50 protein-coding genes (2 of these 50 cut by a window edge) are annotated in these 57,256 nt (G+C 62.1%); 26 read left to right on the plus strand and 24 right to left on the minus strand.

Translation table 11 applies throughout. The features are described from left to right. The 7 genes from O5O48_RS06300 to gshB all read right to left on the minus strand — a co-directional run. A protein-coding gene (locus O5O48_RS06300) for a dihydroorotase (RefSeq protein ID WP_088276057.1) crosses the window boundary here: on the minus strand, positions 1–58 show its 5' end (the start). 1,217 nt of this gene lie to the left of the window's left edge; 58 of the gene's 1,275 nt are visible here — the first part of the coding sequence; it begins with the start codon at positions 56–58; its stop codon lies off the left edge, out of view. Between the two features lie 3 nt (positions 59–61). Beyond that, complete coding sequence (locus O5O48_RS06305) at positions 62–1,057, minus strand: aspartate carbamoyltransferase catalytic subunit (protein WP_088276058.1); 996 nt, start codon at positions 1,055–1,057, stop codon at positions 62–64. Positions 1,058–1,064: 7 nt separating this feature from the next. Further along, positions 1,065–1,577: a bifunctional pyr operon transcriptional regulator/uracil phosphoribosyltransferase PyrR gene (gene pyrR, locus O5O48_RS06310; RefSeq protein WP_228247092.1), complete on the minus strand. Its 513-nt coding sequence runs from the start codon at positions 1,575–1,577 to the stop codon at positions 1,065–1,067. Further along, positions 1,574–2,014 (minus strand): Holliday junction resolvase RuvX, encoded by a 441-nt coding sequence (gene ruvX, locus O5O48_RS06315; protein ID WP_088276060.1) that lies wholly within the window; start codon positions 2,012–2,014, stop codon positions 1,574–1,576. The genes pyrR and ruvX overlap by 4 nt, the downstream gene beginning before the upstream one ends. After that, positions 2,014–2,574, minus strand: a complete 561-nt coding sequence (locus tag O5O48_RS06320; protein ID WP_228247145.1) for a YqgE/AlgH family protein — start codon at positions 2,572–2,574, stop codon at positions 2,014–2,016. Before O5O48_RS06320 ends, ruvX begins: the two co-directional genes overlap by 1 nt. Positions 2,575–2,644: 70 nt before the next feature. After that, positions 2,645–3,541 carry an energy transducer TonB gene (locus O5O48_RS06325; protein ID WP_269688675.1) on the minus strand — a complete coding sequence of 299 codons (897 nt, stop codon included), beginning with the start codon at positions 3,539–3,541 and terminating at the stop codon, positions 2,645–2,647. A 114-nt stretch (positions 3,542–3,655) separates the two neighbouring features. Next, complete coding sequence (gshB, locus tag O5O48_RS06330) at positions 3,656–4,609, minus strand: glutathione synthase (protein ID WP_228247091.1); 954 nt, start codon at positions 4,607–4,609, stop codon at positions 3,656–3,658. 226 nt (positions 4,610–4,835) lie between these two features. Between gshB and O5O48_RS06335 the strand changes: the two genes are divergently transcribed. From O5O48_RS06335 to O5O48_RS06370, 8 genes are all read left to right on the plus strand, one after another. After that, positions 4,836–5,249, plus strand: a complete 414-nt coding sequence (locus O5O48_RS06335) for a response regulator (RefSeq protein ID WP_088276063.1) — start codon at positions 4,836–4,838, stop codon at positions 5,247–5,249. 37 nt (positions 5,250–5,286) lie between these two features. Next, positions 5,287–5,652: a twitching motility response regulator PilH gene (gene pilH / locus O5O48_RS06340; protein ID WP_088276064.1), complete on the plus strand. Its 366-nt coding sequence runs from the start codon at positions 5,287–5,289 to the stop codon at positions 5,650–5,652. A gap of 45 nt (positions 5,653–5,697) precedes the next feature. Further along, positions 5,698–6,234 (plus strand): chemotaxis protein CheW, encoded by a 537-nt coding sequence (locus O5O48_RS06345; protein WP_088276065.1) that lies wholly within the window; start codon positions 5,698–5,700, stop codon positions 6,232–6,234. Between the two features lie 88 nt (positions 6,235–6,322). Beyond that, positions 6,323–8,362: a methyl-accepting chemotaxis protein gene (locus tag O5O48_RS06350; protein ID WP_228247090.1), complete on the plus strand. Its 2,040-nt coding sequence runs from the start codon at positions 6,323–6,325 to the stop codon at positions 8,360–8,362. A 55-nt stretch (positions 8,363–8,417) separates the two neighbouring features. After that, entirely contained in the window at positions 8,418–9,302 is an 885-nt protein-coding gene (locus tag O5O48_RS06355; protein WP_269688462.1) for a CheR family methyltransferase, read from the plus strand. A 2-nt stretch (positions 9,303–9,304) separates the two neighbouring features. Next, positions 9,305–15,856 carry a hybrid sensor histidine kinase/response regulator gene (locus O5O48_RS06360; protein WP_269688463.1) on the plus strand — a complete coding sequence of 2,184 codons (6,552 nt, stop codon included), beginning with the start codon at positions 9,305–9,307 and terminating at the stop codon, positions 15,854–15,856. Next, positions 15,849–16,814, plus strand: coding sequence for a chemotaxis protein CheB (locus tag O5O48_RS06365; RefSeq protein WP_269688464.1), 966 nt, complete (start codon positions 15,849–15,851; stop codon positions 16,812–16,814). The genes O5O48_RS06360 and O5O48_RS06365 overlap by 8 nt, the downstream gene beginning before the upstream one ends. Before the next feature lie 34 nt (positions 16,815–16,848). After that, complete coding sequence (locus O5O48_RS06370; RefSeq protein WP_269688465.1) at positions 16,849–17,325, plus strand: chemotaxis protein CheW; 477 nt, start codon at positions 16,849–16,851, stop codon at positions 17,323–17,325. Between the two features lie 10 nt (positions 17,326–17,335). Here O5O48_RS06370 and O5O48_RS06375 read toward each other — a convergent pair whose 3' ends face one another. After that, a complete protein-coding gene (locus O5O48_RS06375; protein ID WP_088276153.1) occupies positions 17,336–18,571 on the minus strand; it encodes an ATP-binding protein in 1,236 nt (411 codons plus the stop codon). A gap of 68 nt (positions 18,572–18,639) precedes the next feature. Beyond that, the gene (gene ompR, locus O5O48_RS06380) at positions 18,640–19,362 is read right to left on the minus strand and encodes an osmolarity response regulator transcription factor OmpR (RefSeq protein ID WP_088276071.1); all 723 of its coding nucleotides are present in this window, start codon (positions 19,360–19,362) and stop codon (positions 18,640–18,642) included. A gap of 193 nt (positions 19,363–19,555) precedes the next feature. On the opposite strand from ompR, the gene O5O48_RS06385 reads away from it, so the two are divergent. The 3 genes from O5O48_RS06385 (at position 19,556) to gshA (ending at position 23,950) form a co-directional block, all read left to right on the plus strand. Continuing rightward, positions 19,556–21,886: a Tex family protein gene (locus O5O48_RS06385; RefSeq protein ID WP_228247084.1), complete on the plus strand. Its 2,331-nt coding sequence runs from the start codon at positions 19,556–19,558 to the stop codon at positions 21,884–21,886. A 4-nt stretch (positions 21,887–21,890) separates the two neighbouring features. Further along, complete coding sequence (locus O5O48_RS06390) at positions 21,891–22,295, plus strand: PaaI family thioesterase (RefSeq protein ID WP_088276073.1); 405 nt, start codon at positions 21,891–21,893, stop codon at positions 22,293–22,295. A 77-nt stretch (positions 22,296–22,372) separates the two neighbouring features. Further along, positions 22,373–23,950 (plus strand): glutamate--cysteine ligase, encoded by a 1,578-nt coding sequence (gene gshA, locus O5O48_RS06395; protein WP_269688466.1) that lies wholly within the window; start codon positions 22,373–22,375, stop codon positions 23,948–23,950. Positions 23,951–23,978: 28 nt separating this feature from the next. Here gshA and O5O48_RS06400 read toward each other — a convergent pair whose 3' ends face one another. Further along, positions 23,979–24,383 carry a flagellar basal body-associated FliL family protein gene (locus O5O48_RS06400; RefSeq protein ID WP_228247082.1) on the minus strand — a complete coding sequence of 135 codons (405 nt, stop codon included), beginning with the start codon at positions 24,381–24,383 and terminating at the stop codon, positions 23,979–23,981. Between the two features lie 173 nt (positions 24,384–24,556). Here O5O48_RS06400 and O5O48_RS06405 point away from each other — a divergent pair, with 173 nt between their 5' ends. Beyond that, positions 24,557–25,534, plus strand: coding sequence for an NADPH:quinone oxidoreductase family protein (locus tag O5O48_RS06405; RefSeq protein WP_269688467.1), 978 nt, complete (start codon positions 24,557–24,559; stop codon positions 25,532–25,534). A 189-nt stretch (positions 25,535–25,723) separates the two neighbouring features. Here O5O48_RS06405 and trmL read toward each other — a convergent pair whose 3' ends face one another. The 5 genes from trmL to glnA all read right to left on the minus strand — a co-directional run bounded on the left by trmL (position 25,724) and on the right by glnA (position 31,606). Continuing rightward, a complete protein-coding gene (gene trmL, locus O5O48_RS06410) occupies positions 25,724–26,188 on the minus strand; it encodes a tRNA (uridine(34)/cytosine(34)/5-carboxymethylaminomethyluridine(34)-2'-O)-methyltransferase TrmL (RefSeq protein ID WP_088276077.1) in 465 nt (154 codons plus the stop codon). Between the two features lie 288 nt (positions 26,189–26,476). Then, entirely contained in the window at positions 26,477–27,919 is a 1,443-nt protein-coding gene (ntrC, locus tag O5O48_RS06415; protein WP_088276078.1) for a nitrogen regulation protein NR(I), read from the minus strand. Between the two features lie 123 nt (positions 27,920–28,042). Continuing rightward, on the minus strand, positions 28,043–29,122 hold the full coding sequence (glnL, locus tag O5O48_RS06420; protein WP_088276079.1) for a nitrogen regulation protein NR(II): 1,080 nt from the start codon (positions 29,120–29,122) through the stop codon (positions 28,043–28,045). Between the two features lie 300 nt (positions 29,123–29,422). Beyond that, the gene (locus O5O48_RS06425; RefSeq protein ID WP_228247080.1) at positions 29,423–30,058 is read right to left on the minus strand and encodes a DUF4124 domain-containing protein; all 636 of its coding nucleotides are present in this window, start codon (positions 30,056–30,058) and stop codon (positions 29,423–29,425) included. 144 nt (positions 30,059–30,202) lie between these two features. Further along, a complete protein-coding gene (gene glnA / locus O5O48_RS06430) occupies positions 30,203–31,606 on the minus strand; it encodes a glutamate--ammonia ligase (protein ID WP_228247079.1) in 1,404 nt (467 codons plus the stop codon). A gap of 311 nt (positions 31,607–31,917) precedes the next feature. Between glnA and thiI the strand changes: the two genes are divergently transcribed. From thiI to O5O48_RS06455, 5 genes are all read left to right on the plus strand, one after another. Continuing rightward, a complete protein-coding gene (gene thiI, locus O5O48_RS06435) occupies positions 31,918–33,372 on the plus strand; it encodes a tRNA uracil 4-sulfurtransferase ThiI (protein ID WP_228247078.1) in 1,455 nt (484 codons plus the stop codon). Positions 33,373–33,690: 318 nt separating this feature from the next. Then, complete coding sequence (typA, locus tag O5O48_RS06440) at positions 33,691–35,502, plus strand: translational GTPase TypA (RefSeq protein ID WP_228247077.1); 1,812 nt, start codon at positions 33,691–33,693, stop codon at positions 35,500–35,502. A 177-nt stretch (positions 35,503–35,679) separates the two neighbouring features. Beyond that, complete coding sequence (locus O5O48_RS06445; protein WP_269688468.1) at positions 35,680–38,550, plus strand: sensor histidine kinase; 2,871 nt, start codon at positions 35,680–35,682, stop codon at positions 38,548–38,550. Then, positions 38,540–39,598: a response regulator gene (locus O5O48_RS06450; RefSeq protein ID WP_269688469.1), complete on the plus strand. Its 1,059-nt coding sequence runs from the start codon at positions 38,540–38,542 to the stop codon at positions 39,596–39,598. Before O5O48_RS06445 ends, O5O48_RS06450 begins: the two co-directional genes overlap by 11 nt. 276 nt (positions 39,599–39,874) lie before the next feature. Beyond that, positions 39,875–40,789, plus strand: coding sequence for an alpha/beta hydrolase family protein (locus tag O5O48_RS06455; RefSeq protein ID WP_228247074.1), 915 nt, complete (start codon positions 39,875–39,877; stop codon positions 40,787–40,789). Between the two features lie 64 nt (positions 40,790–40,853). Here the strand turns inward: O5O48_RS06455 and O5O48_RS06460 are convergent, their stop codons facing one another. Both O5O48_RS06460 and O5O48_RS06465 read right to left on the minus strand, forming a co-directional pair. After that, positions 40,854–41,249 (minus strand): YkgJ family cysteine cluster protein, encoded by a 396-nt coding sequence (locus O5O48_RS06460; RefSeq protein ID WP_228247073.1) that lies wholly within the window; start codon positions 41,247–41,249, stop codon positions 40,854–40,856. 72 nt (positions 41,250–41,321) lie between these two features. Then, complete coding sequence (locus O5O48_RS06465) at positions 41,322–42,674, minus strand: KamA family radical SAM protein (protein WP_266101865.1); 1,353 nt, start codon at positions 42,672–42,674, stop codon at positions 41,322–41,324. 271 nt (positions 42,675–42,945) lie between these two features. Here O5O48_RS06465 and O5O48_RS06470 point away from each other — a divergent pair, with 271 nt between their 5' ends. The 5 genes from O5O48_RS06470 (at position 42,946) to O5O48_RS06490 (ending at position 46,780) form a co-directional block, all read left to right on the plus strand. After that, positions 42,946–43,371 carry a VOC family protein gene (locus O5O48_RS06470; RefSeq protein WP_088276088.1) on the plus strand — a complete coding sequence of 142 codons (426 nt, stop codon included), beginning with the start codon at positions 42,946–42,948 and terminating at the stop codon, positions 43,369–43,371. 48 nt (positions 43,372–43,419) lie between these two features. Continuing rightward, on the plus strand, positions 43,420–44,490 hold the full coding sequence (locus O5O48_RS06475) for a DUF924 family protein (protein ID WP_228247072.1): 1,071 nt from the start codon (positions 43,420–43,422) through the stop codon (positions 44,488–44,490). Positions 44,491–44,592: 102 nt separating this feature from the next. Continuing rightward, positions 44,593–45,378, plus strand: coding sequence for a PhzF family phenazine biosynthesis protein (locus O5O48_RS06480; RefSeq protein ID WP_332367356.1), 786 nt, complete (start codon positions 44,593–44,595; stop codon positions 45,376–45,378). A 71-nt stretch (positions 45,379–45,449) separates the two neighbouring features. Further along, on the plus strand, positions 45,450–46,136 hold the full coding sequence (locus O5O48_RS06485; RefSeq protein WP_269688471.1) for an META domain-containing protein: 687 nt from the start codon (positions 45,450–45,452) through the stop codon (positions 46,134–46,136). 62 nt (positions 46,137–46,198) lie between these two features. Continuing rightward, on the plus strand, positions 46,199–46,780 hold the full coding sequence (locus O5O48_RS06490) for an NnrU family protein (RefSeq protein WP_269688472.1): 582 nt from the start codon (positions 46,199–46,201) through the stop codon (positions 46,778–46,780). A gap of 463 nt (positions 46,781–47,243) precedes the next feature. Here the strand turns inward: O5O48_RS06490 and O5O48_RS06495 are convergent, their stop codons facing one another. The 3 genes from O5O48_RS06495 to O5O48_RS06505 all read right to left on the minus strand — a co-directional run bounded on the left by O5O48_RS06495 (position 47,244) and on the right by O5O48_RS06505 (position 50,580). Beyond that, positions 47,244–48,335 carry a polyamine ABC transporter substrate-binding protein gene (locus tag O5O48_RS06495; RefSeq protein ID WP_269688473.1) on the minus strand — a complete coding sequence of 364 codons (1,092 nt, stop codon included), beginning with the start codon at positions 48,333–48,335 and terminating at the stop codon, positions 47,244–47,246. Beyond that, complete coding sequence (locus tag O5O48_RS06500) at positions 48,332–49,384, minus strand: histone deacetylase family protein (RefSeq protein WP_228247067.1); 1,053 nt, start codon at positions 49,382–49,384, stop codon at positions 48,332–48,334. The genes O5O48_RS06495 and O5O48_RS06500 overlap by 4 nt, the downstream gene beginning before the upstream one ends. Before the next feature lie 134 nt (positions 49,385–49,518). Beyond that, positions 49,519–50,580 carry an AraC family transcriptional regulator gene (locus O5O48_RS06505; RefSeq protein ID WP_269688474.1) on the minus strand — a complete coding sequence of 354 codons (1,062 nt, stop codon included), beginning with the start codon at positions 50,578–50,580 and terminating at the stop codon, positions 49,519–49,521. 157 nt (positions 50,581–50,737) lie between these two features. On the opposite strand from O5O48_RS06505, the gene O5O48_RS06510 reads away from it, so the two are divergent. Then, entirely contained in the window at positions 50,738–51,892 is a 1,155-nt protein-coding gene (locus tag O5O48_RS06510) for a C4-dicarboxylate ABC transporter (RefSeq protein ID WP_434006954.1), read from the plus strand. Positions 51,893–51,961: 69 nt separating this feature from the next. Beyond that, entirely contained in the window at positions 51,962–53,608 is a 1,647-nt protein-coding gene (locus O5O48_RS06515) for an FMN-binding glutamate synthase family protein (RefSeq protein ID WP_269688475.1), read from the plus strand. Positions 53,609–53,617: 9 nt separating this feature from the next. Here O5O48_RS06515 and O5O48_RS06520 read toward each other — a convergent pair whose 3' ends face one another. Both O5O48_RS06520 and O5O48_RS06525 read right to left on the minus strand, forming a co-directional pair. Then, complete coding sequence (locus tag O5O48_RS06520; RefSeq protein ID WP_228247063.1) at positions 53,618–54,610, minus strand: DUF2891 domain-containing protein; 993 nt, start codon at positions 54,608–54,610, stop codon at positions 53,618–53,620. Between the two features lies 1 nt (position 54,611). After that, a complete protein-coding gene (locus O5O48_RS06525; RefSeq protein WP_228247062.1) occupies positions 54,612–55,040 on the minus strand; it encodes a hypothetical protein in 429 nt (142 codons plus the stop codon). Positions 55,041–55,125: 85 nt separating this feature from the next. Here O5O48_RS06525 and pip point away from each other — a divergent pair, with 85 nt between their 5' ends. Next, positions 55,126–56,097 (plus strand): prolyl aminopeptidase, encoded by a 972-nt coding sequence (gene pip, locus O5O48_RS06530; protein WP_228247061.1) that lies wholly within the window; start codon positions 55,126–55,128, stop codon positions 56,095–56,097. Between the two features lies 1 nt (position 56,098). After that, entirely contained in the window at positions 56,099–56,536 is a 438-nt protein-coding gene (gene dtd, locus O5O48_RS06535) for a D-aminoacyl-tRNA deacylase (protein WP_228247060.1), read from the plus strand. Between the two features lie 106 nt (positions 56,537–56,642). Here the strand turns inward: dtd and O5O48_RS06540 are convergent, their stop codons facing one another. After that, the gene (locus O5O48_RS06540) at positions 56,643–56,987 is read right to left on the minus strand and encodes a GlpM family protein (protein WP_228247088.1); all 345 of its coding nucleotides are present in this window, start codon (positions 56,985–56,987) and stop codon (positions 56,643–56,645) included. A 177-nt stretch (positions 56,988–57,164) separates the two neighbouring features. Continuing rightward, positions 57,165–57,256: the end of a 2-hydroxychromene-2-carboxylate isomerase gene (locus O5O48_RS06545; RefSeq protein ID WP_269688476.1), read on the minus strand. The gene runs 496 nt beyond the window's last position; 92 of the gene's 588 nt are visible here — the last part of the coding sequence; its start codon lies beyond the right edge, outside the window — the gene reads right to left on this strand; it ends in the stop codon at positions 57,165–57,167.

Here is a 57,256-nt window from a genome sequence, read left to right on the forward strand (position 1 = left end):
TTTCATCAAACTGGCTGGCGGGGTCGATCACCCGGGCGCCTTCAATCGTCAGTCGCATGGTTCAGTTCGCTTCCTGGTTGAGCTGGCGCTGGGTGGTTTGTCCGGTCATGGCCATCGACATGACGGCCATGCGCACGGCGATGCCGTAGGTCACCTGCTTGAGAATCACCGATTGCGGGCCGTCGGCGACTTCCGATTCGATTTCGACGCCGCGGTTGATCGGGCCCGGGTGCATGACCAGCGCATCGGGCTTGGCCAGCGCGAGAGTCTCGCGGGTCAGGCCGTAGAGTTTGTAGAACTCGCTCTCGCTGGGCAGCAGGCCGCTCTGCATGCGCTCCTTCTGCAGGCGCAGCATGATGACCACGTCGACGTCGCGCAGCCCGACACGCAGATCGTTGAAGACCCGTACGCCGTACTGGTCGATGCCTTCGGGTAGCAGGGTGCGTGGGGCGATCACGCGGATATCCGGGCAGCCAAGGGTTTTCAGGGCGAGCATATTGGAGCGCGCGACCCGCGAATGCAGGATGTCGCCGACGATGGCGACCGAAAGGTTCTCGAAGTCGCCGCGGTGGCGACGGATGGTCAGCATGTCGAGCATCGCCTGGGTCGGGTGCGCGTGGTTGCCGTCGCCGGCGTTGATCACGGCGACGTCCGGGCAGACCCGCTCGGCGATAAAGTGCGCCGCGCCGGAATCGCCGTGACGCACCACGAACATGTCGGCCGCCATCGCCTCCAGATTCTGCAGGGTGTCGTAGAGGGTTTCGCCCTTGCTGGTCGACGAGGTCGAGATATTCAGGTTGAGTACGTCGGCCGACAGCCGCTTGGCCGCCAGCTCGAAGGTGGTGCGGGTCCGGGTCGAGTTCTCGAAGAACACGTTGCAGACCGTCTTGCCGCGCAGCAGCGGGACCTTTTTGACCGCACGTTCACCGACTTCGAGGAAGGAGTCGGCGGTATCGAGCAGTTCGGTCAGCAGCTCGCGCGATAGCCCTTCAATGGTCAGGAAGTGGCGCAGCTGGCCCTGTTGGTTGAGTTGCAGGTGATGCGGCGTCAGGCTCATGGCGATCTCAATTGGTGGCGGCGTCGGTCAGGGTCAGGTGCAGCGGGGCGGGTCCGGTCAATTTTACCCGCTGGCCTTCTGTCAGGGCCAGAGTGGCGCCAAGGATGTCGGCGCGGATCGGCAGCTGGCGGGCGTCGACGTCGATCAGGGTGACCAGGGTTACCGAGGCCGGGCGGCCGTAATCGAACAGTTCGTTGAGCGCGGCGCGGATGGTGCGTCCGGTCATCAGCACGTCGTCGACCAGAATGATGTGACGGTCGTCGACACCGAACGGCAGCTCGGACGGGCGTACCCGTTGCGGCAGGCCGTGCTGCTCGAAGTCATCGCGGTAGAAGGCGATATCCAGCGTGCCCATCGGCGCCTCGGGTGCGACGGCAGCATGCAGGGCATCGGCAACCCAGACACCGCCGGTATGAATGCCGACAAAGGCCGGGTCGCTGATCTGCCGCGCGTCCAGATGGGCGCGCAACTGGTCGGCCATGCTGCTCAGCAGGCTGTCGACCGCGGGAAGTGTACTCATGGTGTCTCCTTGCTCTGGCCGCTCAGCCAGGTCTGCAGCAGCAGGGCGGCGGCGAGGCTGTCGACCGGGTCATCCCGGTAGCTGCTCGGTGTGCGTCCCTGCGACTTGAGGTGTTGTTTGGCTTCAAAGGTACTAAGGCGCTCGTCGACGGTCTCGACCGGCAGTTGAAAACGGCCGTTCAGGCGGCGGGCGAAGCGAGCGGCACGTTCGCTCATATCGCTGGCGCTGCCGTCCATGTTCAGGGGCAGACCGACGACCAGGACGTTCGGCTCCCACTCGCGAATCAGTCGGGCGATCTGCTCCCAGTCCGGCACGCCGTCACGGGCGCGCAGGTTGGTCAGTGGCTCGGCGCTGCCGGTCAGGGTCTGGCCGACGGCAACGCCGATCTGCCGGGTGCCGTAGTCGAATGCCATGGCGCGGCGATGGGCGGTCGGCATCAGGCGTGGCCCGCCTGGCTGGTCAGCAGGCTCCAGTCCACCCCGAGCGAGCGTGCGGCGGCGGTCAGGCGCTGCTCCCAGGGCAAATTGAACAGGATGCCGTGATCGGCCGGGCAGCTCAGCCAGACGTTTTCGGCCAGCTCCTGCTCCAGCTGGCCGGCACCCCAGCCGGCGTAGCCAAGGGTAATCAGCACTCGATCCGGGCCATCGCCCCGCGCCATGGCGCTGAGAATGTCGCGCGATGTGGTCAGCTTCAGCGGGCCGAGATCCACGCTCGACTCCCAGTTGCGCTCACCGTCGTGCAGCACGAAACCGCGCTCGGTTTCCACCGGGCCGCCATTGAGTACGGTGACGTCGATACCCGCGGTAACATCTGGCGCCAGCTGGTCGAGCAGATCACTGAGGTTGAGTTCGCTTGGCTGGTTGACTATCAGGCCCATGGCGCCTTCCGGGCTGTGCTCGCAAAGGTAGATGAGGCTGTGATCGAAACGCGGATCAGCCATATGCGGCATGGCGATCAGGAAATGGTGGGTGAGGTTGCTCGGTGTCGTCTGCATAATGCCCATAGTATTGGGTCGAAGGCCGGGCAGGGCAAGGACCGAATTGCCGGTCTGGCCGCTGGTTTTCCGGTCAGAAACTGGATACCCGGTCGCCCGGCTCGAAGCGCCAGGTGCGAATGATCTCCAGCACGTCGATATCCATCAGGTCGCCGGTAAAGGGCATGAAGGGCGCGGCCAAGCGTACGATGCGCATGGCGGCCTGATCCAGAACCTGTTCACCGGAGGACTCGAGGATCTGCACATCGCGCAGGGTGCCGTCGCGGTTGATCTGCACCAGCAGGCGCAGGCTGCCGTAGATGCGGTTGGCTCGGGCTTGCGCCGGATAGTTGAGGTTGCCAACCTGCTCTACCTTGCGCCGCCAGGCATCCTTGTAGAACGCCCCCTTGTCCTGCATGGTCGATGCGGCATTGAGGCGCAGGATGCGCGGCCGTCTGGCGTAGGCCTGTCGCTCCTCGGCGAGCTGGGCTTCCAGGCTGGCGATTTCGCGTGACAGATCATTCATGTCGAAGCGCAGTTGCGCTGCGGGTGCCGGCAGCGGCTTCGGGCTGGGCGGTGCGGTGGTTACCCGCTGCTGACTCGGCGCGGTAGTCGTCACCGTCTTTTGCTGCACCGGCGCGGGCGGCGGCGCGCTGACCTGCGGCGGCGGGCTGATCCGGTTGATTTCGCTGTCCTGGAAGGGAGCTTCCTCGGTGGTGCTGGGGGCAGCCTTTTCTTCGAGTGTACCGCTGCCCTGCTGGTTCATCTGGGCGAGGTAGTCGGCGTCCTCGGGGGGCGCTTCGCTTTGCTGGGTGGCCAGGGTGATTTCGAGGCTTTTCGACAGCTCGCTGGGGGTCGGGATATCGAAAGTAATGCCAAGGATGACCAAAGCGTGCAGGACCGCAGCCAGAAACAGGGTGAAGCCGAGACGGTCACGGGAGGTGACGGTCGGCGGGCTGTTGCTGGCAAGGGGCGGTGCTGCGTTGTTCATGCGATCCATGTGCTGGGTGCTGTCACTGTCCGGTGAAGTCTGCCCGCGGTGGCCGCAAAAGTCCATGTGCTGCGTCACGCCGCCGAATCTTGCTGTCCGGCGGCGTGAGGGCGGTCAGCGGGCCTGCAGCAGTTCCTCGATGGCATCCATCAGGCGGCCGCCGATATCGGTATCGTAGGCGGCGTCGATCTCTCGGATGCAGGTCGGGCTGGTCACGTTGATCTCGGTGAGATAATCGCCGATGACATCCAGGCCGACAAACAACAGCCCGCGTTCGCGCAGCGCAGGGCCGACCTGCTCGGCGATCCAGCGGTCGCGCTCGGTTAACGGACGCGCCTCGCCACGGCCGCCGGCGGCCAGGTTGCCACGGGTTTCGCCCTGCTGGGGGATGCGTGCAAGGCAGTAGGGCACCGGCTCGCCCTTGATCATCAGGATGCGCTTGTCGCCATCCTTGATCTCCGGCAGGTAGCGTTGAGCCATGATCTGCTGGGTGCCATGCACGGTCAGGGTCTCGATGATGACGCTCAGGTTGGGGTCGCCCTCCCTTATACGGAAAATCATGGAGCCGCCCATCCCGTCGAGCGGTTTGAGAATAACGTCACGGTGCCGGGTGGCGAATTCGCGGAGAATGTCCGCGCGGCGGGTCACGATGTGATCCGGTGCACATTGCGGGAACTGGGTGGCGAACAGTTTCTCGTTGCAGTCGCGCAGACTGGCCGGGCGGTTGACGATCAGTACACCGTCGCGCTCAGCCGCTTCCAGGATGTGTGTCGCGTAGAGGAATTCGTTGTCGAATGGCGGATCCTTGCGCATCAGGATCACATCAAGGGAGTCCAGCGGGGCCTGTTGCTGTTCGCCCAGGTCATACCAGTGATCCGGGTTGGCGTGTACCTGGAGCGGACGAAGGCAGCCCATGGCCTTGCCGTTGGCGAGGTAGAGGTCCTGGGGCTCCATGTAGAGGAGCTCCCAGTCGCGGGCGGCGGCGGCCAGCAGCATGGCCAGAGAACTGTCCTTTTTGTATTGGATCGCGCTGATGGGATCCATGACGATACCGAGGCGAATGCGCATAGAATGTGTGCTTTCCTGGCTGTTTCGGAAGGGAGTCGAGTGTAGCGCCAGACGGTCTGCGCAGCCAGTGCGGACAGGAGTGCAATGTTGTCTCGGTGGCGCTTCTGCTTTATAGATTGACCGCCGAATCTATGCTAAAAGTACGCGGAAAGGGAATTGGCTGGTCGAGGGGTGCCGCGCAGCAGCCTTCTGAATCGACCCTCCATCAATAACAAAGGCTGGTCTTATGGAAGAAAATTTCGAAAGCCTCAAAGTCATGGTGATTGATGACAGCAAGACGATCAGACGCACGGCCGAGACCCTGCTGAAGAAGGTCGGCTGTAATGTAATCACGGCGGTTGACGGCTTTGACGCGCTGGCCAAGATTGCCGACAACCACCCGGACATCATCTTTGTCGACATCATGATGCCGCGCCTTGACGGCTATCAGACCTGTGCCCTGATCAAGAACAACAGTGCCTTCCGGGCGACACCGGTGATCATGCTGTCCAGCAAGGACGGTCTGTTTGACAAGGCCAAGGGCCGGATCGTCGGTTCCGATCAATACCTGACCAAACCGTTCAGCAAGGAAGAGCTGCTGGGAGCCATCCGCGCTCATGTCCCGCAGGGCGGTCATGTTGCGGGCGCCGCTGGCGCCTGAGCACTAACTCATTCGAAGAACAACCCGGGGGAGTCTGATGGCTCGCATTTTGGTAGTAGATGATTCGCCGACCGAGCTGTACAAGCTGACCGGCATGCTGGAGAAACACGGTTACGAGGTCCTCAAGGCCGAGAACGGTGCCGATGGGGTGGCGCTGGCCCGGCAGGAAAAGCCCGACGCGGTACTGATGGATATCGTCATGCCGGGGCTCAACGGTTTTCAGGCGACGCGCCAACTGACCAAGGATCCCGAAACCAATCATATTCCGGTCATCATCGTGACTACCAAGGATCAGGAAACCGACAAGGTTTGGGGTACCCGGCAGGGCGCCAAGGACTATCTGACCAAGCCGGTAGATGAGTCCACCCTGATCAAGACGCTGAAAACCGTGCTCGGCAGCTAGTTACCGGCGCCTTCTGTGCCGGATAAGAATGAGAACAGGGACGGCATGTCAGACACTCAACATCCTTTTGAACTGCTGCAGCAACTCGCTGACCAGTGCCGCCTGCAGGCGGCCGGCCTTCCATCGCAGGATGAGGTCAGCGAAACCTGGAGTGGTGTCGGCTTTCGCCTTGCCGGTCACGTCATGCTGGCCGCAATGGGCGAAATCACCGAAATTCTTCACGAACCGCGCTACACCGCACTGCCCAGGGTCAAGGCCTGGGTTCGGGGCGTGGCGAACGTGCGTGGACGCCTGTTACCGATCATCGATCTGAGCCGTTTCTTTGGTGTGGCTGCCAGTGGCGGGCGTAAGCAGCGCCGGGTGCTGGTGCTGGACCGTGACGATCTGTTTGTCGGTCTGCTGGTGGATGAAGTGCTGGGGATGCAGCACCTGCCGGTCAGTACCTTCAGTACCGAGCTGCCGGAGCTGGAGCCGCGTGTGCGGCCCTATGTTGTTGGGGGATACCAGGGCGAGCGTGAAGCGCTGGTGTTCAATTTTCGCGCACTGGCACGTGATCAGGATTTTCTCGATGTAGCCATCTGATCGGAATTGGCGCGACCGGTGCTGAACGCCGGTCGCGCCGGAGCATGTTAGCCAGAAAAAAGCCGTAGGCCAGGTAGGGGCCAGTAAAATGAAGATACTTGATACACAGACGCTGTCTTCCTTGCGAAGCAACCGGACGGTACTTGGCCTGGGTGCCATTCTGCTGCTGTCGCTGGTGTTGCTGATCGCCAACTTCCTGTACCTGAATACGCAGAGCTCCCGTGATACCGAATACATTGGTCACGCCGGCGAGCTGCGGGTTCTGTCCCAGCAGATCTCCAAGTCGGCAACCGAAGCTGCCACCGGTACGCCGGAAGCCTTCGGTCTGTTGCTCAGCGCGCGTAACGACTTCCAGCAACGCTGGGACTATCTGGTCAAGGGGGACGCCGCCTCCGGTTTGCCACCGATGCCGGCCAGCATGGCCGGGCAGCAGGCCCAGTTGCAGGCTGACTGGGACAAGGTGCGTCGCAATGCCGACGCGATTCTCGCCAGTCAGGGCACGGTTCTGTCGCTGCACGAAGTTGCGGCAACCCTGTCCGACACCGTGCCGCAGCTGCAGGTCGAGTATGAAGATGTGGTAGACGTGCTGATCGCCAGTAATGCGCCGGCCGATCAGGTCGCTATTGCCCAGCGCCAGTCGCTGCTGGCCGAGCGGATTCTTGGTTCGGTGAACCGGGTACTGGAAGGTGACGAAGACGCGGTGATGGCGGCCGACAGTTTCGGCCGCGACGCCAGCCTGTTCGGGCGCGTACTGCAGGGCATGATCGAGGGTAACGCCAGTATCGGGATAACCCGGGTGGCGGATGCAGACGCCGCCAGCCGGCTGCAGGAAATCCAGTCACTGTTCCGCTATGTGTCCGATTCGGTTGACCAGATTCTGCTGACTTCCCCTGAGCTGTATCAGGTACGTACCGCCGCCAACGATATCTTTACCGACTCGCAGTCGCTGCTGGAGAATGCATCCAGTCTGGCTCAGGCTTTTGAAGCCAATGCCGATGGACGCGTTGCCAACACCATCCTGGGTTACGTGCTGGCCGCCATCGCGCTGACCTGTTTGCTGTTGATCGGTATCCAGCTGACCCGCGACACCCGTTTGCGTCTGGACGAGACGCTGGAAAAAACCCAGCGCGACCAGGCCGCGATTCTGCGACTGCTCGACGAGATCGGCGATCTCGCCGACGGTGACCTGACGGCCCAGGCGACGGTAACCGAAGACTTTACCGGTGCGATTGCCGACTCCATCAACGAGTCTATCGACCAACTGCGTGCGCTGGTAGGCACCATCAACCATACCGCCCAGCAGGTAGAGCGCGCCGCGCAGGAAACCCAGGGCACAGCGATGCATCTGGCCGAAGCCTCCGAGCACCAGGCACAGGAAATTGCCGGCGCCTCGGCGGCGGTAAACGAAATGGCGGTCTCCATTGACCAGGTATCGGCCAACGCCTCCGAGTCGGCCGCGGTAGCGGAGCGCTCGGTAGCCATCGCCAACAAGGGTAACGAGGTGGTGCAGAACACCATCGTGGGCATGGATACCATTCGCGAGCAGATTCAGGACACCTCCAAGCGGATCAAGCGTCTTGGTGAGTCGTCCCAGGAGATTGGTGACATCGTCAGCCTGATTAACGATATTGCCGACCAGACCAACATTCTGGCTCTGAACGCGGCGATCCAGGCCTCCATGGCCGGTGACGCCGGTCGAGGCTTCGCGGTGGTTGCGGACGAAGTTCAGCGCCTCGCAGAACGTTCCTCCGGTGCGACCAAGCAGATCGAAGCGCTGGTTAAAACCATTCAGACCGATACCAACGAAGCGGTTATCTCGATGGAGCAGACCACCTCTGAGGTGGTACGTGGTGCACGCCTGGCTCAGGACGCGGGTGTGGCCCTGGAAGAGATCGAAAAGGTATCGACCAGTCTGGCGGCGTTGATTCAGAACATCTCCAACGCAGCACGTCAGCAGGCGTCGTCCGCTGGTCACATTTCCAACACCATGAACGTGATTCAGGAAATTACCTCGCAGACGTCTGCCGGTACGACCGCGACCGCTCGCAGCATTGGCGAGTTGGCGAAACTGGCCGAGGCGATGCGTCAGTCGGTCGATGGTTTCACCTTGCCGCAGCAGGGCGACTAAGCTGATACGGGTGGCACCCGGTGCCACCCGAGGACGCTGAGTACGAGGGGCTTACGTGCAGACAACGCAAAACTGGTCGTTGCAACCGCTGCCGGAAATGGATGGGCAGCAGTTTCGTCAGTGGCAAACGCTGCTGGAGGCGCGTACGGGCGTGTGCGTCAGCGACCAGCGCAAGACCTTTCTGCAGACCAGCCTGGGCGCGCGCATGCGCGAGCTCAACCTGGCCGACTATCAGACCTACTTCGAGTACGTCACCAACGGCGCTGCTGGCGCCGTCGAGTGGTCGGCACTGATCGAGCGTCTGACCGTGCGCGAAACCAGCTTCATGCGCCATCGCCCGTCCTTCGAAGCGGTGGGGCGCCACCTCGACCTGCTGCTCAAGGGGCGCGACAAGGAGCGGCCGCTGCAGCTCTGGAGTGTGGGCTGCGCCAGTGGCGAAGAGGCCTACTCGATGGCCATCATGGTCGAGCAGAGCCTGCGCCGGGCAGGTGGTCATCCGGGCGGCTACGGGATCTGGGCAACCGATATCAGCCACAAGGCGCTGGAGCAGGGGCGTACTGCCGTGTATCCGGGCGCCCGGCTGGGCGGACTCAACGAACGTGAGCGTCGGGAGTGGCTGCAGCCGCTGGCCAACGACCGTTATGAAGTGGCCTATGCCCTGCGTGATCGGGTCTGTTTTGCCCGCGTCAATATTCTTGAACTGGCCCAGGCTCCGATTCAGGACCTGGATATCATTTTCTGCCAGAACCTGCTCATCTACTTCCGTCGCTGGCGTCGTCGCGACCTGCTGAACCTGCTCGCCAGACGGTTGGCTCCAGGTGGCATGCTGGTTATCGGACTGGGTGAAATCGTGGACTGGAACAACCCGCTGCTTGAGCGTCTGCCTGATGATCAGGTGCAGGCCTATGTGCGGCGGGAAAGCAACGGACGTCTGGAGTGAATATGGGTGATCGGCATGATTATGTCGCGCTTGACTGGGTCAAGGGCGAGATATCCGAAACGCTGAATCAGGCGCGTCAGGCGCTTGAAGCCTTTGTCGAAAATCCCGAGGACTCGACCCGGTTGCGCTTTTGCCTGACCTATATCCATCAGGTTCATGGCACGCTGCAGATGGTCGAGTTCTATGGCGCAGCCCTGCTCGCCGAGGAAATGGAGCAGCTCGCCCAGGCGCTGATGAATGGCTCGGCCAGCCGCGAGGGCGAGGCACTGGAAGTCTTGATGCAGGCCATCCTGCAGATGCCGGCGTACTTGGATCGGGTGCAGAGCGCGCGACGTGACCTGCCGATGGTACTGCTGCCACTGCTCAACGACATGCGCACCGCCCGTGGCGACAAGCTGCTGTCCGAGAATGCGGTTTTCAGTCCGGCGCTGGACGGTGCAGAGTCCGCGTCTCGCGGTGCCGCTGTCGCCGATTTGAGTGATGAAGCCAGTGTGCGCCAGCTGCGCAAGCTGCGACAGGCGCTGCAGATGGCGCAGGCCAATGTGATCCGTGGCCAGGATGTGCCCCAGAATAGCCGGCACTTGCGCAATGTGTTTGTGCGTCTTGAGGCGCTGTGTGCGGATGCCCCCTATGCCCAGCTCTGGTCGATTTTTGCCGGCGTTGCCGAAGGTCTGGAAATCGGCAGCATCGACAACAGCGCGGCGGTGCGCCAATTGCTGCGCCAGGCTGATCAGGAGCTGCGTCAGTTGATGGCACGGGGTGCGACGGCCCTGCAAAGCGCTCCACCCCGTGAGTTGCTGCGCAACCTGCTGTTTTATGTTGCCAAGAGTGCCGACGGCAGCCCCCGGCTGGATGCCCTCAAGGAGCGTTATCAGCTCAAGGGCAGCTGGAACGAAGAGCAGCGCGGCGCCGGTGATCGGCTGGTCGGTCCGGATCGTGAGGCCATGCAGTCGGTCGCACTGGCGCTGGGCGAAGAGCTTATGCAGGTCAAGGATCAGCTCGACCTGTTCGTACGCAGTGATCGTCGTGACCTGACCGCTCTGGAAGGCATGTTGCCGGTGATGAAGCGCATTGCCGACACGCTGGCGATGCTGGGGCTTGGCCAGCCGCGGCGGGTGCTGACCGAGCAGATCGAACAGGTCATGCGGTTGGCGTCGGGCCAGTCGGCGATCACCGATGCAGCCCTGATGGATGTTGCCGGTGGCATGCTCTACGTGGAAGCCAGTCTGCAGGGCATTCTGGGCGTTGACCGCAGCGATCAGGACGGTGCTGCCGACAGCGATATGCAGGGGCTTGCTGCAGCGCAGGATATCGCGCTGGTCCATCAACTGGTGGTGCAGGAAGCGCGTAACGCGCTGGAAGAAACCCGCGAATCGATCAATGCCTTCATTGCCAATCAGTGGGATCACAGCCAGCTGGCCCCTGTCGATGCCCTGCTTACCAGCGTGCGCGGCGGTCTGGCCATGGTGCCGCTGGCCCGCGCAGCCGCGGCGATAGCGGCGTGCCGTCGCTATATCACCGAACAGCTGATTGGCCGCTCTCTGGTGCCGGACTGGCCCGCGCTGGACGCGTTGGCTGACGTCATCACCAGCATTGACTACTACCTCGAACGCCTGGCCGAGGACGATAGCGGTCGCGGTGACAGCATTTTGGATGTCGCAGAGGAGCGTCTTGGCCTGTTGGGCTATCACCCGCAGAACCTGCCCGAAGAGGAGGTCGCCGAGCAACCGGCGTCGGTCGAGGACGCGGAAGAGGCCGAATCCGAGGTGTCGATATCGGATGAACCGCTTGCCGAGGCAGCCGAGCAGATGCAGCCTGCAGAGCCAGAGCCAGAGCCAGAGCCAGAGCCAGAGCCAGAGCCAGAGCCAGAGCCAGAGCCAGAGCCAGAGCCAGAGCCAGAACTGCAACCGGTGGCGCCGCCCAGCCCGCCGCCGGCGGCGGAAGAAGACGAGCTTGATGAAGAACTGGTAGAGATCTTCGTCGAAGAGGCCGGGGAAGTACTGGAAACCCTGGGCGAGTATACGCCCCAATGGCAGGCCGATCTTGAGGATGACAAGGCGCTGGCCGAGGTGCGGCGTGCCTTCCACACGCTCAAGGGCAGTGGCCGCATGGTGCGTGCAGGGGTTCTGGCCGAGCTGGCCTGGGCCGTAGAGAACATGCTCAATCGCGTGCTGGATCGCAGCATCGAAGCCGATGGTGCCCTTTTCCAGGTGGTGAATGCCGTTCGCGGACTGATGCCGCGACTGGTAGAGGACTTTGCCGCAGGTCGGCAGCAGGCGTTGCCGGAGGTCGGGCGCCTGACGGCTCAGGCCGAGGCGTTGGCCCGGGGTGAGGCGTTGCCGGACGCGGGCCCGCCGGCTGCCGATGTCGGCATAGCCAGTGAAGATGCGGCTGAAACGCTTGACCCGATGGTCTCCGCAGACACACTGAATGCCGAAGCCGAAGCCGAAGCCGAAGCCGAAGCCGAAGCCGAAGCCGAAGCCGAAGCCGAAGCCGAAGCCGAAGCCGAAGCCGAAGCCGAAGCCGAAGCCGAAGCCGAAGCCGAAGCCGAAGCCGAAGCCGAAGCCGAAGCCGAAGCCATTGAGCTGGTCGATCTGAGCGAGTTCGAACTGCCGGAGCTTGAAGAGTCCGCAGCGCCGGAAGACGACGCCTTCACCTCGCTTGATGATGAGCCGGTGTTGGATGACGCCGAGCACACCTCCAGCCTTGACGAGGCACCGCGGGCCGTCTCCGAGCCAGGCGATCGCGAGGCAGTCGAGCTGACGAATGAGATCGAGCCGGACGAGTCCGTCGGCGCCATCGACGAGTCGGCCGGGGATGAAGAGGCTCCTGTTTGGTCGAGCGCAGCTGACAGTGACGGACTGGGCGTTGTGGCTTCGGAGCCCGAGCCTGAACACGAAGCAACTGGCGGCATGGATCCGGTGTTGCTGGATATCTTCCGTAACGAAACCCGTAACCATATCGATCAGATCAACGCCTACCTGCGTGAGTGCCACGAATACGGCACGCCGCGCGCGTTGAGCGATGCATTGCAGCGTGCCCTGCATACACTCAAGGGCAGTGCCCACATGGCGGGCATTCAACCGATTGCCCTGTTGGCTACGCCGCTGGAAAAACTGACCAAGGATTTCAAGGCCAACCTGGTGCCTGCCGATCAGGCGCTGGTCGAGCTGCTGGGTGATGCCGTGACCCTGTTCGAGGCCGGGCTTGAGCAACTGGTGCAGGCGCCGCAGGCACCGTTGCCTGGCACCGATGCCTTCCTGCGGCGGATCGAGCAACTACGCGAGCAGGGCCTGAGTGCCCGTGACAGCGGCCGCACCGATCTGGATCGGGCGGCCGGTGCGGATCTGATGTCGATTTTCCTGACCGAGGGCATCGATCTATTGCTCGACGTCAGTGACGATCTCAACATGCGCTCTGCCGGCAGCACGCCGGAATTCGACAGCGGCGAGCTGGCTGCCAGCCTGCGTGCCCTGGCCGAGGTGGCAGCGGAGGTCGAGCTGGCGCCACTTGAACGTCTGGCCGATACCCTTGAGCAGGTACACGAGCGGCTTGGGGCCGGTACGCTGGCGCTGGACGAGGCGGTGCTGGATGCACTGGCAGCGGCCCATGAGCGGCTGATCAGCATGATGGATCAGGTTGCTGCCCATCAGCACCTGTTGCCGGCTGATGCCGAGCTGCGCGCGCTGCAGGTATTGATCCCCGGGGCGCTGGCTGAACAGCCGGCCACGGCTTCGGCGTCCGCGCCGGCAGCTCCGGCAGGCGGCAGCTGGAGCCTGAGTGAAGCGGGTACCGATGCCGAACTGGTTGATATCTTCCTCGAGGAAGCGCAGGAAATCATCGACAGCGCCGCAGCCAGCTTGCAGCAGTGGATTGCCGACCCCGGCAACACGCTGGCAGTGGAAGCATTGCAGCGTGATCTGCATACCCTCAAGGGCGGTGCGCGTATGGCCGAGATTCGCCCGGTAGGCGATCTGGCCCATGAAATGGAGTTTGTCTACGAAGGTCTGTGCGACCAGCGCTATGAGCCCAGCGATGGTCTGATTGCGTTGCTGCACGCCTGCCATGATGCCCTCGCCGAGATGATTGAGGGGGTGGTCGCGTCCAGGCCGATCAGTGATGGCGCAGCGCTGATCGCTGCGATCAATGGTTTCCGCAAGAATCCGAATACCGTACCGACACTGCCGGATAACGAGGCGGTGGCCAGCCCGCAGCCGGAAGAAAGGCCGCTGGAGTCGCCTGTTGCATCGCCGATGCAGGGCATGCTCGGCATGTTTGTCGAGGAAGCCCGCGAGCTTCTGGCTCCCTGCGACGGGTTGTTTGCGGCGAAGGACAACGACGCCGCCGCTGCGGCGAATCTGCTGCATCGTGTGCAGACCCTCAAGGGCAGTGCGCGCCTGGCTGGTCAACATGCCCTGGCCGAGCAGGCCAAGCGCCTGGAAGGGGCGCTGATAGATGGCTCAGCGCAGGCATCCGAACTGGCTGCTCTGCATGGTGCCGTTGCAGACCTTGCTCCCGAGGCGGAGGAGCCGGCGTCTTTGCCTGCATCAGCGCCAGCAAGCTCACCGGTGACGTCGCCCGTTGCATCCGCGCCCCAGCGCGATGTTCCGGCAGCGCCCGCAGAAGGTATGTCGCTCGCCGAGGTTAACGCGGTCCTGAAGCAGGCGATGGAGTCTGCAGGCCCGACAAGCGCCGACAGCAGCAAGCGCGCGGCTGCGCAGGAAAGTGTCAAGGTTTCTGCTGCGCTGCTGGAGGAACTGGTCAACCTGGCGGGTGAAACGTCTATCTTCCGCGGCCGTATCGAGCAGCAGGTCACCGACGTTGCGCAGATCCTCGAAGACGTGGAAAGCACCATCGACCGGGTACGTGATCAGCTGCGCCGTCTGGACATGGAGACCCAGGCGCAGATTCTGTCGCGCCACCAGGATCAGATGGGGCCTGGCTATGAGGACTTCGACCCGCTGGAAATGGACCAGTATTCCCAGCTCCAGCAGCTGTCGCGCTCGCTGTTCGAGTCCGCGTCCGACTTGCTCGACCTGAAGGAAACCCTGGCCACCCGCAGTCGTGACGCCGAAACCCTGCTGCTGCAGCAGGCGCGGGTCAATACCGAGCTGCAGGAAGGTCTGATGCGCACCCGCATGGTGCCGTTCGAGCGGCTGGTGCCGCGTTTGCGTCGGGTGGTGCGTCAGGTTGCCAGCGAGCTGGGCAAGCAGGTCGATATTGTCATTGGCAACGCCGAAGGCGAAATGGATCGCAGTGTTCTGGAGCGCATGATCGGGCCGCTCGAACACATGCTGCGCAACGCGGTGGACCACGGTATTGAAGCGCCCGCGCAGCGTGAGGCTGTGGGTAAGGCGCGTGAGGGCCGAATCCGTCTGGACCTGCAACGTGAGGGCGGCGAGATTGTGCTGACCCTGCAGGATGACGGCGCCGGTATCAATCTCGAAGCGGTGCGCCGCAAGGCCATCGAGCGCGGGCTGATGGATGCCGACACCGAGCTGACCGATCAGGAAGTGCTGCAGTACATCCTTGAGGCGGGCTTCTCCACGGCAGAGAAGGTGACCCAGATTTCCGGCCGCGGTGTGGGCATGGATGTGGTCAACGCCGAGGTCAAGCAGCTTGGCGGGAGCATGACGCTGACTACCGAGCCGGGCAACGGCTCGACCTTCACCATCCGACTGCCGTTTACCGTGTCGGTCAACCGGGCGCTGATGGTCTATTCCGGCGAAGATCTCTACGCCATTCCGCTGAACACCATCGAGGGTATTGTGCGGGTCTCCGGTTATGAGCTGGAGGCTTACTACGCGCCGGATGCACCGCCGTTCGAGTATGCCGGCAAAACCTATGATCTGCGCTATCTCGGTGACCTGCTGGTGACCGGGCAGCAGCCCAAGCTGTCCGGTCACAGTCTGCCCTTGCCGGTGATTCTGGTCCGCGGTGCCGAGCACAGCGTTGCGGTTCAGGTGGACGCGCTGGCCGGCTCGCGCGAGATCGTGGTGAAGAACCTCGGCAAGCAGTTTGCGGTAGTGCCGGGTATTTCCGGTGCGACCATTCTGGGTGACGGCCGCGTGGTGGTGATTCTTGATCTGCTGGCGGTGATCCGTGCCCAGCAGGCGCAGCAGGCCCAACTGCAGCTTGCCGCCGAGCGCGCCGCGCTGGTTGGCGAGTATGAAGAGGAACGGCCGACGCTGGTGATGGTCGTCGACGATTCGATCACTGTGCGCAAGGTGACCAGCCGTCTGCTCGAGCGTAATGGCATGGAGGTGGTTACCGCCAAGGATGGGGTCGAGGCCATTGCCAAGCTCCAGGACATTACCCCCGACATCATGCTGCTGGACATCGAGATGCCGCGCATGGACGGCTTCGAGGTGGCCACACTGGTACGCCACGATCCGCGTCTTGAGAAGCTGCCAATCGTGATGATCACCTCGCGGACCGGCGAGAAGCACCGTGAAAGGGCGCTCGGCATCGGCGTGAATGTCTATCTGGGCAAGCCTTATCAGGAGTCCCAGCTGCTCGAGGTGATCGATCAACTGGTAGAGAGTGGTGACTGATCAGGCACCCGGGATCGCGCTGCTGGCCTGTGATGCGGGCCAGCGTCAGCAACTGGTACAGGTGCTGAGTACCTTCGGCTACCGCATTGTGTCTGCCGAGGACCCTGCGTCACTGCAGCCCGAGGATCTGGCCCAAATCACGGTCGATGCCTGGCTGCTTGAGCTGGCGGATGAGTCGCCGCTTACCGAATGGCTGCTCGAGCACAGCGATGTGCCGGTGTTGCTGGGTGCTGGCGAGATTCCTGCCGCTGATTGCGAGGACTATCCGCGTTGGCAATGCCGGTTGTATGGCAAGCTGCAGCCGCTACTGGGCACGCCGGCTCAGGGCCAGGCTCCTTCGCTTGCGGCGCCACCGACGCCAAACCCGGAGGCGCATCCAATCTGCGTCTGGGTGCTGGGCGCCTCCCTGGGTGGGCCGTCAGCAGTGAAGCGCTTTCTCGACTCGCTGCCGGCGAGTCTGCCGCTCGCTTTTGTCTACGCCCAGCATATTGATCCCGGATTCGAGCAGCAGCTACCCCAGGTGATTGGCCGGCAGAACGACTGGAAAATACTCAACTGCCGGCCGGGCAGCCGATTGCAGGCCGGCGAGGTGCTGGTTGTGCCCATCAACCGGCAACTGGGTTTTGCCGAGGATGGCACCCTGGCCGTCAGTGACGAGCCCTGGCCCGGCCCTTATCAGCCGTCGATAGAAACAGTACTGGATCTGGTTTCCCGGCAATTCGGGCCGGCGTGCGGGGCGATTATTTTCAGCGGTATGGGCGAGGATGGTGTTGCTGCCTGCGGACGTCTGCGTCAGCAGGGCAGCGAGGTCTGGACCCAGGATACCGTCAGCGCTGCCTGTGCGACCATGCCGAGCGCGGTTCTCGATGCCGGCTTCAGCCACCGCCAGGGCTCTCCCGAGGAACTGGCAGCTGCGCTGGAGCGCTGGCTGGCAAGGGAATGGTCGGCAGCAAGCTGAGCACTAACTTTGATCATCTTGAGGAAATGCGGACATGGCGTCTGATGCGCTTGAAACACTGAACAGTCTGATCGTGCCGTTGCGTGAGCGGCTGTTGCTGCTGCCCAACGTGGCGGTAGCAGAACTGGTGGGTTATCGTCTGAGCGAAGAGGCAAGCGGCGGGCCAGACTGGTTTCTCGGGTGGACACTATGGCGGGATCAGCCGGTGCCGATGGTCGATCTTGACCTGTTGATGGGCGAGGCTGCGGCAATCCCGCAGGTGCAGCCGCGGACGCTGATTCTCAACGCCATTGGCGGTACGCCGGGCGTGCATTTCATCGCTCTGCGGGTCTGGGGCATTCCCCGGGCGCGCAAGTTGCAACGTGCCGATCTGACGGCGACCGCTGGTGCAACCGAGTGGACATTGCAGCAGGTGAGCCTGAGCGACGAGCCGGAGGACCTGCTGATTCCCGACCTGCAGGCACTGGAGCGGGTGCTGGATCAGGCCGGGCTGTTGCGCCGGGCAGCTTGAGCGACCGGGTTCAGTCGGTCAACGGGAAGCTGAGGCGCGCCTCGGTGCCGCCGCCGACGCGGTTCAGCAGTTGCACGCGGGCACCGTGGCTGTCGGCAATGCGTTTGACGATGGCCAGGCCCAGGCCGGTCCCCTTGGTCGAACGGGCCTGATCGCCCCGGATGAATGGGCTGAACAGGGCATCGTTCTCCAGAATCTCCACGCCGGGGCCGCGATCCAGCACGCTGACCGTAAGCTGGCGCTGGGCGCCGACGCGATTGACGTAGGTGCAGACCTCCACACCCTTGCCGCCATGCACCAGTGCATTGTCGATCAGGTTGATCAGCACCCGCTTGAGTGACAGTCGGCGAAAGGTCAGCAGCGGCACCTCGGCCAGGCACAGTCGCACGACCTCGCCGTTACTGTTCAACGGCGCCACCACCTCACGAATCAGCTCGTTGATATCACCTTCCTCAGTCGGCTCGGCGCTGCCGTCACGGATGTAGCTCATAAACTGTTCGAGGATGGCGTCCATGTCCTCGATATCGCGAATCATGCCGTCAGTCAGCTCGGGCTCTGCATCCGACAGCAGCTCGGTCGACAGGCGCATCCGGGTCAATGGCGTACGCAGGTCATGGGACACGCCGGCCAGCAGCATGGTGCGGTCGCGGTTGGCCTGCTCGACATCCTGGGACATCTGGTTGAAGGCTCGGTAGACCTCGGAAATCTCCGCTGGCGCGCTGGTGTCCAGCAGCCGCACGCTCTCGCCGCGGCCGATACGCTGGGCCGCGCGCTCAAGCATCTTCAGCGGGTGGTTGAGCTGACGGACCAGCAGCCAGGCAGCGGCTGTTGACAGCATGCCGATCAGTACCAGCCAGGTGACTACCAGCCAGACCCGTTGGCCGCGCAGGGGATGGGCATACAGCGGGACCTTGAGCCAGTAGTTGCCATAGATCGGCTGGTGGATCCAGACCGCCGGATGGTCCTGGGTTTGCACCCGTACCTCGGTCTGGTCGCCCAGTTCGTCCCGCAGCTGGTGGGTAAAAATGCCGGAATAGGGCCAGTGCACTTCCCCCTGCGGGACCTGCTCGGGCACCGTGATGCGGATGCCGGTCATCTCTTCGATATCGCGGCGCGCATCCGGACCGCTGGCCCAGTAGGCGCGGACCAGCATCGCGGTGCCGTGACTGTACTGACGGTCGACCAGCAGGTCCTCGTTGCTCAGCAGGTAGAGCAGCGTGAGGATCTGCGAGAACAGTGTGACCATCAGTACCAGCAGAATGGTCCGACCGAAAAAACTCCGTGGCAGCAGCGGGTGCCAGCCGGGGCCGCCCTTCACGTATTCTTGCCGTCCGGCACAAAGACGTAGCCGACGCCCCAGACCGTCTGGATGTAGCGCGGCTTGGACGGGTCGGGCTCAAGCATGCGGCGCAGGCGGGAAATCTGCACGTCGATCGAGCGTTCCAGCGCATCCCACTCCCGGCCGCGAGCCAGCTGCATCAGCTTGTCGCGGGTCAGCGGCTCGCGCGGATGACGCACCAGCGCCTTGAGCACGGCGAACTCGCCGGTGGTCAGCATGTTGACCTCGTCGCCGCGGGTCAGCTCGCGGGTGGCCAGATTGAGGGTGAACTCGCCAAAGGTGACCTGGTCGTCGTCGGTGCTCGGGGCGCCCGGTACCTGGGGTGCCTGCCGACGCAGCACGGCCTTCATGCGGGCAACCAGCTCGCGCGGATTGAACGGCTTGGGCAGATAATCGTCGGCACCGATCTCCAGACCCTGAATCCGGCTGGTCTCATCGCCCTTGGCCGTCAGCATGATGATCGGCGTGGTGTTGCCCTCGGCCCGCAGGCGTGCGCAGGCGCTCATGCCGTCTTCGCCGGGCAGCATCAGATCGAGCACGATCAGCGAGTAGATTTCACGGGCCAGCAGACGGTCCATCTGCGCCACATCTTCCACGGCGCGAACGCGATAGCCCTGCTCGCCGAGAAAGCGCTCGAGCAGCCGCCGCAACCGCACATCGTCATCGACAATCAGGATTTTTTCGCCTTCGTCAGCCATGTATCACCTATTGGAGTGAATGAGCCTGCATTGTGACCCAGCCCCCGTAGCTTGCGGGCTGGCCATTGTTACAAGAGGTTTCTTTTTACCCTGTTATGGCGCCATCATCCAGCCGCTTTATGAAGGCCGACCAGAGCCTCTGTGTCGGGTATACTGCCCGCCCTGTCATAGCCAAGAGTGGAAGTGTCCTACCATGCAGAGTATCGCCTCGCGCATCGCCAGCGAACTGGCGGTTCGCCCCGAGCAGGTCGCCGCTACCGTCAGCCTGCTGGATGAGGGCGCCAGCGTTCCGTTTATTGCCCGTTACCGCAAGGAAGTAACCGGCAGTCTGGACGACACCCAGTTGCGCTACCTCGAAGAGCGCCTGCGCTATCTGCGTGAACTGGAGGACCGTCGTGCTGCGGTGCTGTCGAGCATTGCCGAACAGGGCAAGCTGAGCCCCGAGCTGGAACGCGACATTCGCGAGGCGGACACCAAGACCCGGCTGGAAGACCTGTACCTGCCCTACAAGCCCAAGCGCCGTACCAAGGGCCAGATCGCCATCGAGGCAGGCCTGGAGCCGTTGGCTGACGCGCTGTTTGCCGACCCGACGCTGGATCCGGAGAGCACTGCTGCCGGTTATGTTGACGCCGACAAGGGCGTAGCGGACGCCAAGGCCGCTCTGGACGGGGCCAAGTACATCCTGATGGAGCGCTTTGCCGAGAACGCCAGTCTGCTGGAGCGTCTGCGCAGCGCGCTGCGTGACGACGGTCGGGTGGTGTCCCGTGTGGTCGCCGGCAAGGAGCAGGAAGGCGCCAAGTTTGCCGACTATTTCGAATACGACGAGCCGCTGAAGAAGGTGCCGTCCCACCGCGCGCTGGCGATTCTGCGCGGCCGCAACGAGGGTGTATTGAGCATCGCGCTGGAGCTGGGCGACGCCGAACCGGCACCCGGCACCATGCATCCCTGCGAAGCGCTGGTGGCCGAGACCGTTGGCATCGTCAATCAGGGACGCGCCGCTGATCGCTGGCTCAACGAGGTGGTGCGCTGGACCTGGCGGGTCAAGCTGCTTGGTCACCTCGAAACCGAATTACTGGGCGAGCTGCGAGAAGCCGCCGAAGACGAGGCGATCCGCGTATTCGCCAGTAACCTGAAAGACCTGCTGCTGTCGGCGCCGGCCGGCCCGCGCGTTACCCTCGGGCTCGACCCGGGCTTGCGTACCGGGGTCAAGGCGGTAGTCGTTGATGCTACCGGCAAGCTGCTCGACACCGCCACCATCTTCCCCCATGCGCCGCGCAATGACTGGGACCGCTCGCTGGCAACCCTGGCAGCGCTGTGCAGCAAGCATCAGGTTGACCTGATTGCCGTCGGCAACGGCACGGCATCGCGTGAAACCGACAAGCTGGCTGCCGACCTGATCAAGCTGTGCAGTGGCCAGAAGATGCAGAAGGTGATGGTCTCCGAGGCGGGTGCGTCGGTGTACTCGGCGTCGGAGCTGGCGGCACGCGAGTTCCCGGATCTAGACGTGACCTACCGTGGCGCGGTGTCCATTGCTCGTCGCCTGCAGGATCCGCTGGCCGAGCTGGTGAAGATCGAGCCCAAGGCGATCGGTGTTGGCCAGTATCAGCACGACGTCTCCCAGGTGAAGCTCGCGCGCGGGCTGGACGCGGTGGTCGAGGACTGTGTGAACGCCGTTGGGGTGGACCTGAATACCGCGTCCGCGGCGCTGCTGACCCGGGTCTCCGGCCTGAACCCGAGCATCGCCCAGAACATCGTCGATTACCGCGACAGCCACGGCGCTTTTCGCAACCGTCGCGAGCTGCTCAAGGTCAGCCGCCTCGGTGAAAAGACCTTTGAGCAGGCCGCGGGCTTCCTGCGTGTGATGAACGGCGATAACCCGCTGGATGCCTCGGCAGTGCACCCGGAGGCCTATCCGCTGGTCGAGCGGATCGCCGAGCAGACCGGCCGCGATGTCCGGGGTCTGATTGGCGACTCGGCGTTTCTGCGCAAGCTTGAGCCGGCGCGCTACACCGACGAACACTTCGGTATCCCGACCATTACCGACATCCTGCGCGAGCTGGACAAGCCCGGTCGCGATCCGCGCCCCGAGTTCAAGGCGGCCGAATTTCAGGAAGGGGTCGAGAGCCTGAAGGACCTCAAGCCGGGCATGACGCTGGAAGGGGTGGTTACCAACGTCGCCAACTTCGGTGCCTTCGTCGATATCGGCGTGCATCAGGACGGTCTGGTGCATATCTCCATGCTCTCGCACCAGTTCGTCAAGGACCCGCGTGACGTGGTCAAGGCCGGTGATATCGTCAAGGTCAAGGTGCTCGAGGTGGATATCCCGCGCCAGCGCATCAGCCTGACCATGCGCCTTGACGACAAGCCTCAGCCTGCCGGTGAGCGTCAGCAGCCAGGTGAGCGCAATCGTGGCCGGCAGAGTGCGCCGCGCGGTAATGCCGGCGGCAACAATACCCGCCCGACCGACGCGGGCGGCACCTTCGCCAACCTGTTTGCCAATGCCAAGAACCTGAAGAAGAAATGATCCCATGAGCGAATTGCATCCGGCATTGGCCGCCTTTGCTGCCGAGCGCAGCAGCGCGTTCACCGCCCTGGTGGGCATCGAGTTTGCGGCCATCGAGCGCGGGTTGTGCACTCTGCGTCTGCCGATCGACGACAAGCACTTCAATTCCACCGGCCGGGTGCATGGCGGTGTGGTGTTTACCCTGCTGGACTCGGCGATGGGCGCCTCGGCGTTCAGCGTGCTGGAGCCGCATGAAAGCACCGCCACCATCGAGTGCAAGATCAACTACACCCGAGCAGTCACCGGCGGTGTGCTGGAATGCACCGGCAAGGTGATGCATGCCGGTACGCGCACCATCGTCGTGGACGGCGAGGTGTGGCAGGATGGCGTGCTGGTAGCCAAGTGCCTGGGCACCTTCGCCCGTATCTGAGCGAGCCCCGGTGGCCTTTCTATACTGATCAAACGGATCGACGGCATGCGTCGATCCATTGCCTGAGGAGTGACGCCTTGTCACCACTGCTCCGTGAACGCCTCGCCCTGCTGGCGACACCCGCGAACCGCTCATTGCTGAGCGAATGTCAGCACGGTATCGAAAAGGAAAGTCTGCGCATCTCCGCCGACGGGACGCTGGCGCAGACGCCGCATCCGCCGGCGCTGGGCTCGGCGCTGACTCATCCACGGATCACCACCGATTACTCCGAAGCGCTGCTGGAACTGATCACCCCGGTCAGCCGGCAAATCGACGAGCTGTTCGGCCAGCTGGACGAAATTCACCGCTTTACCTACAGCGCTCTGGGCGAGGAGCGGCTGTGGACCGAGTCCATGCCCTGTCGTCTGCCAGCCACCGACGAGGAGATTCCGATCGCCTGGTATGGCACCTCCAACGTTGGCACCCTGAAATACGTCTACCGGCGCGGGCTGGCGGTGCGTTACGGCAAGGCCATGCAGTGCATCGCCGGCATTCACTACAACTTCTCGCTGCCGCCGCAGCTGTGGCAGGTTTTGCAGGCACAGGAGGGCGACACCCGCAGCGCGCAGGACTATCAGTCCGAGCGTTATTTTGCGCTGATTCGCAATTTCCGCCGCTACGCCTGGTTGCTGATGTACCTGTTCGGCGCCTCTCCGGCGGTGTGTGCCAGCTTCCTGCAAGGGCGTGATCATCGCCTGCAGCCGCTCGGCGAGCAAAGCCTTTACCTGCCCTGGGCAACCAGTCTGCGGATGAGTGATCTGGGCTATAACAATAACGCCCAGTCCGGCCTGAACGTCTGCTACAACAGCCTCGATAACTACATTAGCAGCATGCTGGACGCAATCAGCCTGCCTTACGCCCCCTATGCGGCGCTGGGTACCCACGACGCCAGCGGCCAGTGGCAGCAGCTCAATACCAATCTGCTGCAGATCGAAAACGAGTTCTACAGCCCGATCCGTCCCAAGCGGGTTGCCAACAGCGGCGAGAAGCCGGTGCATGCCCTGCGTGAGCGCGGAGTCGAGTATATCGAGGTGCGCTGCCTGGATATCGACCCCTTCGTGCCGCTCGGAATCGAGCCGGCGACGGCCCGCTTCCTCGACAGCTTCCTGCTGTACTGTGCTATCAGCGACAGCCCGCAGCTGAGCGACAGCGAATGTGAGCACGCTGCCAACAATTTCAGTCTGGCGGTCAAGCGGGGGCGTGAGCCAGGCCTGATGCTGAACGACAACGGTCGTGAGCGCAGCCTGACTGAATGGGGTGAAGCGCTACTCGACGAGATTGCCGGGTGCGCTGCGCTGTTTGATCAGGCCCAGGGCGGCTCGGTGTTTGCAGAGGCGCTGGCGATCCAGCGTGCCAAGCTCAAGGACTCTTCCCTGACGCCCTCGGCCCGGGTGCTTGCGGCGATTGCCGAGCAGGGCGACAGTTTCTTCCGTTTCGCCCTGGCGCAGTCGCAAGAGCACGATGCGTACTTCCGCAATCGCCCGCTGGACGCCGAAGCGCAGGCGCGGCTGGCCGCCGAAGCGGCCGCGTCACTGGCCGATCAGGCCGCGATTGAGGCGGCCGACGATGTTGACTTCGATACCTTTGTGGATCGTTATCTGAGCCAGCAGGCCTGAGACACAGGGGCGCAAGCCCCTGCTGCCGTCACTGCACGATCAGGTTGGTGAACAGCAGGTCGTCAACCAACGGCGCACCTTCTTCCTCTTCCAGCACCGATTGCACGACGGCAAGCGCACTGGCCCGCAGGGCTTCCTTGCCTTCCAGCGTTCCCAGGTTTTCCGGCAGCTGTTCGCTGAACAGAAACACCAGTGCGTTGCGGATCAGCGCATCATGGTAGTGGATGCGCTCCACTGCCGCGGCGTCGTTGGTGCGCAGCGCAACGTCGGCCTTGAGGTACTGAATCTTCGGGCCGCCTCCCAGGGTGCCGACAAACGACGGCTTGAGTTCGACGTATTGGGCGGTCGGTGCGGCGGCGTCTTCTTCGGCCAGGGCCGGGGTAGCTGTCAGCGTCAGGGCCAGCAGCAGGGCATACAGCGGTTTGCAATGCATCGGGTTGAAACTCCATGAAAGTCCGCACAGGATAGCCGAGCCGCCGTTCAGCGCCAAATGCCCGTGTCTTCGGTCTTATGCGTACCTATCACCTCGGGGCATGGTGATTGACCCTGTGGCCCGGTTCGCGACTAGACTGTGGTCAATGTTCAGCTTTAGCCAAGGAGACAACAATGAAAGCGGTACTGTGCAAAGCCTACGGTCCTGCCAGCAGTCTGGTGCTGGAAGAGACCGCCGATCCGGTTGCCAAGAAAAACGAAGTCGTCATCGACATCCATGCTGCCGGCGTCAACTTCCCTGACACCCTGATCATCGAAGGCAAGTACCAGGTCAAGCCGCCGTTTCCGTTCTCTCCGGGTGGCGAAGCGGCTGGTGTGGTTGCCAGCGTTGGCGAGAACGTCAAACACCTGAAAGTCGGCGACCGTGTGATGGGCCTGACCGGCTTCGGCAGCTTTGCCGAGAAGGTGGCAACCGATGCGATGCGCGTGCTGCCGATGCCCGCTGACATGGACTTTGTCACCGCCGCCGGTTTCAGCATGACCTATGGTACTTCCATGCACGCGCTGAAGCAGCGCGGCGAGCTGAAACCGGGCGAAACCATGCTGGTGCTGGGCGCCTCCGGTGGCGTGGGTCTGGCTGCGGTTGAGCTGGGCAAGGCCATGGGCGCGCGCGTCATTGCTGCAGCCTCCAGTGCTGAAAAGCTGGAAGTCGCCAAGGCGGCTGGTGCCGACGAGCTGATCAATTACAGTGAAGTCAGCCTCAAGGATGCGGTCAAGGAGCTGACCAACGGCCAGGGCGCCGATGTGATCTATGATCCGGTCGGTGGTGACCTGTTCGACGAAGCGGTGCGCTGCATCAACTGGAAAGGCCGTCTGCTGGTTGTCGGCTTCGCCAGCGGCCGTATTCCGGAGTTCCCGGTCAACCTGGCGCTGCTGAAAGGCTCGTCCATCGTTGGTGTGTTCTGGGGTGCCTTTGCTGCCCGCGAGCCGCAGGTCAATCTGGAAAACTTCCAGGAAATGTTCCGCTGGTACAGCGAAGGCAAGCTCAAGCCGCTGGTTTCCAAGACCTTCGAGCTGAACGAGTACGAAGCCGCGCTGAACATTCTCAGCACCCGTCAGGCGGTAGGCAAGGTGGTGGTCAAGACCCGCTGACGCCAGCCGCAGGCTGGCCCTGGCGGGAAGCCACAAGCCACAAGCCACAAGCGGCAAGCTACAAGAAAAACCCGTGCGGTGCTGAATCGCGCGGGTTTTTTCATGGGCCGCGAGGGCACTCTAACCGGTAAATATCATTTGGCAGCATCAGTGTCAGGGACACACTGAGCGGCTTGCGGCTGGGCGCGCTCACAGCGCGCCGTCGTACCCCTGCTGGCGCCAGGCTTCGTAGATCAGGATCGCGGCGCTATTCGAGAGGTTCAGGCTGCGGCTGTTGGCCTGCATCGGGATGCGCAGTACCTGATCGGCTGGCAGGGATTCGCGTATCTCTGCCGGCAGGCCGCGGCTCTCCGGCCCGAACAGGAACAGGTCGCCCGCCTGATACTCGGGCTCACTGAACCAGCGGGTGCCTTTGGTGCTCAGGGCGAACACCCGGTTCGGCTGCACCTGTTCCAGACAACTGGTCAGATCCGGGTAACTGCGCACGGCCGCGAATTCGTGATAATCGAGCCCGGCGCGACGCAGGCGCTTATCATCCAGCTCAAAACCGAGCGGCTCTATCAGGTGCAACTGGCAGCCGGTATTGGCGCACAGGCGGATGATGTTGCCGGTGTTCGGCGGGATTTCGGGTTCGAGCAGGGCGATATGGAACATGGCTGGCGGCTACGCAAGGGCGGAGCGGTAGGCTACCCGGTTCAAGCTTCAAGCTTCAAGCTTCAAGCTTCAAGCCGCAAGCAGTCCGTGGTGCTGCGAGCCTTGGTGTTGGTCTGAAGGCTAGAGGCTGGAAGGGTTTGGGGTTGGGGTTGCTTGTAGCTTGTAGCTTGAGGCTTGCCGCTTGCAGCTCAAAAAAAAGGCGACCCCAGCCTGCCTGAACCGAGGTCACCCCAAATACACCCATTAGTCATTTAGCATCAAGCGTGCCAATTTCTCCGTGGGTGTGCGTTATTCACTTTCATCGTCGTCGGAACCGTCGACATTCATGCCCAGTTCCTTGATCTTGCGGGTCAGGGTATTGCGGCCCCAGCCCAGTAACTGCGCGGCATCGCGGCGTCTGCCGGCGGTGTGCTTGAGGGCCGTTTCGATCATGATGCGCTCGAATGCGGGTACCGCGATATCCAGCAGGTTGGTCACGCCACGGGCCAGTTCCTGGTCGGCCCAGGTGCGCAATCCGTGCTCCCAATGGCCGTCCGGCGCACTGTCCTGGTGCTGGGTGAGCAGTTCCGGGGGCAGGTCCTCGATCAGCACTTCTCGGCTGGATGCCATGACGGTGATCCAGCGGCAGGTATTTTCCAGCTGGCGCACGTTGCCGGGCCACGGCAGGTTGCGCAGATAGTCCTGGGTTTGCGGCTTGAGGGTCTTCGGTTCGACGGCCAGTTCCTGTGCGGCGCGCGCGAGGAAGTGCTGTGCCAGCGCCGGGATGTCCTCGCGGCGTTCGGCCAGCTTGGGAATATGAATGCGGATGACATTGAGGCGGTGGAACAAGTCCTCGCGGAATTTGCCGGCCTGCACCAGGCCTTCGAGGTTCTGGTGGGTGGCGGCAATGATGCGGACGTCGACCTTGATCGGGGTATGACCCCCGACCCGGTAGAACTCACCGTCAGCCAGCACGCGCAGCAGGCGGGTCTGGGTCTCGGCGGGCATGTCGCCGATCTCGTCAAGGAACAGTGTACCGCCGTCGGCCTGTTCAAAACGGCCGCGGCGCTGCACGGCGGCGCCGGTGAACGCGCCTTTCTCGTGACCGAACAGCTCGGACTCCATCAGATCCTTCGGAATCGCGGCCATGTTCAGCGCAATAAACGGGTTGCGCGCACGCGGGCTGTGGCGGTGCAGGGCGTGGGCGACCAGTTCTTTACCGGTACCGGATTCGCCGTTGATCAGTACGGTGATGTTGGAGTGCGACAGGCGACCGATGGCGCGGAAGACTTCCTGCATTGCCGGCGCTTCACCGATGATTTCCGGCGTGCGAGTCTGCAGGATTTCCTCTTCCTGCGCCTCCTGCTCATGGGTGTGGGCCAGTGCGCGGCGGACCAGGGCAACGGCTTCGTCCACGTCGAACGGCTTGGGCAGGTATTCGAACGCGCCGCCCTGGTACGAGGCGACGGCGCTGTCCAGATCGGAATGGGCGGTCATGATGATGACCGGCAGCTTGGGGTAGCGCTCGCGCACGGTGGCCAGCAGGTCCAGCCCGCTGGTGCCGGGCATGCGAATATCGCTGATCAGCACATCCGGATGCTGGCGCTGCAGGCGCGCCAGTGCGGCGTCTGCGCTATCGAAGGCGACCGGATCCATGCCTTCCTGTTGCAATGCCTTCTCCAGTACCCAGCGGATGGAGCGATCGTCGTCAACGATCCAGACATTCTCGGCGCGATTCTGTGAGCGGGTCATAAAGCAGTTCTCCAGGTCCGGTCCAGCCGGCAGGCAGTTGAGGCATTGCGCAGAGGCAGGCATGCGTAGGATCGAGCTGCCGGCGGGGCAGCTGTCGTTGTTCTTCGGAGGCGGCTGGTCATGTCAGTCGGCTCCCTCCTGTTCCAGTGGCAGAAACAGGGTGAAAGTGGTTTCTCCCGGTACGCTGTCGCACTCGATCAGCCCCTGATGCTGGCTGATGATGTTCTGGGTAATCGACAGGCCGAGGCCGGTACCCTCGGCGCGACCGCTGACCATCGGGTAGAAGATGCTTTCGGCAATATCGGCCGGGATGCCGGGGCCGTTGTCGATGACTTCGACCCGGCACACCAGTCGGTAACGGGTCTGGCCGATCGTGAACTGGCGCAGCGTCCGGGTGCGCAGGGTGATCTGGCCCTGTTCGAGCGGGCCGTTGGCGGCGAGTGCCTGCATGGCGTTGCGGACAATATTCAGCAGCGCCTGAATCAGTTGCTCGCGGTCGGCCTGCACGTCCGGAATACTTGGATCGTAGTCGCGCTTGATATGCAGCGCGCCCTGGGTTTCGGCCTCGATCAGGCTGCAGACGCGCTCGGTAATCTCGTGAATGTTGATCGGCCGCAGCGCCGGTGGCCGGTACGGGCCAAGCATGCTGTCGACCAGATTACGCAGGCGGTCGGCCTCTTCAATGATGACGTCGGTGTAGTCCTTGAGACCGTCTTCCGGTAGTTCCCGGGCCAGCAGCTGAGCGGCGCCGCGAATGCCGCCGAGCGGATTCTTGATCTCGTGGGCCAGGCCGCGAACCAGCACTTTGGTTACTTCCTGTTTGGACAGCTGTGCCTCTTCCTTGGTGATGCGCAGCAGGCGATCACGCGGGTACAGCTCCATCAGCAGCCAGTTGCGATTGGCGGCTATGATCGGCGTGACCGAGTAATCCGCCATCATGCTTTGTCCGTTGCTGAGGGTCAGTTGGGCTTCGCGCTTGGTGAAGGGGTGTCCGTTCTCGACTGCGTTGTGCAGTGAGTCCAGTGCCGCTGCACTGTCGGTGAACAGGTCCTGCACGGGCTGCTGATACACCCTTTGCCCGCTGACAGCGAGCAGCATTTCCGCCGCGGGGTTCATGAAGCTCAGGCGCAGGTCGCTGTCCAGCAGCAGTACCGCTGTGGTCAGGTTATCGAGAATCTGGCGTAGAAATCGGTCTGGCAGCATGGCTATATCCGTCGTTTGGGCAGGGAAATGCAAGAAGCGAACCAATTCGGGGCGCATTCGGGGCGACGCGGGCAATCGCTTGCCCATTTGTTTGTCGGCTTGCGTCTGCCATGCCCGGGGGCGTGCGCAGGCCCTGTATTTACTGGCTTTCTTGTTATCGCCGGCTGGCGTTGACAGAGGCTTTAGCCGTTCGTCGGGTTAAGCGTTGTCGGTCAGGCGCATTGCAACGGTGCGCGAATTGGAGTCGCGAGCGACGAGTATGCACCGAAATGGTGCGCTCGTCATTCGCGCTGAGGAGGGTCACGGGGTGCTGGCGGGTGGCTTGGGTACGTTGGGCGCTGTGGGGGCTGCCGGTGCCCGTGGCGCCTGATTCGGTGAGTTGATCCTCCCCGGCTGGTTGAGCGAGGTGCGTTGCACATGCACGGTAATGGGGCTGCTGGCGCTCAGTTCCTCGCCGCTGGTATTGGTGATGACGGCTTCAATCTGGTGCGATCCCCGGTCGAGGTTCGGCAGGGTCAGGCTGGCTTCGGTCTGACCCGAACCCGGCAGCGCCTGTGCTGACAGGGTGCCGTCGACCCGGGCGCGCAGCAGCGCACCGGTGCGCAAGGGAGGATCAATGGCAATGCCGAGAATCAGGTTGCCGTCATTGGCGCGCACGGCACTGTCGTTGGCAGGGCTGGTGATCTCCAGTCGCCGGTAACGGCCCTGGGCGGCAGCCGAGTTGCTGCTGCTCTCGTCGGGCTGATTGTAGGATGGTGAGGGGCGTGGCGGCTCCATTGCGTTTGGGGCGCTGACCTCAATGCGTCTGGCATTGGGTGAAGGTTGGTCCGAGTAGACGGTATTGCCCTCGGCATCAGTCCAGGTATAGATCTCGGCGGTGGCGCTCTGGCTGAAGATCAGGGCACTGCACAGGGCATAGATAAGCGTGCGCGGCATTGTCGTACTCTCCTTGAGACATGCCCCCATGCTGGCACCGTCCGGGAGGGCTGGCAACTGCTCCGGTCTGCCTTGGCGACAGACGTAAAAAAGGGGCGCCCGACCGGGCGCCCCTTTTTGCTGTGACAGTTGCCTGTCTCTGGATCAGACGCTGTAGTACAGGTCGTATTCCAGCGGGTGAACGAAGGTGCGAACCTTGATTTCTTCGGCGCTCTTCAGGTCGATGTAGGCGTCGATGAACTCGTTGGTGAACACGTCGCCCTTGGTCAGGAATTCGCGGTCTGCATCCAGCGATTCCAGTGCTTCCTTCAGGCTGCCGCAAACCTGCGGGATCTGTGCGGACTCTTCCGGCGGCAGATCGTACAGGTTCTTGTCGGCTGCATCGCCAGGGTGGATCTTGTTCTGGATACCATCCAGGCCGGCCATCAGCAGTGCAGCAAAGCACAGGTAGGGGTTGGCTGCCGGGTCCGGGAAGCGCGCTTCGATGCGGCGTGCTTTCGGGCTGGAAACGTACGGGATACGGATGGAAGCAGAGCGGTTGCGGGCGGAGTAGGCCAGCATGACCGGCGCTTCGAAGCCGGGAACCAGACGCTTGTAGGAGTTGGTGGCCGGGTTGGTGAACGCGTTCAGCGCCTTGCCGTGCTTGATGATGCCGCCGATGAAGTACAGGGCGGTGTCAGACAGGCCGGAGTAGCCTTCGCCAGCGAAGGTGTTGGTGCCGTCTTTGGAAATGGACATGTGAACGTGCATACCGGAACCGTTGTCGCCGTACAGCGGCTTCGGCATGAAGGTAGCGGTCTTGCCGAACGCGTCGGCAACGTTGTGCACGCAGTACTTCAGGGTTTGTACTTCGTCGGCCTTCTTCACCAGGGTGTTGAACAGCACGCCGATTTCGTTCTGGCCGGCAGTTGCCACTTCGTGGTGGTGAACTTCAACGGTCAGGCCCATTTCTTCCAGTGCGTTGCACATGGCGGTACGGATTTCGTGGTCGTGGTCGACCGGCGGAACCGGGAAGTAGCCGCCCTTGACGCCAGGACGATGACCTTTGTTGCCAGTCTCGAAATCGGCGTCGGTGTTCCAGGAAGCTTGTTCAGAGAAGATCTTGAACATGGAGCCGGAGATGTCGGACTTGAATTTGACTTCGTCGAATACGAAGAATTCCGGCTCCGGACCAACGAATACGGTGTCACCGATACCGGTGGACTTCAGGTATTCCTCGGCGCGCTTGGCGATACCGCGCGGGTCGCGCTCGTAGCCCTGCATGGTGGAGGGCTCAATGATGTCGCAGACGATGATCAGCGTCGGCTCTTCGGTGAACGGGTCCAGAACGGCAGTGCTGTCATCGGGCATGAGGATCATGTCGGAGGCTTCGATGCCTTTCCAGCCGGCAATCGAGGAGCCGTCGAACATCTTGCCGTCTTCGAAGAAGTCATCATTGACATCACGTGCCGGCATGGTGACGTGCTGCTGCTTGCCCTTGGTATCGGTGAAGCGCAGGTCTACCCACTTCACGTCATGCTCGTTGATCAGTTGCATCGCTTTCGACATGGTTTCCTCCAACAGGAATCTTTTGCCAGACAGCGGGTCTGGCGCCTCATATAACGTCTAGCGGACAGGCCGCCGTTCGGTTGCATTACAAGTGAGCAAAAGGTGTGCCATTTCGGAGCATTGGCTGAAAGCCCCATTCTTGACATCTTCTGCTCCATAAATCGATGGTTCGCACCATTCTGGAGCACCTTGTTGGTGCAGTTGGTGTGGCTAGCGACCCAACTTGGTGCACGTTGCACGCGGCAGTTAGCCGAGCGCCGAGCGCCTGCTGCGCGTATAATGCAGCGCTTTGCGCACGATACGCCAGCCCCATGAAACTGATCATCAAATTTTTCCCGGAAATCACCATCAAGAGCCGCCAGGTTCGTAAACGCTTTGTCGCACAATTGAAGGGCAACCTGAAAAAGGTGTTGTCGGCGGTCGACCCCCAGGCCCGGGTCAACGGGAACTGGGACAGTCTTGAAGTCAATCTGGGGCCTGATGCGGCGCTGCAGCAGCGCTGCATTGAGCGTCTGCGCAATACGCCGGGTATTTCGCACTGCTTCGAGGTGCACGAGTATCCGCTTGGCAGCATCGATGAGTTGATTGAGCTGTGCGTGTCCAGCGTGGGCGAGCAGCTGCGCGGCAAGACCTTCGCGGTGCGCTGCAAGCGGGTGGGCACTCATCCGTTCTCCTCGCAGGACGTGGCGATCAAGGTTGGCAGCGCGCTTAACAGCCGCTGTGGCGCGGCAGGTGTGTCGCTGAAAGATCCTGAAGTAGAAGTGCATGTGGAGATTCGGGATCAGAAAATATATCTGATCCAGGCGCGTCATGAGGGCATGGGCGGCTTCCCGCTGGGCACCATGGAGCCGGTGCTCAGCCTGCTTTCCGGGGGGTTCGACTCCACTGTGGCGAGCTATCAGATGCTCCAGCGCGGTCTGCTGCCGCATTTCGTGTTCTTCAACCTGGGCGGTAGTGCCCATGAGCTGGGCGTGCGCCAGGTTGCCCATTACCTCTGGGAGCGCTACGCCAGCAGTCATCGCCTGCGCTTTGTCAGTGTTCCGTTCGAGGGCGTAGTCGCCGAGATTCTGCAGAACGTTGAAAACAGCCAAATGGGTGTAGTGCTCAAGCGCATGATGCTGCGGGCGGCGGACCGTGTGGCCTACCGTCTGGGTATCGATGCGCTGGTCACCGGTGAGGCCATTGCCCAGGTTGCCAGCCAGACGCTGCCGAATCTGAGCGTTATCGACAAGGCGGCCGAGCGGCTGGTCATTCGTCCGCTGATTACCACCAGCAAGCTGGATATTATTGATGTTGCCCGCCGCATCGGCACGCTCGAGTTTTCCAGCAGCATGCCTGAGTACTGCGGTGTTATCTCGGTGAGTCCGGCCATTCGTACCACGGTGGCGCGGGTTGAAGCGGCCGAAGCATCGTTCAACTTCGAGGTGTTGTCGCAGGCCATTGAAAGCGCGGTTTACAGCGAATGCAGCGAGCTGGGCGAGATGCTCGAGGGTGGTTCTCCGGTCGAGATTGTCGAGCAGGCGCTGACCGGGCAGATCGTGATCGATATCCGTCACCCCGACGAACAGGAACTGCGCCCAGTGCAGCTGGATGGCATCGAGGTGCTGTCGATTCCGTTCTACACCCTCAACAGCCGTTTTGCCGAGCTCGACCCTTCGCGCGCCTATCTGCTCTATTGCGAGAAAGGGGTGATGAGTCAGTTGCATGCCCAGTATCTGCTGGATGAGGGATATGGGAATGTGCGGGTGCTCAGGCCGAAGCGCTAGCGCTAGCGCTCGCGCTACCGCTTGAGCCGCAAGCCGCAAGCCGCAAGCCGCAAGCCGCAAGCCACAAGCCACAAGCAAAACAGGGCGTGCCGGGAAGAAGGGCCGGCAAGGGTTGTCAGGCTCTTAATTGGCTTCAACGCTGCAAGAAGCTCTCAGAGGTCAAGAGCGAGCCGGTTTTGCTTCCAGCTTGTGGCTTGCTGCTTGAAGCTCGCGCGCCCGCTTGCACAAAAAACACACACTGTAACCCCCATATCTGTATAATGCCTCCCTCTTTTTTTCAGTATGCCGGCTGTCGCCGCATCACCCAGGACGCCCACAGTGATCGAGAATCTCCGCAATATCGCCATCATCGCGCACGTTGACCACGGCAAAACCACGCTGGTCGACGCTCTGCTGCGTCAATCCGGTACCCTGGATCGTAAGGAACTGGATTCCGAGCGGATCATGGATTCCAACGACCAGGAAAAGGAACGCGGCATTACCATTCTGGCGAAGAACACCGCCATCAAGTGGAACGGCTACAACATCAACATCGTCGACACCCCCGGCCACGCCGACTTTGGTGGCGAGGTTGAGCGCGTAATGTCCATGGTTGATTCGGTACTGCTGCTGGTTGATGCGGTTGACGGCCCGATGCCGCAAACCCGCTTCGTAACCCAGAAGGCCTTCCAGGCCGGTCTGCGTCCGATCGTGGTGGTAAACAAGATTGACCGTCCGGGCGCTCGCCCTGACTGGGTAATCGATCAGGTATTCGACCTGTTTGACAGCCTGGGTGCGACCGACGAGCAGCTGGATTTCCCGTTCGTCTACGCCTCCGCGATCAACGGCATCGCGGGTATGGACCCGGACGAGATGGCCGAGGATCTGACCCCGCTGTTCCAGACCATCGTTGACCGTGTGCCGTCCCCTGACGTTGACCTTGACGGTCCGTTCCAGATGCAGATCTCGGCGCTGGACTACAACAGCTTCCTGGGTGTGATCGGTATCGGCCGCATCCGTCGCGGCAAGGTCAAGACCAACACCCCCGTCACCTCTATCGATGCGCAGGGCAAGAAGCGCAACGGCCGTATCCTGAAGATCATGGGGCACCACGGTCTGCAGCGCGTTGAAGTGGAAGAAGCGCAGGCTGGCGACATCGTCTGCATCAGTGGTTTTGATCCGCTGTTCATCTCCGACACCCTGTGCGACCAGCAGAACGTTGAAGCCATGCCGGCACTGACGGTCGACGAGCCGACCGTAAGCATGACCTTCCAGGTCAATGACTCGCCGTTCGCCGGCAAGGAAGGCAAGTTCGTCACCAGCCGCAACATCAAGGAGCGTCTGGAAAAGGAACTGCTGCACAACGTGGCTCTGCGCGTTGAAGAGGGCGACAGCGCCGACAAGTTCAAAGTTTCCGGTCGTGGCGAGCTGCACCTGTCGGTACTGATTGAAACCATGCGTCGTGAAGGCTTTGAGTTGGGGATCTCCCGTCCTGAGGTAGTCATCAAGGAAGTGGATGGCGAAAAGCAGGAGCCCTACGAGAATGTCACCATCGACATTGAAGAGCAGCATCAGGGTCCGATCATGGAGCAGATGGGCCTGCGCAAGGGTGATCTGGGTAACATGGTTCCGGATGGCAAGGGCCGTATTCGCCTGGAGTATGTTGTTCCGGCACGCGGCCTGATCGGCTTCCGTAACAGCTTCCTGACCATGACCTCGGGTACCGGCATCATCACCAGCACCTTCAGTCACTACGGGCCGATCAAGCAGGGTGACGTGGGCCACCGTCAGAACGGCGTGCTGGTCTCCATGGCAACCGGCAAGGCGCTGACCTACTCGCTGGAAACCCTGCAGGATCGCGGCAAGCTGTTCCTGGAGCCTGGTCAGGAGATCTATGAAGGTCAGCTGGCCGGTATTCACAGCCGTGACAACGACCTGGTCATCAACCCGACCAAGGGCAAGAAGCTCGACAACATGCGTGCTTCCGGCAAGGATGAGACCATCCAGCTGGTACCGCCGGTCAAGTTCACCCTGGAGCAGGCGCTCGAGTTCATCGATGACGACGAACTGGTTGAGGTAACGCCGAAGTCCATTCGTCTGCGCAAGAAGCTGCTCAGCGAAACCGACCGCAAGCGCGCCAGCAAGAACTAAAGGCTGCCGCTGGTAAAGAAACCCGCTCCGGATTCCGGCGCGGGTTTTTTTGCGTCCAAAGGTCGGGGTTGGCGCAATGCCCGACCAATGGCTAGCTTATAAAGGCAAAACAAAAAACTCAAAGTGATATCATTGTGATATCAGATTTTGCGTAACGTACTGCCGTGGGGGCGGATGATGGCTGAAACTAATCGGGTTGGGCTGCAGCGCTGGATATGGCGCGCGTTTGTTCGCAGTGCGCTGATTCCGCTGGTGCTGGTTGAAGCGGCCCTTATTGCCATCTATCTGTTCAGCAACGCGGCCATTCGTGACGAGCAGACTTCCTACCTGCGCCAGGCGGCGCTGACCGAGTTGAGCAGCGCCGCGCAGCTTGAGACGCGTGTCATCAACAGCCGTCTTGAGCAGTTGGCCGCGCTGACCGATGGTTATCGCAATCTGGTAGCCGAGGCGCTGGCAAAACCCATGACGTTACCTGATGTCGAGATCGATCGCACCGACAGCGGCGTGATGTTCAGTCCTCGGGATGCCGGCGGCGCTGCGGTTTTCTACTCGGGCGCAACGGCGCCAGAGCGGCAGGACCTGGACAAGGTTCGCCGGCTAACGACGCTGGACCCGGTCATGCGCGAACTGCAGCGCAGCAACCCGCTGATTGCCAGCGTCTACTTCAACAGCTGGGACAGCCTCAATCATATCTACCCCTGGTTCCATACGGCGGAGCAGTATCCGCATGATATGGTCATCCCGGATTACAATTTCTACTATCTGGCCGATGCCGAACATAATCCCAGTCGCGGCGTGGTATGGACCGACGTCTATCTCGATCCGGCCGGGCAGGGCTGGATGATGTCGGCCATTGCACCGGTCTATCGTGGGGATTTTCTCGAGGGTGTGGTGGGTATTGACGTAACCGTCGACGGTATCCTGAGTGAGATCAATGGTCTGCCGGTGCCTTGGGATGGCTATGCCATGCTGATCAGTTCGGACATGAATATCATGGCCATGCCACCGAAGGCAGAGCAGGATTTTGGCCTCCAGGAGCTGACCAGTCACACCTACCAGGAGGCAATTCGCCGCGAGATTTTCAAGCCGGCGGACTTCAACCTGGCGCAACGCACGGAAACTGCCGGGCTGGCCGAGGTGCTGCAAGCCCGTGATCAGGGTGTTGAGCAGTTAAAGCTGAACGACCGGGCACTGCTGGTCGGCTGGGAACGGGTTGAGCAGACTGGCTGGCGGCTGCTGACGGTGGTTGACGAGGAGACTCTGTTCGCCCAGACCAACTCGTTGGCCGAAGAGTATCGCCGCGTCGGTATGTGGCTGATCGCGGGGCTGGTGGCCTTCTACATTGTCTTCTTTGCCTTTCTGTGGGTGCGGGCCCGGGGCTTGACAGCCCGGCTGCTGGCGCCGATCGACGGTATCTCGCGGATGATGACCGATATTGGCGCCGAACGCTGGCGGCCTGCTCCGGTGCGTTCGGAGATCGCCGAGCTGGACGGCATGGCGCAGCATACCCATGAGATAGGCCTGCAACTGGAGCAAAGCCAACAGCACAATCGTAACGCCCAGCAGCGTATTGAGCTGGTACTCGACAGCACCACAGAGAGCATCTGGGAGTGGCATGTTAATGAAAACCTGATCGAGTTGCGCGGACGCTTCTGCGAGCGTTTCGGCTTGCCCCGGGGGTTGATCCCATTCGAGCAGTTCCAGCTGCGTATCCACCCGGATGATCGTGCCCGCGTGCGGGACGCCGAGCAGCTAGCCTTGCGCAGCGGTGGCCACTACGCCGCCGAGTTCCGCTTTGCCGACGAGCAGGGGCTGTATCACTGGCTGCTGAGCCGCGGACGGATACTGGAGCGTGATCCGGATACCGGCCAGATCGTGCTGGTTGCCGGCACCCACGTTGATATTGACGACCTCAAGCACATCGAAAGTGACTTGCGCTCGGCTACCCACGAAGCAGAAGCAGCCAACCTGGCCAAGGCCCGCTTTATCTCCAGCATGAGCCACGAGCTGCGCACGCCATTGAATGCGATTCTCGGTTTTGCCCAGCTGATGGAACTGGATAGTCAGGAGAAGGGCCAGCCCTCGGAGCATGTCGAAGAAATCCTGCTCGCCAGCCGGCACCTCAACACCTTGCTCAGCGACATTCTCGATTGGTCGACGATCCAGGTGGACGCGCGAAGGGTCGAGCGGGTGCCCACCGATGTGGGGCAGATCATGAGTGAAAGCGCCGAGATGGTCCGGCTTGCGATCAGTGAGCAGGGGCTGTCCTTCGAGGTAACGCCTGCACCTGAAGGGTTGACCGTGATGGCTGATCCGCGGCGGCTGCGGCAGGTGATGATCAATCTGCTATCGAATGCCAAGAAGTACAACAGTATCGGCGGGGCGGTGCGGCTCTACTGTGAGGTGCTCGGTAGCCGCCTCCGGCTGGTAGTCGAAGACACCGGCATGGGCATCAAGCCCGAGGATCAGGCGCTGCTGTTTGAGCCGTTCCAGCGCCTGGGTCGAGAGAATACGGCCATTCAGGGTACCGGAATCGGGTTGTCTATCTGCCGGGAATATACCCGTGCCATGGGCGGAGAGATTGGCGTGGACAGTGAGCCGGGCAGGGGCAGTCGATTCTGGGTGGAGCTGCCGCTCAGTTCGGTGCAACCGCTGCCCTCAAGCCACAGGCCGCTCATTTATTGCCTCAGTTCGGATTCGCAGTTGATTGAGCAGATACGTCAGGCGCTGTCGGAGCGGGCGCAGCTGCAGGTCGGCAATGCGGTGACCCTGCTTGATCATGCTGGTGGACAGCCTGTTCCCGCGCTGCTGCTGATTGACAGCGCGGCACTGGATGCCTCGACATTGCCGATGCTCAGGCGCCTGCGGCAGCAGCTGCCGGCCCCTGTACCACCGGTGCTGCTGCTGGCCGATACGCTCGGCTCGGAACTGGTAACCCAGTTGATGAGCGAGTGTCAGGGCCTGGTGCGCAAGCCGGTGGATAGCGATGAGCTTGACGCGCTGGTGAGTGCGCTGTTGACGAAGGGGGAGACGGGCGATGCCCAATGAGGTTTTTCGGCAGGCCAGGGTGGTGGTGATCGATGATGTGCAGGCCAATCTGAGACTGCTTGAATCAAGCCTGCGGACTATGGGGCTGGGGCAGGTGCATGGTTTCAGTGATTCGGCGCTCGGCCTCGAGTGGTTGCAGCAAAACCCCTGGGATCTGTTGCTGCTGGATCTGGACATGCCGGCGCCGGACGGTTTCGCGATTCTGCAGACGCTGAGTGAGCGCGATCGTACGGCTCAGCAAGTGATTCTGGTCACCGCGCTTGGCGACGCCGCCAGTCGCCGCCGCGGTCTTGACCTGGGCGGGAACGACTATCTGACCAAGCCGGTTGATCTGCCGGAGTTGCTGTTGCGGGTGCGCAATTGCCTGCAACTGAGTTATGCCCACCGCCAGCTTGAGCAGGAGCGCGCGGCGCTGGAGGAGCGCGTGCAGGAGCGTACCGCTCGGCTGCGCGACAGCTATCAGGCGGTGATCCGGGCGCTGGCGCGGGCAGCTGACTACAAGGATAACGAGACCGGCAATCACATCATGCGCATCGGCGAGACCGCAGCGCTGATGGCCCGGCAAATTGGTGCGCCGGAAACCTGGGTCGAGCTGCTACGGCTGGCTGCACCCATGCACGATGTCGGCAAGATCGGGATCCCGGACCACATTCTGCTCAAACCGGGCAAGCTGACGCCTGAAGAATTCGACATCATGAAGCAGCATGCGCGCATCGGGCACGCCATTTTGGCTGACAGTGGGCGTTCATCGCTGCTGGAGTTGGCGGCGGAGATTGCCCTCAATCACCATGAAAAGTGGGATGGCAGCGGATATCCTGCCGGACTCAAGGGGGAGGAAATTCCCATCTCTGCGCGTATTGTCGCCCTGTGTGACGTCTATGACGCCCTGCGCAGTTCTCGTCCCTACAAGCAGGGCTGGAGCGTAGAAAAAACGCAGGCATTCATTCTTGAACAGTCCGGCAAGCACTTTGACCCCAGGGGCGTGGAGATCATGGCCGGGCTGTTTGATGAAATTGAGCGCATCAGGGATTCGTTGCGCGACCCCTGACGGGGTTTGGGGCGGCAGCGGGACGGGGGTGGCAACCTGAGGTCCGGCGGCGGGCAACGGGATTCGTTTTCTGCAGACAGAATGCTAGTTGGCCGCCGCCGGAGCGGCCATCGCCCGAAAGGGTGGATTTGCCCGAGAGTCACCTGAATGGGTGCTGGTGTTGGGCGGGAGCGGCGCTAGAGTAGCGCTCAGGCAACCCGAGGTCCGAGACGGCGCAGGCCGGATCGTGATGTACCAACAACAAAAACCACGCACGATTCATGGAGGCTACACCTCATGCCATTTAACAAGAAAAGCGTTCTTGCCCTCTGTGGCGCTGGCGCGCTGCTGTTCTCGATGTCTGCCCTGGCCAACAACCCGGCACCGACCGATCCGGGTGATTCGGGCGGTGGTTCCGCCTATCAGCGCGGTCCGGATCCGTCCGTCAGCTTCCTCGAAGCCGATCGCGGTCAGTACAGCGTCCGTTCCAGCCGTGTCTCCAGCCTGGTCAGCGGCTTTGGTGGCGGCACCATTTACTATCCGACAGGCACCACTGGCACCATGGGTGCGGTCGTTGTAATTCCCGGCTTTGTTTCTGCCGAGTCTTCGATTGACTGGTGGGGCCCGAAACTGGCGTCCTATGGTTTCGTGGTCATGACTATTGATACCAACACCGGCTTTGATCAGCCGCCGAGCCGTGCGCGTCAGATCAACAACGCACTGGATTACCTGGTAAGCCAGAACAGCCGCAGCTCCAGCCCGGTTCGCGGCATGATCGACACCAATCGTCTGGGCGTCATTGGCTGGTCGATGGGCGGTGGCGGTACCCTGCGTGTTGCCAGTGAAGGCCGTATCAAGGCAGCCATTCCGCTGGCACCCTGGGATACAACCAGCTACTACGCCAGCCGCTCGCAGGCACCGACTCTGATCTTTGCCTGTGAGTCGGATGTGATCGCGCCGGTCTTCCAGCATGCCTCACCGTTTTACAATTCCCTGCCTTCCAGCATCGACAAGGCCTTTGTGGAAATCAACGGTGGCAGCCACTACTGCGGTAATGGTGGCAGTATCTATAACGATGTACTGAGCCGGTTCGGGGTGTCCTGGATGAAACTGCATCTGGATGAAGACAGCCGCTACAAGCAGTTCCTCTGCGGCCCGAACCACACTTCCGACTCTCAGATCTCTGATTATCGCGGCAACTGCCCGTACTAAGTTCCGGGTTCAAGGAGCAGGCGTCGGCCCATCGCTGGGTCGGCGCCTTTTTTGTGTCCAGCTATCAGGGTTTGGGGCGGTAGGCGCAGAAACCGGGCCGAGGACCGATTTGCGGGTGGTTGCGGCAGGTTGCGGGGCGTTTGTCGTAGACGGTGCAGCGGCGGCTGCGGGTATCGAGAAACAGGCAGTCGTCATTGCTCATGCGACTGAGCGTGAAAATGCCACTTTTCTGGTGAAAGCGCCCGACCACACCCTCCTTCTGCAAGCGTTTGGCGATGCGGCTGAGTGGCTCGCCGCGCTCGAATTCATCCACCAGTCCCAGGCGAATCAGGTCGTCCAGGCGAACCTCGACCGGCAGGGTGCAGCAGCCGGCGTTGCAGGTGTCGCACAGGCCCTTGCGGTACTTCTGCCAGGTATCGAGCCGATCAATGTCGGCTGCGGGAATCAGTTGTGGTTTCATGCGGCGCCTCAGAAATGAGGCGCGCAGTATAAAAGAGCCCGGCGCTGTGCTGAACCACCGGGCGTCGTGGTGTTATTCGTCGAAAAAGAAGCGTTCTTCGCCGAAGGCGGGCTGCAGGTGGTTGAGCCAGGTGGCCTGCTCATCATATTTGGCAAAGAATGGGCGCTGTACCCAGTCGGGGTTGCGGCCCTGAATCATGCGCAGTGCGATGACCTTCTCGCCATTGATCTCGGTGACGCCCTGAACCTCAACCTTGCCAGGGTGCGAGCTCATGGAAGGACCGCGCGCGGTGCGGGCGATGCCGGATACCTGCTGCATGGCGTCGCGGTAAATCTCCCAGGCTTTGACCAGCGGCACTTCGAAGTAATGGCGGGCCCCGGTGTCGCGCTCAACGAACATGTAATAGGGGATGATGCCGAGCTCGACCTGGGTCTGCCAGAGGCGGGCCCAGACGCTGGCGTCATCGTTGATATGCGCCAGCAGCGGACCCTGGGCTCGAATCTGGGCGCCGGTCTGGCGGACCCGGCGAATCGCTTCGCGTGCGACTTCCGGTTCCAGCTCCTTCCAGTGGTTGTAGTGCGCCATCAGCGCCAAGTGTTTGCCGGCGGCCTGGATTTCGGCAAACAGGGCCAGCAGGTCCTCGGCATCGTCATCACTGACGAAGCGCTGTGGCCAGAATGTCAGCGCCTTGGTGCCGATGCGGATGGTGCGAACGTGAGCGAACTCGTCGCTGAGCAGCGGTTCGAGGTAGGCGCGCAGGTTACGGGTTTTCATCACCATCGGGTCGCCACCGGTGACCAGTACGTCGGTTACCTCTGGGTGCGCGCGCAGGTAGTCCTGCAGCTGATTGGACTCACGGGCAGCAATCTTCAGATCCTTGTCGCCGACAAACTGGGCCCAGCGAAAGCAGAAGGTGCAGTAGCTGTGGCATACCTGGCCGGAGCTGGGGAAGAACAGCACGGTCTCGCGGTACTTGTGCTGCAGGCCTTCCACCACCTCGCCATCCAGCTTGGGGATGTTGTGTTCCAGTTGGCCTGCCGGATGGGGATTCAGCTCGGCGCGGACCTCGCTGATCAGTGCCTTCAGGTCAGCGGCACCAAGCTCGTTGCGCATGGCATCGGCAACCCGCTGGTAGTGCTCGGGCTTGAGCATGCCGCGCTGCGGGAAGGTGAGTTGAAACATGGGGTCAGTCGGTACCTTTTGCCAGTCGATCAGCTCGTCAATGACGTACTGGTTGACCCGGAACGGCAGGACGCTGGCGACCACCTGCATTTCAAAGCGTTGTTCTGCGCTCAGTTGCTGTAGCTGCGGAATCTGGTCGAGTTGCTTGGCGGTGTAGACCTTGAAGCGCTGGTGGCTAAGCTGATTGATGTCGAAGTGATCAGGTGTGATCGACGTAACGGCGAGAAGATTGGATTTTGGCATAGCGGATCGTCTGTATCTTTCTTGTCAAAAGCAATAGGTCGCATCGGGCTGACTGCTGACAGGCAGTGCGCGAGCATGAAAGTAAGCCGATAAACTGGATTAAACGGCAAAAAACGCGTCGATCATTGGCTAAGTTGCAATGATCATAGTGATGGGCTGAATATTCAGCAGGCGCGCATGATAGCGAAATGATCTATTGATGTCTAAAAAATGACCTGATGCGTTGCCCTTGGTTATGTCGAGCAGCATGGGTGCGCGTGGAGAGACGAGCATGTTTACCTACATCACGCTGGGTACCAACAACCTGCCGCGGGCGGTCCGGTTTTACGATGAGCTGATGGCCACACTGGGGATCGAGCGCGTGCGCACGCCGGGCGAATCCAACTGGGACGGTTGGGCCGGCTGGGGCTACTACGAGAATCGGGGCGCCCGAGAGCTGGCGCTCTGGCTGTGCGAACCCTTTGATGGGCGGCCCGCATCTGTCGGCAATGGTGTCATGGTCGCCTTTGCGGCGCCCGATTGGAAATCGGTACGCGCCTTCCACGCCGCCGCGCTGGCGAACGGCGGCAGCAGTGACGGCGAGCCCGCGCTGCGCGAGCACTATAATCCGGACTTCTACAGCGCCTATGTGCGCGATCCCGATGGCAACAAGCTGGCGGTGGTGTGTCGAGGTTATTTGCACGAGCCTGGCGAATGAGGTGACAGGCGTCAGGCTGCCCGACGTACCCCGATTCAAGGAGATTCCATGCTTTACGCACAGCTCACCATGTTGGCCCAATACAACCGGTGGATGAACCAGCGGCTCTACAGGCTCTGTGCCACGCTGGACGATGCCGAACGGCGCGCCCCCCGTGGTGCCTTTTTCGGCTCCATTCATGGGACCCTCAATCACCTGCTGCTGGCCGACCACCTGTGGATGGGGCGCTTTACCGGCCAGCCTTTCTCTGCTCCGGCGCTGGATGCTGAACTGTACGCCGACTTTACCGAGCTACGCGACGCGCGGGAGGTGATGGACGAACGGATAATCGAATGGGTAGGCAGTCTGTCTCCTTCCAGCCTGGATAGTGAGCTGCGCTATACCAGCCTGGTCAATCCGCAGCCGCGCTGCTATCCGCTGTGGTTGGCATTGACTCACTTTTTCAACCATCAGACCCACCACCGAGGCCAGCTCACTACGCTGTTATCGCAGTCGGGAACCGATCCGGGCGTGACTGATCTGATCCAGATGCCGGGAGTCAGCCCGGCCTCTGAAGTGATCAGTCAGGAGACGGTGATGACGGCGGCGGATGAAGTACTCGAATTCTGGTTTGGCGAGTTGCGGCCGGCCCAGTGGTGGCAAAAGGATCCGGCGCTCGATGGTCTTATTCGCAGTCGCTTTGGCGACCTGCACGAACGTGCGGTGCGCGGTGAACTGATGAACTGGCGGGCCAATGCGCTCGGGCGGCTGGCCGAGATCATCGTGCTGGACCAGTTCTCGCGCAATATCTGGCGCGATACGCCGCGGGCATTCGCCAGTGACGGTATGGCGCTGGTGCTGGCGCAGGAGGCGGTTGCCGAAGGTGCTGACCAGCAGCTGCCGGTGAAGTGGCGCGCCTTTTTGTACATGCCGTTCATGCATAGCGAGTCGCTGCGCATGCATGAACAGGCGATGAAACTGTTCAGTGCGCCGGGCCTGGAGGACAATCTGCGTTTCGAGCAGAGGCACAGGGATATCATCGAGCGTTTCGGTCGCTACCCTCACCGTAACGCGATTCTTGGCCGGCCATCGACGGCAGAAGAGGCGGCGTTCCTGCGCACCAAAGGCTCGAGCTTCTAGGCAACTGTATCGCCAGCAATGCAGCAAATTGTGCCGGGACGCCCCTGTGCCGGATCGCGTAAGTTGAACCTTTTTTACCGGAGACGTCTCATGCAACTGCCGATCTATCAGGTCGATGCCTTCACCGACATACTGTTTGGTGGCAATTACGCTGCCGTTGTGCCGCTGGCCGACTGGCTGCCGGCCGAGCTGATGCAGGCAGTTGCGGCCGAGAATAACCTGTCTGAAACCGCTTTTGTGGTCAGGCAGGCCGACGGCGGTTATGCCATCCGCTGGTTCTCGCCGTTGGCCGAGATTGATTTCTGCGGCCACGCTACGCTGGCCGCCGCGTTTGTTCTCTTCCGCTTGAACGCGGACGTTCCGGTGCTGCGCTTTCGGGCCGCAGCGGTCGGCGAGTTGAGTCTCAGCCGTGAAGACGATGGCCTCATCCATATGGATGCGCCACGGCTGGCGCCAGAGCCGGTAGCCGAGCCGCCGGCGCTGTTGTTTGATGGTTTGTCGATCAGGCCGGATGCAGTGCTGGTTAGCCGCCAGGCGTGGTTTGCAGTCTATGCCGATGAGGGCCAGGTGCGAGCGGTCGAGCAGGATCCGGAGCTGATCCGGCAACTGGCACCGCGCGATGTGGTGGTCACCGCGCCCGGGCACGATGTGGACTTTGTCTCCCGCTATTTCTGGCCGGCCAATGGTGGCCTGGAAGACATGGTAACCGGCTCGATTCATGCCGGGCTGGCGCCCTACTGGGCGGAGCGACTTGGGCGTAACGAGTTGAAAGCGCTGCAGGCTTCGACCCGTGGTGGTGTGCTCTATTGCAAGGTGGAGGCGGAGCGGGTCCGCATCAGCGGCTACGCGGTACTCTACCTCGAAGGCTGTATTCATGTGCCCGACTGAGTCCCTGGTAACCCCGCCGGGAAAGTCGGATAGCTATGCTTGCAGCATTGAAATGAACACGGAGATGCAGAATGACATCAACAAAGGCGGCCCTGGCAGCCGGGCTGATCAGTGCAGTGTCACTGGCAGGCTGCAGTAACCTTGAGTCAACGGAGCCGGCTGTGGCCGCATCCGAGCAGGGTATTCCGCAGCGCGGTGTGATGATTTTGCAGTGTGGCGGTTCGCCGGTTCGGGTCACCCTGACCGGCGAGCAGGCGCTGATCGAAGCAATGCAGGGCCGCTTCCTGCTGGAGCGCGTGGTGACTGCCTCGGGTGCCCGGTACGAAGCGCCTGATGACAGTTCGACCAGTTTCTGGAACAAGGGCGACAAGGGCCTGCTGACCATTCGCGGTGAAAGCCTGCCCGAGTGCGAGCCAGCCGGTGCACTGGTGCTGCAGGCCGGTGAATGGGTCGTGGAGGACATCAATCGCGGGGGCATCATCGACCGCTCACGAGTGACGCTCAACTTCGGCAACGACGGTCGCGTGTCGGGTCGGGCCAGTTGCAACAATTATGTCGGTGCCTATCAGGTTGATGGCCGCACTCTGCAACTGAGCCAGTTGGCGACCACCCGGCGAGCCTGCGCGCCGGCGCTGAACGAGCAGGAGACCCGCTTTGTGCAGACGCTGGAGCAGATCAGTCGTTTTCATCTGGATGAAACCGGTGCGCTGATCCTTGAGGGTGATGAGGGCGGTTCCCTGAAGGCTCGGCTGGAGTAAGATGGCAGCGTCCGGCCCGGTAGCGGGCCGGTTCACCAAAACCATAACAACGGAGTACCGTGATGCTGCTGCTGATTCTGGGCCTGATTCTGTTTCTGGGCATGCACTCCGCCCGCCTGTTTGCCGCTGAAAAACGCGCGTCCTTCATTGCCGCCAGGGGACCATTGGCCTGGAAGGGTATTTACGCACTGGTCTCGATCATCGGTTTTGTACTGATCATCTGCGGCTACGGCCAGGCCCGCGTGAGCCCCACCTGGCTGTGGATCTCGCCGGTGTGGACGCGCCATCTGGCTGCGCTGCTGACCATCCCCGCATTTATTCTCATCGCTGCGACCTATGTTCCCGGCTCCTGCATCAAGGCGCGGGTTGGCCATCCGATGCTGCTGGGCGTGAAGTTCTGGGCGCTGGCGCACCTGATTGCCAACGGCACGTTGGCGGATCTGCTGCTGTTCGGCGGCTTCCTGGCATGGGCCACCGCGCTGTTTGTGGTCTCACGCAAGCGTGATCGTGCTGCCGGTGTCGGCTACGGCAAGGGCAAGCCGGTGATGGACGCGGTGGTTGTGGTGGTCGGTCTGGTGGCCTGGGCGGCCTTTGCTTTCTACCTGCATGGCGCCTGGATCGGGGTCAAGCCGATGGGAGTGTGATTCCGGCAGACATAAAAAACCCGCAGTGATGCGGGTTTTTTGTTGTTTGGTCGGGAGCTTCAAGGTGATCTTCCCTTTCGTTTGACCGTTTCCTGCACTTAGCTGTTGCCGAGTTAGACTTTCGCCTTCCCGGCGAGCCAAGGGGGGCTGCTTGCCCAGCCCCCCTTAGCAATCCCCCCGGGCACCCGACTACGCGGCCCTGCGGGTTCGCTGCGTTGCTCGATTTATCGGGGAGCCACAAAACTCGGGGGCTCCGCCCCCTCAGACATCCTGTGGCTCTTTTTCCCGACAAATCTGCGCTACTCGCCCGCGTAAACGGGATGAACCCCGGTGCCCACTCCACCATGCGAGCATTTGGCAAATCGCCCTGGATTTGTACTACGGTGCATCTCCTGTGCCTGATCGGAAAATCAACAAAAAACCGCATCACTGCGGTTTTTTGTTGGCTAGGACAGCTCCGGTCTTATTGTCCGGTCTTGATCCGGTTCCAGGCACGGGTACGCACGCGCTCGGCGGCCAAAGGCAGCGGTTTGAGGGTAAACAGGCGGGCCTGTACCTCGGCCGGCGGATAGGCGCCGGGGTTGTTGCGCAGGCTTTCGTTAACCAGTTCGGTTGCCGCAGCGTTGGGGTTGGCGTAGCCCACCAGGTTGCTGATTTCGGCAACCACTTCGGGTTTGAGCAGGTAGTTGATGAAGGCGTGGGCTGCAGCCGGGTTGGGTGCGTCCTTCGGAATCGCCATCAAATCGAACCAGACCTGTGCGCCTTCCTTGGGAATCCGGTATTCCAGATGAACGCCGTTATTTGCTTCCTGAGCACGGGAGTTGGCCTGCAGGATGCTGCCGGACCAGGCGACTGCTACGCAGATTTCGCCGTTGGCGATGTCGTTGAGAAAGCGCGAGGAGTTGAAGTAGCGCACATACGGCTGGATCTTGCTCATCATGGCGACTGCGGCGTCGTAGTCTTCGCTTCGGGTGCTGTTCGGGTCCAGACCCAGGTAGTGCAGCGCGCCCGGCAGAATTTCTGACGGCGAGTCGAGGAAGGCAACGCCGCACTCGGCCAGCTTTTCCATGTTTGCCGGGTCGAATACCAGCGCCCAGGAGTCGACCGGGGCGTCGTCACCCAAAACGGCGCGGACTTTCTCCGGGTTGTAGCCGATACCGTTAGTGCCCCACATGTAGGGCACCGCGTACTGGTTGCCCGGGTCGCTGCCTTCGAGCACCTTCATCAGGTCCTGATTGAGGTTGCCAAGGTTTGGCAGCAGGCGCTTGTCCAGCGCCTGAAAGGCGCCTGCCTGGCGCTGCTTGGCGAGAAAGCTGTCGCTTGGCACCACCACGTCGTAGCCGGACTGGCCCGACAGCAGCTTGGCTTCCAGCACCTCGTTGGAGTCGAAGGTGTCGAGTGTCGGGGCGATACCGGTTTCCGCCTGGAAGCCGTCCAGAGTCGCCTGCGGGGTGTAGTCGAACCAGTTGTAGATCTTCACCTGATCGGCTGCCAGCGCACTGAATGACAGCGCCGCCAGCGGGGCGATCAGCCCCAGTTTGCTTGCCAGTTTCATTGTGCTTCTCCTTGAGTTGTGACGGTTGCGTCAAAAGCGGTGAGGACGTTGACAGCGTTGATGCCGATCTCTTCCACGGCGTAGCCGCCCTCCATGACAAACAGTGTTGGCAGCCCCAGCCCGGCAATCAGCTCGCCCATCTTCAGATAGTCGGGGCTGTCGAGCTTGAAGCTGGAGATCGGGTCGGCCATGTAGGTGTCTACGCCGAGCGAGACGATCAGATAATCTGCGCCGAAGCCGACGATTTGCCGCAGCGCGTCGCGCAGGGCCTGCGACCAGACACTCCAGTCGCTGCCGGCAGGCAGAGGGTAATTGTGGTTGTAGCCGAGGCCGGTACCTTCACCGCGCTCGTCGGCGTAGCCGGCAAAGCACGGATACTCGTTGCGCGGGTCGCCGTGAATCGAGGTGAACAGCACGTCCGGGCGCTGATAGAAGATGTCTTGGGTACCGTTGCCGTGGTGGAAGTCGACATCAAGGATGGCGACCTTGCTGGCGCCCTGGTCGAGCATGGCCTGGGCGGCAATCGCCGCGTTATTCAGGTAGCAGTAGCCGCCCATATAGTCGATACCGGCGTGGTGCCCGGGTGGGCGACACAGGGCGAAGGCGCTCTGGGCGCCCGCACACAAGTGTGCCTGGGCGCTGAGCGCGACCTGCGCGCTGCTGTAGATCGCCTGCCAGCTGCCGGCGGTCAGCGGCGCACCGGCATCAAAGCTGTAGTATCCGAGCTGGCCGTCGATGTCATCGGGGCAGCGCGGCGGCATGCGGCGCGGTGGCCAGGCCAGCGGCAGCATGTCGTGGCTGCGGCCCAGTGCACTCCAGCGTTGCCAGGCGTGCTGGATAAAGTCGACAAACTCCGGGCTGTGGATGCGCTTGATCGGAGCCAGACCGAAGTCCTGCGGCTCGCAGATTGGCCCCAATCCGGTTCGCTTCACCTGCTCCAGCACCATATCGGCGCGCGAGGGTTTCTCGAAGCAGGGCATAAGCTGGCCATTGTTCAATTCGGCGTTGGCGTGGTGCAGGCGATGATCGTCGCTGTAGAACGTCCGCATGATGAATCCTGTGGCTGGTGAGTCGGTTGCCTTCGATCATGGCGTGCACCGTAGCCTCGGGAAATGCTGCAGAGGGACAGAAAAGGGATCGAAACGGACAGGCGATTGACCGCCGAGGTCCGCTTGTGCCCTGGTCAGAATGGGGCGTGCTGGTGTGGCTGACTCTGACGCCAGGCCCGCGGCGTGGTCCCGGACCAGCGCTGGAAGGCGTGGCGGAAGCTGGCGGTTTCGCTGAAGCCGAGCTGTTCGGCGATGGCGTAGATCGGCAGCTGCTCGCGGTTGAGCAGCAGCTTGGCGCGCTGGAACCGCAGCCGGTCAAGCAGTTGCTGGTAGCCGCAGCCGGCACGCTGCAGGTGCCGACGCAGGGTGCGGGTGGTGCAGTGCATCTGATTGGCCAACTGCTCCAGCGTTGGCGGCGCTTCGAGCTGTTGCTCCAGTTGCGCGCTGAGCTGACTGACCAGCGCCGAGGGTTCCGGCCGGAAACTGTCCTGCACGGTCTGGCAGTGGCGTTTGGCTTCAAAGTGGGTGACGGGTTCGGCCAGTGGCAATGTCGCATTCAAGGTGTCAGCGGCAAACACCAGGCGCTCGGCGTCCTGGTCGCACAGCAGGGGGCAGTCACCCAGATAGGTCCGATAGTGGTCACTGTGAGCAGGGGGATTACTGCTCAAGTGTACGGCCTCCAGTTGCAGCCTGGCACCCAGCGCATCATCCAGCATGGCCTTGATCGAGGACAGGCACAGCTCGACGTTGAACAGCCGCAGTGCCGGTGATTCGTGATAGTGATCGGCGCGCAGTGCCAGTTGGCCATTCGGCAGGGTTTCCAGCTGCAACCGGAAGTAACTGCCGAGCAGCACCGGAAAGGCCAGCATGACTTGCAAGGCATCAAGCAGGGTCGGTGCCGACAGCATCGCGTAACCCAGTTGGCCATAGGCCGATACCCGCATGCGCTGGCCGAGCTTGAGGCCGATCAGCGGGTCGCCGGTCAGTGCGACCGTATTGGCGAAGACGGCCTGCTCCTGCTCAGGGGTGATCAGCAGGGCGGGGGTTTGCAGGTCCGCCGAGCCGAGCCCGGAACCGGCCAGGACAGGTTCAACAGGCAGATGGTGTTCTTCCAGCCAACTGGCGATCAGGCAGGTGCTCTGCAGGCTGATCAATCTGCGGTCGGGTGCCTGGCAGGCGGTATCGGGTCGAATCATGTGACTGCACTCGTGTGATGCCTGTTGCCAGTGAAGCACAAAGAGTGCCAGTCATTCTGTTTGTTCGGTAAAGCCGATAAGCAAAACAGGAATTATGCGCTTATATCGATATTAAAGATCATTAGAATGAAATGGAATTTATCGCTGGAGTGCCGCCATGCCCCGCATGCCATTCAACACCCTGTGCTACCGCCCGCTCGTGCAGTTGAGCCACCCAAGGGAGGTCGTTCGTCAGTTCACCCCAAACTGGTTTGCCGTCACCATGGGCACAGGCATTCTGTCGGCTGCGCTGCCGCACCTTGGGTTGCCGGGCGCGGCATTACTGGGTCAGACGCTGTGGCTGCTGAACCTGCTGCTGTTTGCGTTGTTCTTCGGGCTGTATGCCGCCCGCTGGCTGCTGTATTTCAATGAGGCGCGGCGTATCTTCGGCCACGCTACCGTATCGATGTTTATCGGTACCATTCCGATGGGGTTGGCCACCCTGATCAACGGCCTGCCGAGTCACGGTGTCGTCCTCTGGGGCGAGGCCGCGATGACGCTGGCGTTGCCTCTGTGGTGGCTGGATGTGGCGTTGGCGTTGGCCTGCGGTGTTGGCATTCCCTATCTGATGTTCACCCGCCAGGAGCACAGTATCGACCAGATGACCGCGGTCTGGCTGTTGCCGGTGGTGGCTGCCGAGGTCGCCGCGGCGAGTGGCGGATTGCTGATTCCCTGGCTGGCAGCCGAGCAGGCCTATGCGGTACTGGTGACCAGCTACGTGCTCTGGGCCTGCTCGGTGCCGGTCGCCCTGAGTATTCTGGTGATCCTTCTGCTGCGTATGGCGGTCCACAAGTTGCCGCACCGCAATATGGCGGCCTCCAGTCTGTTGGCATTGGGCCCCCTGGGGACCGGTGCGCTCGGGCTGTTGCTGCTGGGTCAGGCAGCAACAGAGGTCTTTGCCGCTCAGGGGCTTTCCAGCGTCGGTGTGGTGGCACACGGCCTTGGGATAGTCAGCGGGTTACTGCTCTGGGGGCTGGGTTTGTGGTGGCTGTTGCTGGCGCTGCTGATCATTTGCCGTTACCTGCGTGAGGGCATGCCGTTCAACCTCGGCTGGTGGGCCTTTACCTTTCCGCTCGGGGTGTATGCGCTGGCGACCCTGACTCTGGGGCAAATGCTGCAGCTCGCCTTTTTTTCGCGCCTTGGAGCCGGGTTGGTCGGCCTGCTGGCACTGCTCTGGGTGCTGGTGATGGCTGCAACCCTGCGTGGCGCCTGGCGTGGCGAGCTTTTTGTCTCGCCCTGCCTTGCCGATCAGGTGGGAGTGCCGGTGCGCTGACCGTGCAGCGCCGCAGCGGATATGTTATCAATCCTCAGGCGCGATGCCCCTGCTGATAAGGATGAGTCCATGCAACCGACTGCGATTCCAACACGTTATCTTACCTGGCTGTTGTGCGTGCTCGGTGCGTTGATCAGTCTGGCTCTGACTGCATTGTCGGCACTCTGGTGGCTGCTGGCGGCACCGCTGCTGGTGTTGGCCCTGGTCGGGCTTTGGGACGTAACTCAGCGTCGGCACACGATCAGCCGAAATTACCCGGTGCTGGCGCACCTGCGCTATCTGCTGGAGTCGATCGGGCCTGAGCTGCGCCAGTACTTTATCCAGTCCGACACCGATGAGCTGCCGTTTTCCCGCGAGCAGCGTAACGTGGTCTATCAGCGCGCCAAGAATGTGCTGGACAAGAAACCCTTTGGCTCGCTGATGTCGATGAACGCAGAGGGTTACGAGTGGCTCAATCATTCGCTGGCGCCGGTACAGATTGCGGACAGCAACTTCCGGGTGCGGGTTGGCAGCCATCCGAAGACCACCCAGCCCTATGATGTCAGCGTATTCAACATCTCGGCGATGAGCTTCGGCTCGCTGTCGGCCAACGCGATTCTGGCGCTCAATACCGGAGCCAGGAAGGGCGGCTTCTACCACGACACCGGCGAGGGGTCGATCTCGCGCTACCACCTGCGCCCCGGCGGTGATCTGGTCTGGGAAATCGGTTCCGGCTACTTCGGCTGTCGCACTCCGGATGGCGGCTTTGATGCCGGGCTGTTTGAGCGCAATGCCCGGTTGCCGCAGGTCAAGATGATCGAAATCAAGCTGTCCCAGGGCGCCAAACCCGGGCATGGCGGCATTCTGCCCGCGGCCAAGGTCTCCGCCGAGATTGCCGAGGCCCGGGGTGTGCCGCAGGGGCAGGATGTGGTGTCGCCCGCGGCCCACTCGGCGTTTCATACCCCACTGGAATTGATGGCGTTCATTGCCAGGCTGCGTGAGCTGTCGGGCGGCAAGCCAGTAGGCTTCAAGCTGGCCATCGGGCACCCGTGGGAGTGGTTCGGCATCGTCAAGGCGATGCTGGAGACGGGTGAGCATCCGGACTTTATCGTGGTCGATGGCGGTGAGGGTGGCACTGGTGCTGCGCCGCTGGAGTTCATCAACCGGCTTGGGACGCCGATGACCGATGGCCTGCTGCTGGTGCATAACACCCTGGTCGGGGCCAATCTTAGGGAAAAAATTCATATCGGTGCTGCCGGCAAGATCACCTCGGCGTTCAATATTGCCCGTACCCTGGCGATCGGCGCCGACTGGTGCAATGCGGCCCGTGGCTACATGTTCGCCCTGGGCTGTATCCAGAGCCTGAGCTGCCACAGTGGCAAGTGCCCCAGCGGTGTCGCCACCCAGGACCCTAGCCGCAGCGCTCGGCTGGATGTGGCCGACAAGAGCGAACGGGTCTACCACTTCCACCGCAATACCGTGCTGGCGCTGGCGCATATGCTGGAGGCAGCCGGGCTGAAACATCCGAGTGAGCTGGGCCCTGAACATGTGATTCGGCGTGTGTCGCGCTACGAAGTACGGCCCTATAGCGAGTTGTTCGAGTTTCTTGAGCCGGGCGTATTGCTGGATGGCCGGGCAGAACTGCACCTGTTCAAAAAGTACTGGGCCCAGGCCCGCGCTGACAGCTTTGCGCCGCCGGACTACATGCTCAAGCTGCGGGAGACCAAGCTGCGCTGAGCGTTGGCGTCACGCGTGCTCACTGGCCGCTTGCTGCGCCAGCATGGCAAAGGTGGCCAGCCAGTGGCTGCCCATGTAGTCGTCCTCAAGGTGATTGATTGCCGCGGCGAGATGGGCTTCGGCCACGGTCAGCAATGTGGGCCGTGCGGCTGATAGCTGAAACCAGCACCAGGCTCGGCTGAGGTTGAGGCCATCGAGATGGGCAAGCTTGCCGTCGCTGCGCTCACTGACGCTAACCGGCCGGAACAGGGTGGCTGGCTGCTGTACGACCAGGTCCGGCAGAAAGGCATCCAGCCAGTCGGCGAAGGTGTTCCCGTCCATGACTTGTTGCATCAGCACCGCCTGCTGCAGTGTCGGAGAGAGAAAGTCCTCACCGCTCGGCTCGCCCCAGGCCGGGCAGCCGCGATCGTTGGCAAACCACGTCAGGCTGCGCTCGCGCAGCAGGCGCTCCAGTTGCTGGTCCTGCGCCATTCTGGCGTATTCGAGGTAGAGCAGCAGGGCGAAGGCGGTGTTGTTATGCTGACCGCTGCGGATGGGGTAGAGCAGGCGCGGCAGGTAGTCCAGCAGGCGCCGACGAATCAAGTCTGCCAACGGTTGCAGCGTTGCTGCGCCGCGCCGCGCTGTCGGCTCGCTGCTGCGCAGCAGTTCGGCCTGCAGCATCAGCAGCCAGGCCCAGCCGTAGGGGCGCTCAAAGCCTTGTCCCTGACGCTCGAAGGTGGTTATTTCAGCGGCGACTGCGTCGTCAGTGATCTGCTTGAGGCGCTGGCGAATGGCGACTGCCTCGGGCAGGTCGGGGGCTCGGTTCAGCACCCTCACCAACAGCCAGTGGCTATGCACGCAGGAGTGCCAGTCATAGCTGCCGCAGAACAGCGGATGGGCCTGCTCGGGTGGCTGCCAGTCGGCTGCACAGTTCAGTCGTTGCGGGCCGCTGTGCGGATAGACGCGGGTGATATGAGCAAGGGCGATGCGTGCCAGAGCGGCGTGATCCGGCTTGGCTGGCATCTCAGCGTACCGGTTGCCAGTTGATGTCACGCAGCAGCCAGCGGCCGTCGACGTCCTCCCACAGCAGGCGAATATCATACTGGCCGGCGCTGTTGGGGATCAGCCGCTCGGCGCCGGTCAGGGTGACGCGGGCCTCGCTTTCGGCACGTTGTTCGTAGCCTGGGTCGATCTCGGTGCGCTGCTGGGTGACCAGCACGTTGATGCGCTGATTGCGCAAGAACATCAGCCGCAGGGTGCGGTCGGCCCAGTCCTGGTCGTACTGACTCTGGGCGATAAACTCGGGATGCAGCAGGTCCATGACGGCGCTGCGGTCGCGCTCCTCGATCCCGCTCTGCAGCTGCTCGATGGCCTGATTCAGGCGCTGGTCCGGGCTGGAAGCCCCGCACCCCAACAGGCTCAGTGCAAGCAGGGCGGCAAGCAGAAAACGCATAGGTGACAGCGGCCTCGCGGGTCAGTAATGTTGGGGCTTCCAATGTAAGGAGCGCGGCGCACTCGTGCCGGTTCAGGGAGCCATCATGCAGCTGTTGTATCCGGAGATCAAACCCTACGCCCGCCACGAACTGGCGGTCACCCCTCCCCATGTTCTCTATGCCGATGAAAGCGGTCAGCCCGATGGCCTGCCGGTAGTATTCATCCATGGCGGACCCGGGGCCGGGTGCGATGCGCTCAGTCGCCGCTTCTTCGATCCGTCGATCTATCGAATTGTCACCTTTGACCAGCGCGGCTGTGGCCGCTCCACCCCGCACGGCAGTCTGGAGAACAACACCACCGCCGATCTGGTCGCCGATATGGAAACCCTTCGCGAGCACCTTGGGATCGACAAGTGGGTGCTGTTCGGCGGTTCCTGGGGCTCGACGCTGGCACTGGCCTACGCCCAGGCGCACCCGGACCGGGTAATGGGCATGGTGCTGCGCGGCATCTTCCTGTGCCGCGAGCAGGACATCCACTGGTTCTATCAGGAGGGCGCCAGCCATGTGTTCCCCGATTACTGGGAAGACTATCTGAGCCTGATTCCCGAGGAAGAGCGTGCCGATATGGTGGCCGCCTACTACCGCCGGCTGACCGGTGACGACGAGATTTGTCGCATGCACGCGGCCAAGGCCTGGTCGGTCTGGGAGGGGCGCTGCGCCACGCTCAGGCCCAGCCCGCAGGTGATCGAACGGTTCAGTGACGCACGCCGCGCCTACGCGATTGCCCGCATCGAGTGTCACTACTTCGCCAACAAAACCTTCCTGGCCCCCAACCAGCTGCTCGACAACATGGACCGGATTGCCCATATCCCGGGCATCATCGTGCATGGCCGCTACGACATGGTCTGCCCGCTGGACAACGCCCACGCGCTGCATCAGCGCTGGCCGGGCAGTGAGCTGAACATCATTCGCGATGCCGGCCACGCCGCCTCCGAGCCGGGCATCGCCGACGCGCTGGTGCGTGCTACCGGCGATATGGCGCGCCGGCTGCTCAATCTGACGCCGCAGGCCGAGTGACATGAAGGGATTGCTGCAACGGGTCAGTCAGGCCCGGGTCGAGGTTGAGGGAGAGATTGTCGGCTCGATTGATCAGGGCCTGCTGGTGCTGGTCGGCATTGAACCGCAGGACGACGAGGCCAGCGCCGACAAACTGCTCAAGCGACTGCTCGAATACCGGGTATTCACCGATGTCGACGGTCGCATGAACGACTCGCTGACCGACGTGCAGGGCGGGCTGCTGTTGGTATCACAGTTCACCCTGGCCGCCGACACCCGCAAGGGCCGCCGCCCCGGTTTCTCCACAGCCGCGCCGCCGGATCGCGCCGAGGTGCTGTTCAACTATCTGGTTGCCAGGGCGCAGGCGCTGCATCCGCAGGTCGCAACCGGTCGTTTTGGCGCCGATATGCAGGTGCATCTGGTCAACGACGGGCCGGTGACGTTTCTGCTTGAGGTCTGAACCGCTGGCGTCGGGACAACGCCGCGCGGGCAGGTTGCGTTACTAGCGTAGGGTGGACAACGCCAAAGGCTTGTCCACCTATTACTGCTGCGCTGACACCAACTGCTCAGACAGCCGGGTAGGTTCGCGTCCAGACGGTCAGCAGCAAGCCGGCCGCCATCGCCCACGCCAGAGCACCGACGGTCAGCGTCACCACCAGCGTGAAGCGTTCGCTCAACAGCACAATCGTGAACAGATACGCCGCATAGGGCAGCAGCGACCAGAGGCCGAAAATGGCGGTGCTGCGCAGATCGCTGGCCAGCCGCTCGCTGCCGACGATGTAGTGGGCGATGATCGCGAAGGTTGGAAACAGCGGCACCAGGCCGGCAATGTAGAAGCTCTTTGTCTTCGCCAGCAGCGCAATCAGCAGCACTGCGAGCGCACCCAGGACGCACTTGAGGGCAAGGGACAGCATGTGGATAGATCCGCAAAGGTAGGGACAGGGAATCCCTGAGCAGGGGCAGGACGCCAGAACGCTGCTCATCGGCGCGAATGTATGCCGCGCCGAGATGGCCGTCAATTGGCTGCAAAGCAGGTTTTGACGGCAGCCGACCAACGGCACCGGAGAGGGTGCCGCCGGTCAGTCGGATCAACTGCGCGCGGCTGCTTCGACCCAGTCCAGGCGGTCCTGGCCAAAGAACATCTCGCCATTGACAAAGCAGGTCGGCGCGCCGAAAACGC

Source organism: Halopseudomonas sp. MFKK-1 (assembly GCF_027474385.1).
Lineage (GTDB): Bacteria > Pseudomonadota > Gammaproteobacteria > Pseudomonadales > Pseudomonadaceae > Halopseudomonas > Halopseudomonas aestusnigri.

What these genes read in the sequence shown, in the direction of transcription:
- O5O48_RS06465 (WP_266101865.1), bottom strand. Translation starts at nt 42,674, where the DNA reads ATGCCAAAATCCAATCTTCTCGCCGTTACGTCGATCACACCTGATCAC.
- O5O48_RS06500 (WP_228247067.1), bottom strand. Translation starts at nt 49,384, where the DNA reads ATGCGGACGTTCTACAGCGACGATCATCGCCTGCACCACGCCAACGCC.
- ompR (WP_088276071.1), bottom strand. Translation starts at nt 19,362, where the DNA reads ATGGCTGACGAAGGCGAAAAAATCCTGATTGTCGATGACGATGTGCGG.
- pilH (WP_088276064.1), top strand. Translation starts at nt 5,287, where the DNA reads ATGGCTCGCATTTTGGTAGTAGATGATTCGCCGACCGAGCTGTACAAG.
- thiI (WP_228247078.1), top strand. Translation starts at nt 31,918, where the DNA reads ATGAAACTGATCATCAAATTTTTCCCGGAAATCACCATCAAGAGCCGC.
- O5O48_RS06405 (WP_269688467.1), top strand. Translation starts at nt 24,557, where the DNA reads ATGAAAGCGGTACTGTGCAAAGCCTACGGTCCTGCCAGCAGTCTGGTG.
- O5O48_RS06360 (WP_269688463.1), top strand. Translation starts at nt 9,305, where the DNA reads ATGGGTGATCGGCATGATTATGTCGCGCTTGACTGGGTCAAGGGCGAG.
- trmL (WP_088276077.1), bottom strand. Translation starts at nt 26,188, where the DNA reads ATGTTCCATATCGCCCTGCTCGAACCCGAAATCCCGCCGAACACCGGC.
- O5O48_RS06445 (WP_269688468.1), top strand. Translation starts at nt 35,680, where the DNA reads ATGGCTGAAACTAATCGGGTTGGGCTGCAGCGCTGGATATGGCGCGCG.
- O5O48_RS06475 (WP_228247072.1), top strand. Translation starts at nt 43,420, where the DNA reads ATGCTTTACGCACAGCTCACCATGTTGGCCCAATACAACCGGTGGATG.
- glnA (WP_228247079.1), bottom strand. Translation starts at nt 31,606, where the DNA reads ATGTCGAAAGCGATGCAACTGATCAACGAGCATGACGTGAAGTGGGTA.
- O5O48_RS06460 (WP_228247073.1), bottom strand. Translation starts at nt 41,249, where the DNA reads ATGAAACCACAACTGATTCCCGCAGCCGACATTGATCGGCTCGATACC.
- gshB (WP_228247091.1), bottom strand. Translation starts at nt 4,609, where the DNA reads ATGCGCATTCGCCTCGGTATCGTCATGGATCCCATCAGCGCGATCCAA.
- glnL (WP_088276079.1), bottom strand. Translation starts at nt 29,122, where the DNA reads ATGCTGCCAGACCGATTTCTACGCCAGATTCTCGATAACCTGACCACA.
- O5O48_RS06520 (WP_228247063.1), bottom strand. Translation starts at nt 54,610, where the DNA reads ATGCCAGCCAAGCCGGATCACGCCGCTCTGGCACGCATCGCCCTTGCT.
- pip (WP_228247061.1), top strand. Translation starts at nt 55,126, where the DNA reads ATGCAGCTGTTGTATCCGGAGATCAAACCCTACGCCCGCCACGAACTG.
- O5O48_RS06450 (WP_269688469.1), top strand. Translation starts at nt 38,540, where the DNA reads ATGCCCAATGAGGTTTTTCGGCAGGCCAGGGTGGTGGTGATCGATGAT.
- ruvX (WP_088276060.1), bottom strand. Translation starts at nt 2,014, where the DNA reads ATGCCGACCGCCCATCGCCGCGCCATGGCATTCGACTACGGCACCCGG.
- O5O48_RS06495 (WP_269688473.1), bottom strand. Translation starts at nt 48,335, where the DNA reads ATGAAACTGGCAAGCAAACTGGGGCTGATCGCCCCGCTGGCGGCGCTG.
- O5O48_RS06305 (WP_088276058.1), bottom strand. Translation starts at nt 1,057, where the DNA reads ATGAGCCTGACGCCGCATCACCTGCAACTCAACCAACAGGGCCAGCTG.
- O5O48_RS06335 (WP_088276063.1), top strand. Translation starts at nt 4,836, where the DNA reads ATGGAAGAAAATTTCGAAAGCCTCAAAGTCATGGTGATTGATGACAGC.
- pyrR (WP_228247092.1), bottom strand. Translation starts at nt 1,577, where the DNA reads ATGAGTACACTTCCCGCGGTCGACAGCCTGCTGAGCAGCATGGCCGAC.
- O5O48_RS06390 (WP_088276073.1), top strand. Translation starts at nt 21,891, where the DNA reads ATGAGCGAATTGCATCCGGCATTGGCCGCCTTTGCTGCCGAGCGCAGC.
- O5O48_RS06375 (WP_088276153.1), bottom strand. Translation starts at nt 18,571, where the DNA reads ATGGTCACACTGTTCTCGCAGATCCTCACGCTGCTCTACCTGCTGAGC.
- O5O48_RS06505 (WP_269688474.1), bottom strand. Translation starts at nt 50,580, where the DNA reads ATGATTCGACCCGATACCGCCTGCCAGGCACCCGACCGCAGATTGATC.
- O5O48_RS06400 (WP_228247082.1), bottom strand. Translation starts at nt 24,383, where the DNA reads ATGCATTGCAAACCGCTGTATGCCCTGCTGCTGGCCCTGACGCTGACA.
- O5O48_RS06370 (WP_269688465.1), top strand. Translation starts at nt 16,849, where the DNA reads ATGGCGTCTGATGCGCTTGAAACACTGAACAGTCTGATCGTGCCGTTG.
- O5O48_RS06345 (WP_088276065.1), top strand. Translation starts at nt 5,698, where the DNA reads ATGTCAGACACTCAACATCCTTTTGAACTGCTGCAGCAACTCGCTGAC.
- O5O48_RS06515 (WP_269688475.1), top strand. Translation starts at nt 51,962, where the DNA reads ATGCAACCGACTGCGATTCCAACACGTTATCTTACCTGGCTGTTGTGC.
- O5O48_RS06325 (WP_269688675.1), bottom strand. Translation starts at nt 3,541, where the DNA reads ATGAACAACGCAGCACCGCCCCTTGCCAGCAACAGCCCGCCGACCGTC.
- O5O48_RS06485 (WP_269688471.1), top strand. Translation starts at nt 45,450, where the DNA reads ATGACATCAACAAAGGCGGCCCTGGCAGCCGGGCTGATCAGTGCAGTG.
- O5O48_RS06350 (WP_228247090.1), top strand. Translation starts at nt 6,323, where the DNA reads ATGAAGATACTTGATACACAGACGCTGTCTTCCTTGCGAAGCAACCGG.
- ntrC (WP_088276078.1), bottom strand. Translation starts at nt 27,919, where the DNA reads ATGACCCGCTCACAGAATCGCGCCGAGAATGTCTGGATCGTTGACGAC.
- O5O48_RS06385 (WP_228247084.1), top strand. Translation starts at nt 19,556, where the DNA reads ATGCAGAGTATCGCCTCGCGCATCGCCAGCGAACTGGCGGTTCGCCCC.
- O5O48_RS06510 (WP_434006954.1), top strand. Translation starts at nt 50,738, where the DNA reads ATGCCCCGCATGCCATTCAACACCCTGTGCTACCGCCCGCTCGTGCAG.
- O5O48_RS06455 (WP_228247074.1), top strand. Translation starts at nt 39,875, where the DNA reads ATGCCATTTAACAAGAAAAGCGTTCTTGCCCTCTGTGGCGCTGGCGCG.
- O5O48_RS06525 (WP_228247062.1), bottom strand. Translation starts at nt 55,040, where the DNA reads ATGCGTTTTCTGCTTGCCGCCCTGCTTGCACTGAGCCTGTTGGGGTGC.
- O5O48_RS06490 (WP_269688472.1), top strand. Translation starts at nt 46,199, where the DNA reads ATGCTGCTGCTGATTCTGGGCCTGATTCTGTTTCTGGGCATGCACTCC.
- O5O48_RS06425 (WP_228247080.1), bottom strand. Translation starts at nt 30,058, where the DNA reads ATGCCGCGCACGCTTATCTATGCCCTGTGCAGTGCCCTGATCTTCAGC.
- dtd (WP_228247060.1), top strand. Translation starts at nt 56,099, where the DNA reads ATGAAGGGATTGCTGCAACGGGTCAGTCAGGCCCGGGTCGAGGTTGAG.
- O5O48_RS06470 (WP_088276088.1), top strand. Translation starts at nt 42,946, where the DNA reads ATGTTTACCTACATCACGCTGGGTACCAACAACCTGCCGCGGGCGGTC.